The organism is Clavibacter sp. AC415 (assembly GCF_979252985.1).
The window spans coordinates 1-57,671 of record NZ_CEEDAR010000012.1 but is presented as its reverse complement, the minus strand read 5'-3'; the positions used below and the strand labels follow the sequence as shown (position 1 = coordinate 57,671).

37 protein-coding genes, 1 tRNA gene and 14 pseudogenes (1 of these 52 running past the window's edge) are annotated in these 57,671 nt (G+C 72.8%); 30 read left to right on the top strand and 22 right to left on the bottom strand.

Annotated features, from left to right (window positions below; all coding sequences use genetic code 11):
• Both ACZ411_RS03855 and ACZ411_RS03850 read left to right on the top strand, forming a co-directional pair.
• Nucleotides 1-104: the 3' end of a PD-(D/E)XK nuclease family protein gene (locus ACZ411_RS03855; RefSeq protein ID WP_464168656.1), read on the top strand. The gene continues 2,431 nt to the left of window position 1, outside the view; the window shows 104 of its 2,535 coding nt (coding positions 2,432-2,535); its start codon lies off the left edge, out of view; it ends in the stop codon at nt 102-104.
• Between the two features lie 95 nt (nt 105-199).
• Nucleotides 200-3,488, top strand: a pseudogene (locus tag ACZ411_RS03850) (ATP-dependent helicase).
• Here the strand turns inward: ACZ411_RS03850 and ACZ411_RS03845 are convergent.
• On the bottom strand, nt 3,456-4,478 hold the full coding sequence (locus tag ACZ411_RS03845) for a protein kinase family protein (protein ID WP_464168654.1): 1,023 nt from the start codon (nt 4,476-4,478) through the stop codon (nt 3,456-3,458). The pseudogene ACZ411_RS03850 and the gene ACZ411_RS03845 overlap by 33 nt on opposite strands.
• A 138-nt stretch (nt 4,479-4,616) precedes the next feature.
• Here ACZ411_RS03845 and nudC point away from each other — a divergent pair.
• Nucleotides 4,617-5,569, top strand: a pseudogene (nudC, locus tag ACZ411_RS03840) (NAD(+) diphosphatase).
• A gap of 10 nt (nt 5,570-5,579) precedes the next feature.
• Nucleotides 5,580-7,459, top strand: a pseudogene (locus ACZ411_RS03835) (ATP-dependent helicase).
• Here the strand turns inward: ACZ411_RS03835 and ACZ411_RS03830 are convergent.
• Both ACZ411_RS03830 and ACZ411_RS03825 read right to left on the bottom strand, forming a co-directional pair.
• Nucleotides 7,398-7,694, bottom strand: a pseudogene (locus ACZ411_RS03830) (TOMM precursor leader peptide-binding protein); the annotation flags it as partial. The pseudogenes ACZ411_RS03835 and ACZ411_RS03830 overlap by 62 nt on opposite strands.
• Before the next feature lie 664 nt (nt 7,695-8,358).
• Nucleotides 8,359-9,778 (bottom strand): annotated as a pseudogene (locus ACZ411_RS03825) (zinc-dependent metalloprotease).
• A gap of 280 nt (nt 9,779-10,058) precedes the next feature.
• Between ACZ411_RS03825 and ACZ411_RS03820 the strand changes: the two are divergent.
• From ACZ411_RS03820 to ACZ411_RS03810, 3 genes are all read left to right on the top strand, one after another.
• Nucleotides 10,059-11,084, top strand: coding sequence for a YlbL family protein (locus ACZ411_RS03820; protein ID WP_464168652.1), 1,026 nt, complete (start codon nt 10,059-10,061; stop codon nt 11,082-11,084).
• Between the two features lie 138 nt (nt 11,085-11,222).
• Complete coding sequence (locus tag ACZ411_RS03815) at nt 11,223-14,168, top strand: UPF0182 family membrane protein (RefSeq protein WP_181032903.1); 2,946 nt, start codon at nt 11,223-11,225, stop codon at nt 14,166-14,168.
• A 144-nt stretch (nt 14,169-14,312) separates the two neighbouring features.
• Nucleotides 14,313-14,386, top strand: a tRNA-Met gene (locus tag ACZ411_RS03810).
• Here the strand turns inward: ACZ411_RS03810 and ACZ411_RS03805 are convergent.
• The 5 genes and pseudogenes from ACZ411_RS03805 to lipB form a co-directional block, all read right to left on the bottom strand.
• The gene (locus tag ACZ411_RS03805; protein WP_464168649.1) at nt 14,368-15,207 is read right to left on the bottom strand and encodes a redoxin domain-containing protein; all 840 of its coding nucleotides are present in this window, start codon (nt 15,205-15,207) and stop codon (nt 14,368-14,370) included. The genes ACZ411_RS03810 and ACZ411_RS03805 overlap by 19 nt on opposite strands.
• 113 nt (nt 15,208-15,320) lie before the next feature.
• A pseudogene (locus tag ACZ411_RS03800) lies at nt 15,321-17,042 on the bottom strand (ABC1 kinase family protein).
• Nucleotides 17,039-17,627, bottom strand: a pseudogene (locus ACZ411_RS03795) (PadR family transcriptional regulator). The pseudogenes ACZ411_RS03800 and ACZ411_RS03795 overlap by 4 nt, the downstream one beginning before the upstream one ends.
• 127 nt (nt 17,628-17,754) lie before the next feature.
• Nucleotides 17,755-18,744, bottom strand: coding sequence for a lipoyl synthase (gene lipA / locus ACZ411_RS03790; protein WP_464168647.1), 990 nt, complete (start codon nt 18,742-18,744; stop codon nt 17,755-17,757).
• A pseudogene (lipB, locus tag ACZ411_RS03785) lies at nt 18,741-19,440 on the bottom strand (lipoyl(octanoyl) transferase LipB). Before lipB ends, lipA begins: the two are co-directional and overlap by 4 nt.
• 116 nt (nt 19,441-19,556) lie before the next feature.
• On the opposite strand from lipB, the gene ACZ411_RS03780 reads away from it, so the two are divergent.
• Both ACZ411_RS03780 and ACZ411_RS03775 read left to right on the top strand, forming a co-directional pair.
• Nucleotides 19,557-20,450, top strand: coding sequence for a siderophore-interacting protein (locus tag ACZ411_RS03780; protein WP_464168645.1), 894 nt, complete (start codon nt 19,557-19,559; stop codon nt 20,448-20,450).
• Between the two features lie 138 nt (nt 20,451-20,588).
• Nucleotides 20,589-21,252 (top strand): annotated as a pseudogene (locus ACZ411_RS03775) (YitT family protein).
• Nucleotides 21,253-21,271: 19 nt separating this feature from the next.
• Here the strand turns inward: ACZ411_RS03775 and ACZ411_RS03770 are convergent.
• Entirely contained in the window at nt 21,272-21,856 is a 585-nt protein-coding gene (locus ACZ411_RS03770) for a DUF3817 domain-containing protein (RefSeq protein WP_464168643.1), read from the bottom strand.
• A 341-nt stretch (nt 21,857-22,197) separates the two neighbouring features.
• Between ACZ411_RS03770 and ACZ411_RS03765 the strand changes: the two genes are divergently transcribed.
• Both ACZ411_RS03765 and ACZ411_RS03760 read left to right on the top strand, forming a co-directional pair.
• The gene (locus ACZ411_RS03765; protein ID WP_464168641.1) at nt 22,198-25,440 is read left to right on the top strand and encodes a sialate O-acetylesterase; all 3,243 of its coding nucleotides are present in this window, start codon (nt 22,198-22,200) and stop codon (nt 25,438-25,440) included.
• A 179-nt stretch (nt 25,441-25,619) separates the two neighbouring features.
• Nucleotides 25,620-26,043: pseudogene (locus tag ACZ411_RS03760) on the top strand (arsenate-mycothiol transferase ArsC).
• Between the two features lie 47 nt (nt 26,044-26,090).
• Here the strand turns inward: ACZ411_RS03760 and ACZ411_RS03755 are convergent.
• Nucleotides 26,091-26,708 carry a TetR/AcrR family transcriptional regulator gene (locus ACZ411_RS03755; RefSeq protein ID WP_464168639.1) on the bottom strand — a complete coding sequence of 206 codons (618 nt, stop codon included), beginning with the start codon at nt 26,706-26,708 and terminating at the stop codon, nt 26,091-26,093.
• Nucleotides 26,709-26,784: 76 nt separating this feature from the next.
• Here ACZ411_RS03755 and ACZ411_RS03750 point away from each other — a divergent pair.
• The 7 genes and pseudogenes from ACZ411_RS03750 to ACZ411_RS03720 all read left to right on the top strand — a co-directional run.
• Nucleotides 26,785-27,588 (top strand): annotated as a pseudogene (locus ACZ411_RS03750) (carboxylesterase family protein); the annotation flags it as partial.
• Nucleotides 27,589-27,958: 370 nt separating this feature from the next.
• Entirely contained in the window at nt 27,959-28,474 is a 516-nt protein-coding gene (locus ACZ411_RS03745; RefSeq protein WP_464168637.1) for a hypothetical protein, read from the top strand.
• Nucleotides 28,475-29,255: 781 nt separating this feature from the next.
• Nucleotides 29,256-29,582: a hypothetical protein gene (locus ACZ411_RS03740; RefSeq protein ID WP_464168635.1), complete on the top strand. Its 327-nt coding sequence runs from the start codon at nt 29,256-29,258 to the stop codon at nt 29,580-29,582.
• A 1,166-nt stretch (nt 29,583-30,748) separates the two neighbouring features.
• Nucleotides 30,749-31,078 carry a hypothetical protein gene (locus ACZ411_RS03735; RefSeq protein ID WP_464168633.1) on the top strand — a complete coding sequence of 110 codons (330 nt, stop codon included), beginning with the start codon at nt 30,749-30,751 and terminating at the stop codon, nt 31,076-31,078.
• A 187-nt stretch (nt 31,079-31,265) separates the two neighbouring features.
• The gene (locus ACZ411_RS03730) at nt 31,266-32,321 is read left to right on the top strand and encodes a protein NO VEIN domain-containing protein (protein ID WP_464168631.1); all 1,056 of its coding nucleotides are present in this window, start codon (nt 31,266-31,268) and stop codon (nt 32,319-32,321) included.
• A 281-nt stretch (nt 32,322-32,602) separates the two neighbouring features.
• Nucleotides 32,603-33,205, top strand: a complete 603-nt coding sequence (locus ACZ411_RS03725) for a hypothetical protein (RefSeq protein ID WP_464168629.1) — start codon at nt 32,603-32,605, stop codon at nt 33,203-33,205.
• Nucleotides 33,192-34,022 (top strand): hypothetical protein, encoded by an 831-nt coding sequence (locus tag ACZ411_RS03720; RefSeq protein WP_464168627.1) that lies wholly within the window; start codon nt 33,192-33,194, stop codon nt 34,020-34,022. Before ACZ411_RS03725 ends, ACZ411_RS03720 begins: the two co-directional genes overlap by 14 nt.
• A 10-nt stretch (nt 34,023-34,032) precedes the next feature.
• Here ACZ411_RS03720 and ACZ411_RS03715 read toward each other — a convergent pair whose 3' ends face one another.
• Nucleotides 34,033-34,587 (bottom strand): recombinase family protein, encoded by a 555-nt coding sequence (locus tag ACZ411_RS03715; RefSeq protein WP_464168625.1) that lies wholly within the window; start codon nt 34,585-34,587, stop codon nt 34,033-34,035.
• 173 nt (nt 34,588-34,760) lie between these two features.
• Here ACZ411_RS03715 and ACZ411_RS03710 point away from each other — a divergent pair, with 173 nt between their 5' ends.
• A complete protein-coding gene (locus tag ACZ411_RS03710; RefSeq protein ID WP_464168623.1) occupies nt 34,761-35,513 on the top strand; it encodes a DUF2971 domain-containing protein in 753 nt (250 codons plus the stop codon).
• 151 nt (nt 35,514-35,664) lie between these two features.
• Here ACZ411_RS03710 and ACZ411_RS03705 read toward each other — a convergent pair whose 3' ends face one another.
• The 3 genes from ACZ411_RS03705 to ACZ411_RS03695 form a co-directional block, all read right to left on the bottom strand.
• A complete protein-coding gene (locus ACZ411_RS03705) occupies nt 35,665-36,273 on the bottom strand; it encodes a hypothetical protein (protein WP_464168621.1) in 609 nt (202 codons plus the stop codon).
• Nucleotides 36,274-36,550: 277 nt separating this feature from the next.
• Complete coding sequence (locus ACZ411_RS03700; protein WP_464168619.1) at nt 36,551-37,558, bottom strand: recombinase zinc beta ribbon domain-containing protein; 1,008 nt, start codon at nt 37,556-37,558, stop codon at nt 36,551-36,553.
• Complete coding sequence (locus ACZ411_RS03695; RefSeq protein ID WP_464168617.1) at nt 37,473-37,991, bottom strand: recombinase family protein; 519 nt, start codon at nt 37,989-37,991, stop codon at nt 37,473-37,475. Before ACZ411_RS03695 ends, ACZ411_RS03700 begins: the two co-directional genes overlap by 86 nt.
• Nucleotides 37,992-38,013: 22 nt before the next feature.
• Between ACZ411_RS03695 and ACZ411_RS03690 the strand changes: the two genes are divergently transcribed.
• Both ACZ411_RS03690 and ACZ411_RS03685 read left to right on the top strand, forming a co-directional pair.
• The gene (locus ACZ411_RS03690; RefSeq protein ID WP_464168615.1) at nt 38,014-38,583 is read left to right on the top strand and encodes a hypothetical protein; all 570 of its coding nucleotides are present in this window, start codon (nt 38,014-38,016) and stop codon (nt 38,581-38,583) included.
• A gap of 171 nt (nt 38,584-38,754) precedes the next feature.
• Nucleotides 38,755-39,537: a hypothetical protein gene (locus tag ACZ411_RS03685; RefSeq protein ID WP_464168613.1), complete on the top strand. Its 783-nt coding sequence runs from the start codon at nt 38,755-38,757 to the stop codon at nt 39,535-39,537.
• A 58-nt stretch (nt 39,538-39,595) separates the two neighbouring features.
• On the opposite strand, the gene ACZ411_RS03680 is transcribed toward ACZ411_RS03685, so the two are convergent.
• The gene (locus ACZ411_RS03680; protein WP_464168611.1) at nt 39,596-40,162 is read right to left on the bottom strand and encodes a GNAT family N-acetyltransferase; all 567 of its coding nucleotides are present in this window, start codon (nt 40,160-40,162) and stop codon (nt 39,596-39,598) included.
• A gap of 128 nt (nt 40,163-40,290) precedes the next feature.
• Complete coding sequence (locus ACZ411_RS03675; protein ID WP_464168609.1) at nt 40,291-42,051, bottom strand: DEAD/DEAH box helicase; 1,761 nt, start codon at nt 42,049-42,051, stop codon at nt 40,291-40,293.
• A gap of 125 nt (nt 42,052-42,176) precedes the next feature.
• Between ACZ411_RS03675 and ACZ411_RS03670 the strand changes: the two genes are divergently transcribed.
• Entirely contained in the window at nt 42,177-42,974 is a 798-nt protein-coding gene (locus ACZ411_RS03670) for a DUF4184 family protein (RefSeq protein WP_464168607.1), read from the top strand.
• A gap of 56 nt (nt 42,975-43,030) precedes the next feature.
• On the top strand, nt 43,031-43,462 hold the full coding sequence (locus tag ACZ411_RS03665; protein WP_104291341.1) for a DUF1801 domain-containing protein: 432 nt from the start codon (nt 43,031-43,033) through the stop codon (nt 43,460-43,462).
• A gap of 60 nt (nt 43,463-43,522) precedes the next feature.
• Here the strand turns inward: ACZ411_RS03665 and ACZ411_RS03660 are convergent, their stop codons facing one another.
• Nucleotides 43,523-44,554: an Lrp/AsnC family transcriptional regulator gene (locus ACZ411_RS03660; RefSeq protein WP_094115519.1), complete on the bottom strand. Its 1,032-nt coding sequence runs from the start codon at nt 44,552-44,554 to the stop codon at nt 43,523-43,525.
• 194 nt (nt 44,555-44,748) lie between these two features.
• On the opposite strand from ACZ411_RS03660, the gene ACZ411_RS03655 reads away from it, so the two are divergent.
• From ACZ411_RS03655 to ACZ411_RS03630, 6 genes and pseudogenes are all read left to right on the top strand, one after another.
• Nucleotides 44,749-46,299 carry an ABC transporter substrate-binding protein gene (locus tag ACZ411_RS03655; RefSeq protein ID WP_464168604.1) on the top strand — a complete coding sequence of 517 codons (1,551 nt, stop codon included), beginning with the start codon at nt 44,749-44,751 and terminating at the stop codon, nt 46,297-46,299.
• A 14-nt stretch (nt 46,300-46,313) separates the two neighbouring features.
• Entirely contained in the window at nt 46,314-47,381 is a 1,068-nt protein-coding gene (locus tag ACZ411_RS03650; protein ID WP_464168602.1) for an ABC transporter permease, read from the top strand.
• Nucleotides 47,374-49,203, top strand: coding sequence for a dipeptide/oligopeptide/nickel ABC transporter permease/ATP-binding protein (locus tag ACZ411_RS03645; protein WP_464168600.1), 1,830 nt, complete (start codon nt 47,374-47,376; stop codon nt 49,201-49,203). The genes ACZ411_RS03650 and ACZ411_RS03645 overlap by 8 nt, the downstream gene beginning before the upstream one ends.
• On the top strand, nt 49,200-50,126 hold the full coding sequence (locus tag ACZ411_RS03640; RefSeq protein WP_464168598.1) for an ABC transporter ATP-binding protein: 927 nt from the start codon (nt 49,200-49,202) through the stop codon (nt 50,124-50,126). Before ACZ411_RS03645 ends, ACZ411_RS03640 begins: the two co-directional genes overlap by 4 nt.
• 306 nt (nt 50,127-50,432) lie before the next feature.
• Nucleotides 50,433-51,505, top strand: a pseudogene (locus ACZ411_RS03635) (metal-dependent hydrolase family protein).
• 310 nt (nt 51,506-51,815) lie between these two features.
• Nucleotides 51,816-52,765: pseudogene (locus ACZ411_RS03630) on the top strand (M20 metallopeptidase family protein).
• Between the two features lie 52 nt (nt 52,766-52,817).
• Here the strand turns inward: ACZ411_RS03630 and ACZ411_RS03625 are convergent.
• Nucleotides 52,818-53,774, bottom strand: coding sequence for a class I SAM-dependent methyltransferase (locus tag ACZ411_RS03625; RefSeq protein ID WP_464168596.1), 957 nt, complete (start codon nt 53,772-53,774; stop codon nt 52,818-52,820).
• Between the two features lie 47 nt (nt 53,775-53,821).
• On the opposite strand from ACZ411_RS03625, the gene ACZ411_RS03620 reads away from it, so the two are divergent.
• On the top strand, nt 53,822-54,526 hold the full coding sequence (locus ACZ411_RS03620; protein WP_464168594.1) for a helix-turn-helix domain-containing protein: 705 nt from the start codon (nt 53,822-53,824) through the stop codon (nt 54,524-54,526).
• A gap of 413 nt (nt 54,527-54,939) precedes the next feature.
• On the opposite strand, the pseudogene ACZ411_RS03615 reads toward ACZ411_RS03620, so the two are convergent.
• The 4 genes and pseudogenes from ACZ411_RS03615 to ACZ411_RS03600 all read right to left on the bottom strand — a co-directional run.
• Nucleotides 54,940-55,050 (bottom strand): annotated as a pseudogene (locus ACZ411_RS03615) (hypothetical protein); the annotation flags it as partial.
• A 168-nt stretch (nt 55,051-55,218) separates the two neighbouring features.
• The gene (locus ACZ411_RS03610) at nt 55,219-55,896 is read right to left on the bottom strand and encodes a hypothetical protein (RefSeq protein WP_464168592.1); all 678 of its coding nucleotides are present in this window, start codon (nt 55,894-55,896) and stop codon (nt 55,219-55,221) included.
• Nucleotides 55,897-56,231: 335 nt separating this feature from the next.
• Nucleotides 56,232-56,414 carry a hypothetical protein gene (locus ACZ411_RS03605; RefSeq protein WP_094115526.1) on the bottom strand — a complete coding sequence of 61 codons (183 nt, stop codon included), beginning with the start codon at nt 56,412-56,414 and terminating at the stop codon, nt 56,232-56,234.
• A 190-nt stretch (nt 56,415-56,604) separates the two neighbouring features.
• Nucleotides 56,605-57,594, bottom strand: a complete 990-nt coding sequence (locus ACZ411_RS03600) for a uroporphyrinogen-III synthase (protein ID WP_464168589.1) — start codon at nt 57,592-57,594, stop codon at nt 56,605-56,607.
• Between the last annotated feature and the right edge of the window lie 77 nt (nt 57,595-57,671).

Genomic DNA, 57,671 nt, shown 5'->3' with positions numbered 1-57,671 from the left:
GCATGGCGGGGGCGACCTTCGAGGGGACGCCGGACCTGGGGGAGCGGGATCCGGGATCCGCCCGGCGGTACCGCATCCACCTCGTGCGGGCGGTGTCGGCGTGAGCGGCGGGAACGGCGTGAGCGGCGGAAACGACGTGAGCGGCGGGAACGGCGTGAGCGGCGGAAACGACGTGAGCGGCGGGAACGGCGGGAACGGCATGAGCGGTGTGCGCGGATGGGGCGCGGACGGCCTCGCGGACGCCCGCGGGGACCTCGCGCGGCAGCCGGTGAGCGCCCGCGCCATCGCGGAGGCGCTCGGCCTGCCGAGCCCCACCGAGCAGCAGCGTCGGGTCATCGAGTCTCCGCTCGAGCCCGGCCTCGTGGTCGCGGGCGCCGGCAGCGGCAAGACCGAGACCATGGCGAGCCGGGTCGTCTGGCTCCTCGCGAACGGGCACGTGGGGGTCGAGGAGATCCTCGGCCTCACGTTCACGCGGAAGGCCGCGGGAGAGCTCGGGGTGCGCATCCGCGCCCGCATCGAGCAGCTGCAGCAGGCGGGGCTCGCCGCCGCGCCGGCGGACGCCTTCGCGACGCCGACCGTGCAGACCTACAACGCCTTCGCGAACGGCATCTTCCGCGACAGCGCGACGCTCATCGGCCGCGAGGCGGAGTCGGTCGTGCTCACGGAGGCGTCAGCCTGGCAGCTGGCGCGCCGCCTCGTGGTCGAGAGCACCGACCCGCGGCTCCTGGAGCTCGGGCGGGGCGTGGATCCCATCACCCAGGCCGTCATCTCCCTCAGCCGGGCCATGAGCGAGAACGTGGCCGACCCGGCGGAGGTCGTGCGGCTCGCGGGGTCGTTCGTCGGCCTCGAGGAGCTGCCGTTCGGCTCCGCGCGCATCCGCAGGGCGCCCGCCGCGGAGGCCGTCGCCGCGGTCGGGGCGCTGCCGCCGCTCGTCGACCTGGCCATCGCGTTCCAGCAGGAGAAGACCCGCCGCGGGCTCGTGGAGTACAGCGACCAGGTGGCCTTCGCGCTCGCCATCTGCGAGCGGGTGCCGCAGGTGGTCCAGGAGCACCGGACGCGGTTCCGGGTGGTGCTGCTCGACGAGTACCAGGACACCTCGGTCGTCCAGACCCGGCTCCTCTCCACCCTGTTCGGCGGCACGCCGGTCATGGCGGTGGGGGACCCGCACCAGTCCATCTACGGCTGGCGCGGCGCGAGCGCGGCGAACCTCGCCCGCTTCGGCGCCGACTTCGCGCCCGAGGGCAAGGGCCCGGCCGACGTGCCGGTCTACGCCCTCTCCACCAGCTGGCGGAACCCGGGCGCGGTCCTCGGCGCGGCGAACCGCATCGTCGAGCCGCTCACGGCGGCCTCCCGCATCCCCGTCGCGCGCCTCGAGCCCCGCCCCGACGCGGGGGACGGGCGCCTCGACGTCGCGTACGAGGAGACCGTGTCCGACGAGGCGGCGAGCGTCGCCGCGTGGTTCGCGGACCGGCTGCGGCAGCCGGGATCCGACGGCCGCCCCCGCTCCGCCGCGATGCTCTGCCGGTCCCTGAAGGGCGTCGAGCCGTTCACCACCGCGCTCGCGGACCGTGGCGTGCCCTTCCGCGTGCTGGGGCTCGGCGGCCTGCTCGACCAGCCCGCCGTCGTCGACCTCGTGTGCGTGCTCCGCGTGCTGCACGATCCCACCGCGGGCAGCGAGCTCGTGCGCCTGCTCAACGGGCGCCCGCTGGCGCATCGGCACGAAGGACGTGCACGCGCTCTCCCGCATCGCGTCCTGGCTCATGGCGCGCGACCACGCGCAGCGGCCCCTCGAGGACGGGGTGCGCCAGGGCCTCCGCGCCTCGGTGGTGCCGGACGAGGTCGGATCCGTCGTCGATGCGCTCGACTTCGTGGTCGGCGCGCCCGAGGGCCACCGCGCGCTCGAGGGACTGAGCGCCGAGGGCCTCGGGCGCCTCCGCGCCGTCGGCCGCCAGCTGCAGGTGCTGCGCTCGCGCGTCGGGCTCGACCTGGTCGACCTCGTCACCGTGGTGCAGCAGGAGCTGCTGCTCGACATCGAGGTCGCCGCCAACGAGACCGACCCGCTGGGGCGGGCGAGCCTCGAGGCCTTCACCGAGCAGGTGGCCGGCTACCTGCAGGGCGACTCCGCCGGGACGCTCGGCCCGTTCCTCGCGTGGCTGGCGGAGGCGGAGCGACGCGACAACCTCGCGCCGCGGACGGAGGAGCCCGAGCCGGGGACGGTGCAGATCCTCACCATCCACGGCTCCAAGGGCCTCGAGTGGGACGTCGTCGCCGTGCCCCGCATGGTCGAGGGCGAGCTGCCGGGCACGCTGCGGGAGAAGAGGGGCTGGGTCGCGTTCGGCGCCCTGCCCTTCGAGTTCCGCGGCGACTCGGCCGAGCTGCCCTCGCTCGCCTGGCGTGGCGTGGAGACGCAGAAGGAGTTCGCCGAGGCGATGGAGGCGTTCGGCGAGGAGCTCGAGGAGCGGAACGCCGCCGAGCAGCGGCGTCTCGCGTACGTGGCGATCACGCGCACGCGCTCCGACCTCCTCCTCACCGGCTCGTTCTGGTCCACCCAGCAGAAGCCGCGGTCGCCGGGCGCCTTCCTCCGCGAGATCCAGGAGGTCGGGCTCATCGCGCCCGACGCGCTCCCGGAGGCCCCGGAGCTGGAGGAGAATCCGCTCGAGCCCGGATCGGCCCGCGTCGCGTGGCCGCTCCCGCCGCTCGGACCCCGGGAGGCGCGGGTGCGTGCGGCCGCCGAGGCCGTCGCGGACGCCGATCCGGCGCGCGAGACGGTCTGGAGCCGGGACATCGACCTCCTCCTGGCCGAGCGTGACGCCCGCGCCCGCGACGCGGAGCTGGTGGACCTCCCCACGCGCATCCCGGCGTCCCGCTTCAAGGACTTCGTCAGCGATCCCGCCGCCGTCGCCGCGCGGCTGCGCCGGCCCATGCCCGAGCGGCCCTACCGGCAGACGCGCCTCGGCACGCTCTTCCACGGCTGGGTCGAGGCGCGCTACGGGCCCGCGGGCACCGCCGACGTGATCGACGCGTCCGCCGTCGAGCTCGACCAGGACCCGACCGAGCCGCCCGTGGAGCAGCAGGACCTCGACCGGCTGCGGGCGGTCTTCGAGGCGAGCGAGTGGGCGTCGCGGAGTCCCGAGGAGGTCGAGGTCGAGATCCACATGGAGCTCGCCGGCCAGGTCGTCATCTGCAAGATCGACGCGGTGTTCCTCATCGACGGGCGCTACCGGGTCGTCGACTGGAAGACCGGCCGCACGCCGAAGGACGCGGCCGACCTCGAGCTCAAGCAGCTGCAGCTCGCGCTGTACCGCCTCGCGTTCGCGAAGTGGCGCGGCATCGACCCCGACCTCATCGACGCGGAGTTCTACTTCGTCGCCGACGACATGTCGCTGAAGCCCGAGCGGCTCTACTCCGAGGAGGACCTCGTGGCGCTCTGGTCGGGCGCGCGCACGCCGGATGCGTCACGGGCGCCGTCGGGGCCGATCGTGGGCTGAGGCCGGGAGTCGAGCATCTGCTCGACCTCGTCGACGTCCATCACGGGCAGCGTCTCGTGGGCGATGCGCTGCCCCTCGTCGGCGCGCACCGTGTCCACGAGCGCGCTGAGCATGTTCACGGCGTCGTCGACGATGGCCGGGTCGCGTGTGTCGGTCCCGTGGAGGAGCCAGCGCGCGATCTCCAGCTCCGCGTAGAGGAGCGCGCGCTGCTTGAGCTGGCGGTCCACCGTCACGTGGTGGGCGGCGTTGTAGGCGCGGAAGACGCTCTCGGCCGACGTGCTCGCCACGCGCGCCCAGCACCCAGTGCAGGTCGTGGGCGGGGTCCGCGACCCGCAGCTCGGACCAGCCGATCATCCCCGTCACGGCGTCGCCGTCGACCAGGAACGAGGAGGCCTGCACGGATCCGTTGACCACCGCGGGCTGGAACTGCCACAGCGACGCGTCGTCGAGGGCCTCCTCCCACCGGCTCAGCAGGAGGCTCGGCACGAGGGCGGTGGCGGCCGCGCGGTCGATGAGCGCCGCGGTCTGGCTGTGGATCTCGGCGGCCGAGAGCACCGGCAGGCCCGCGTCGGCGACGAAGCCGGTCGGCAGGCTGTGGACCGCGGAGACGGCGGCGCCGATGGAGCGGGCCAGGCCGTCGCCCGCGGGGATCTCATCCAACGAGATGACGCGTCCCGGGACGTGCCCGTAGACGAACCCGCGGGTGGGCTTGATGGGCGCCTGGCCCCGGAACTCGGGCACCTGGAAGGGCAGGCGGGAGCGGATCCCCGTGCTCAGGGCCCGCAGCGCCACGAGGTCGGCCGACTGCTCGGTCTCGGCGGCCTGGGTGGTGGGCACGCGCACGAGCAGCTCATGGCCGTCCCGGGTCGAGAGCAGCGCGGAGTCGAAGTCGCCCGCGCCGCCCGCCGTGAAGGGGGTGCTGCGGACCACGTCGAGCCCCGCGACGGCCGAGGTCGCCAGCGCGGCTAGAGTGAGGTGGGATCTGGCCATGCCCTACAGGTTAGGTCGCTGGGAGCCCTCCGCCTCACCGCGCCACGCGCTTCCCGTCCCACCCGCGCACCGTCGGCGCACCGCGGCACCGCCGTCCCGCCCCTCGGCCCGTCCGCCCTCGAAGTCGATTGGTCACCCGTGCTCGACAGCTTCCTCTCCCGCCTGCCCCTGTCCCGCGAGGGCGTCGACCGCGACGGCCTCACCCGCGACTCGCCGGCCCTGTTCGACGAGCTCTGGGCGGATCCCGCGACGCGCGTCCTCGCCCTGCACGACCGCCGCGCGCTCGGCGCCGTCGCCGGCGGAAGCGCGGCCCTCGACCTCCTGCCGGTCGAGCGGGTGACCGCCGCGACCATCCGCATCTACCTCGGCCGCACGACGATCGCGCACGAGGGCGAGCCCGTCGGCACGCCCGTCGTCGCCGCCGTCCTGACCGACGCCGCGGCCGCCGAGCTCGAGCCCGCCGCGGAGCGCTGGCTCGACCTCCGCGCCACGGCCGTCCAGCTCGACGACCGCGACGCCGCGCTCTTCACCGGCGCCCTGGCGACCGCCAACTGGCACGCGTCGCACCCCTTCTCCCCGAAGACGGGCGAGCCGACCGTCGTGGAGCAGGGCGGCTGGGTGCGTCGCGCGCCCTCCGACGGCTCGCAGGTGTTCCCGCGCACCGATGCCGCGGTGATCATGGGGGTCGTCGACGCCGACGACCGCCTCCTCCTGGGTTCCAACGCGATGTGGGAGGCGACCGCTACTCGCTGCTGGCGGGCTTCGTCGAGCCGGGCGAGTCCTTCGAGGCGGCCGTGAAGCGCGAGGTGCTGGAGGAGTCCGGGGTCACCGTCGAGGACCCGCGGTACCTCGGGAGCCAGCCCTGGCCGTTCCCCGCGTCCGTGATGGTCGGCTTCCTCACGCGGGTCTCCGCGACGAGCGGGCCGGCGACGCCGGACGGCATCGAGATCATCGACCTTCGCTGGTTCAGCCGGGAGGAGCTCCGGGCGTCGCTCGGAGAGATCGCCCTGCCCGGGCCGTCCTCCATCGCACGCGCCATCATCGAGGAGTGGTACGGCGGCCCCCTCGAGGACGGCGAGCGGGAGTGGTGACCCGCCGACCGTGATCGACCAGCTCGCCCCCGCCTCGCCCGACCCCGCCGGATCCGGTCGCCGACCCGCCCCGGCGTCTCCCGTCGCCGAGCCGGCGGAGGAGGCCCCCACCGCGGAGTCCCTCCTCGACGCGCTCGACGACCAGCAGCGGCTGGCCGCCCAGGCGCTCCTCGGGCCCGTCGTGGTGCTCGCGGGCGCCGGGACGGGGAAGACGCGCGCCATCACGCACCGCATCGCCTACGGGATCCAGGCGGGGGTCTACCCGCCCGAGCGCGTCATGGCCCTCACCTTCACCTCTCGGGCCGCGGCCGAGCTCCGGGGCGCCTCCGCGAGCTCGGCGCGGGGCCCGTCGCCGCCCGCACCTTCCACGCGGCCGCGCTCAAGCAGCTCAACTTCTTCTGGCCGCAGGTGGTCGGCGGCACCATGCCCCGGCTGATCGAGAGCAAGGGCCGGATGCTCGGCCACGCCGCCGAGTCGCTGCGCCTCCGCCTCGACACCGCCGCCCTCCGCGACATGGCCGCCGAGGTCGAGTGGCGCAAGGTGTCGATGACCTCCCTCGAGCAGTACGGCCTCGCCGCCAGGACCACCCGGACGCTGCCCCCGCAGCTCGACCCCGACCAGGCCGTCGCGCTCCTGCAGGCCTACGAGGACATCAAGGACCAGCGTCGCCAGCTCGACTTCGAGGACGTGCTGCTCGCCACCGCCGGGATGATCGAGGCGGAGCCGTGGGTGGCGCAGCAGGTGCGCGAGCAGTACCGGTTCTTCGTGGTCGACGAGTACCAGGACGTCTCGCCGCTGCAGCAGACCCTCCTCGACCTCTGGATGGGCGACCGGCGCGACCTCTGCGTGGTCGGCGACGCCAGCCAGACCATCTACTCGTTCGCGGGCGCGAGGAGCGCCTACCTGCTCGACTTCCCGTCCCGCTTCCCCGAGGCGGCCGTGGTGCGGCTCGAGCGCAACTACCGGTCGACGTCGGGGATCACGGAGGCGGCGAACCGGCTGATGCGCGGGCGGCCGGGCGCCCTCACGCTCGTCTCGGCGGACGCGGATCCCGATGGCGACGGCACGGGCGCGGCGACCGCGGAGGGCCGCGGGTCCGCCGCCGCGCCGGGCCGCCGGGCGGGCTTCACGGCGCCGCAGGTGAGCGCGTTCCCGTCCGACGGCGCCGAGGCGCGGGCCGTCGCGGGTGCCATCGCCCAGCAGATCCAGTCCGGCATCGCCCCCGAGGACATCGCCGTGCTGTACCGCATGAACGGCCAGGCGGCCGTGCTCGAGCAGGCGCTCGGGGACGCGGGCGTCAGCTACCAGGTGCGGGGGTCGCAGCGGTTCTTCGACCGCGCCGAGGTGAAGCAGGCGCTGCTCGCGCTCCGCGGCGCGTCCGTCTCGATCTCGGGCGAGCCGCTGTTCAAGTCGGTGAGCGACGTGCTCCGCGGCCTCGGCTGGAGCCAGCAGCCGCCCGAGCAGCAGGGCGCCGTGCGCGACCGCTGGGAGTCCCTCGACGCGATCATGGGCCTCTCCGAGCGCATGCCCGCGGGCAGCACGTTCCGCGCCTTCACGGACGAGCTGCTCGAGCGGCAGGCCGGCCAGCACGAGCCCACCGTCTCCGCGGTGACCCTCGCCACGTTGCACTCCGCCAAGGGCCTCGAGTGGGAGCACGTCTACCTGATGGGGCTCAGCGAGGGGCTGGTGCCCATCAGCTACGCGCAGACGCTCGAGGCGGTGGACGAGGAGCGGCGCCTCCTCTACGTCGGCATCACGCGCGCGCGCTCCGGGCTCCGGCTGTCGTGGAGCCGGAGCGGACCGCAGCGGTCGGGCCAGCGGGAGCCGTCGCGGTTCCTGGCAGAGCTCGACACCCGCATAGCGGGTGGGGGCGCGAAGCGCGGCGCGTGAGCCGGCCCGTGCGCACGTCGAGCACCACCTGGTGGCCGTCGAGCGCGTTCCCGCCGCCGGTGAGCAGCCGGTCGACGGGCCGCGCCGCGAGGGCGGCGAGCTCCGCGGGCACGAGCCCCGCGTCGGACCCGCTGTCGCGGCCGAGCAGCTGCGTCGCCATGGCGGGCCACGCCGGGTCCGCGTCGCGGCGCGCGAGGTCGAGGCAGTAGCAGCAGACCGTCCTCCCGGGCTCCACGAGCGGGCCCACCGTCGCCTGCCGGTCCCCGAGCACGACCGGCAGGTGCGGCACGTCCTCCCGGGACCAGCGGCCGTAGACGGCCGGGGCGATGGCGAAGTGGGCGACGACGACGGCCAGGGCGGTGCGCGGATCCGCGTCCTCGGCGGGGTGCGGGCGCCGCACGCCGTGCCCGGCGCGCACGAGGGCGTCCGCCACGAGCTGCGCGGTGGGGCCGACGCCCACCACCGCGACCGGGCCGGTTCGGGGATGTCGTCCGGCGGACGCCCCGTCCGGATCGGGGTGCGGCGACGCCGGGGTCGCGCGGGGGCACGAGCGCCGGCCGCACCAGGTCGAGGAGCTGCGTCACCTGCGCCGGCGTCGCGCCCTCCGTCGCGGCGATCATGTCGAGCCCGCCGCGGCTGATGCCGTGCCGGAGGGCGTCGAGGAGGCGCTCGTCGAGCCGGGAGACGGCCGTGAGGACCACGGGCGGGCGGTCGAGGCCGATCTGGGAGGGAGTCCGGCGTGCGCCAGACGAGCGGGAGGCGGGGATCGAGTCGGATGGCCATGGGCGCGGAGAGTGCCCGACGGCCGAGACGCGCGCGGGGCGCGTCCACAGGCGGGCATGCACGCGGGGCCGGCACCGCGCGTGCGGTGCCGGCCCCGGCTTGGCGTGCTCGTCGCGTCAGACGGGGCGGGGGTCCGTCCCGTCGGCGCCGTCGTCCGGTCCGTCGTCGGGCGTCGTGCCCGGCTCGGTGGCGCGGCCCTGGCCGTCCTCCACGGGGACGTCCGGCGTCGGATCCGCTCAGCAGGTCCTCGAGGGCCTGGTCGACCTCGTCGGGCTCCGGGTCGCCCTGGGTGAGGCTCTGGACGAGCGCCTGCGGGGAGTCGATGTCCTCGGAGGTGGGGAGGACGTCCGGGTGCGACCACAGCGCGTCGCGCTGCTCGGCGCCCACCCCGTCGGACACGGCCTGCCACATGGCGGCCGCCTCGCGGAGGCGGCGCGGGCGGAGCTCGAGGCCGACGAGGGTGGCGAAGGCGGACTCGGCGGGGCCGCCGGTCGCGCGGCGGCGGCGGACCGTCTCGGCGATGGCCGACGCGCGGGGGAGCCGGACGGTGGCGGCGGCCGTGACCACGTCCACCCAGCCCTCGATGAGGGCGAGCATGGTCTCGAGCCGGGCGAGGGCGGCGAGCTGCGCGTCCGTCTTCGGCGGGATGAGGGAGCCGTCGACCATCGCCTGCCGGAGCTCCTCGGGGTTCGACGGGTCGAAGCCCTCCGCGAGCGACTCGAGCCGCTCGGTGTCGATGTGCACGCCCTTCGCGAACTCGGTGATGGAGGAGATGAGCTGCAGGCGGAGCCAGCGCGCGTGCCGGAAGAGGCGCGCGTGGGCGAGCTCGCGCACGGCCAGGTAGATCTGCACCTGGTCCTCGGACACGTCGAGCCCGGATCCGAACGCCTGGACGTTCTGGGGCAGGAGCGCGGCCTGCTGGTCGTCGAGGAGCGGGATGCCCACGTCCCCGCCGGAGACGACCTCCGTGGAGAGCTGCCCCACGACCTGGCCGAGCTGCATGGCGAAGAGCGTGCCGCCGAGGTTCCGCATCATGCGCCCGGCGCCGGCGACCATGCCCTGCATCTCCTCGGGCGCGTTCTGCTGCAGGACGTCGGTGAGGGAGTCGGCGATGCTGAGGGCGACCGGCTCGGCGAGCTGCGTCCACACGGGCATCGTGAGCTCGGTCCACTGCGCGCGGGTGATGAGGCGCGGGGCGACCGTGAGCTGGCTCACGTACGTGACCTCGTCGAGCCAGAGGGCCGCGACCTGGAACGCCTGGTCGAGGGGGGCGGAGGCCTCCGCGGTCACCTGGGTCTGCTCGGCGGCCGCGAGCTGCCGCGCGCCCTCGCGGGCGACCTTCCAGTCGACGCCGTCCCCGGTGCTGCTGAGCGCGCCCTGCAGCTGCGCGAGGAGCTGGCGCACCATCTCCGGGTCCTGCGGCAGGCCCGCCGCGCCCGCGAGCTTCTCGGGGTCGATCTGCCCGTCGGCGCCGAGGAACCGCCCGAGCATGCGGCGGAACTCGTCCTCGGGATTCGGGGTGGGCTCGTCGGCCATGGAGGGTCTCCCGGGGGGCTCGGAGGGGGCGGATCGCGGGGTCGCGACCCGTGCGACCACGCTAGCCCGCGCCCACGGGAAACCCATCCGCATTCGCCTAGGCTGAGCCCTCGCGGCTTCCGCCCGCCGCGAACAGCGGCCGTGGGGCCGCCTGAGAACCCGACGCGCGGCCGCATCCCGGCCCGTCGCGCGCCCCGACCGCGAGGACCCCGGATGAGCCTGTTCGCCCAGCACGCCCCCCGCGCACCCCGGCCCCCGCGCCGCCGCCGGGGTCGGCCGCGTGCTCGCGGGCGCCGGCGCCGTGCTCGCCCTGGCACTCGGCCTGCTGCCCTCGCCGTACGTCATCGAGCAGCCGGGCCCCGTCTTCGACACGCTCGGCACGAGCGACCACGAGGGCACGGAGCGGCCCCTCATCTCCATCCCGGACCGCACCACCTACCCGACCGACGGCCGCCTCGACATGCTCACGGTCAGCGTGGTCGGCAACCCGGCGCAGCGCCCCGACTGGTTCCAGGTGGTCTCCGCCTGGCTCGACCCGAGCCGCAGCGTCGTGCCGATGGAGGCGGTGTTCCCCGCCGACCAGACCGCCGAGGAGCGCGACGCCCAGAACCAGGTCCAGATGACCGACTCGCAGCAGGACGCGGTCGCCGCGGCCCTCACGGAGCTCGGCATCGACGTGCCGCGGACCCTGCAGGTGCAGAGCGTCCTCGACGGCTCCCCGGCGGCGGGCCCCCTGCGGAAGGGCGACGCCATCCGCACCGTCGACGGCGCCGACGTGGTCGACCTCGCCGACCTCCAGGCCCGCGTGGCCGCGGCGGGAACCACCACGGCGCTGTCCTTCGGGATCACGCGCGACGGCCAGGAGAGCACCGTCGAGGTGACGCCGGCGGAGCGCGACGGCCGTCCGGTCATCGGGATCGTCACCTCCACGGCGTACGAGTTCCCGTTCGAGGTCGACATCCAGCTCGATGACGTCGGCGGGCCGAGCGCGGGGATGATGTTCGCGCTCGGGATCATGGACAAGCTCGAGGAGGGCTCGCTCACCGGCGGGCACGCCATCGCGGGCACGGGCACGATCGACGCAGGCGGCACCGTCGGGCCCATCGGCGGCATCCGTCAGAAGCTGTTCGGCGCGGAGCGCGCGGGGGCCGAGTACTTCCTCGCCCCGGCCGAGAACTGCGACGAGGTCCGCGGGCACGTGCCGGACGGGCTGCGCGTCTTCTCCGTCCGGACGCTCGACGACTCGCTGGCCGCGCTCGACGCCGTCTCCTCCGGCGGGGACCTGGCCGCGCTGCCCACCTGCTGAGGACGGCCGGGCCGACCGGGACCGGCCCCGATCGAGAGGGCCCCCTTACCAGATCGGGACCCCTGATCGCTCGCAGGCTCCTGGCAAGGGCCCCGCCTAGGATGAGGGCTCCGCTGTCCCCGACTCTGAGGCACACACGTGACAAGCACATCCGCCCGGCCCTCCAGACGGAGCCGAGCCCCCCTCGCCATCACCGCGGCCATCATCGCCGCCCTCGTGATCGCGTTCTTCATCTTCGCCGGCTTCTACGCCGACGTCCTCTGGTACGACCAGCTGGGCTACCTGGGAGTGCTGCTGACGCAGTGGGGCGCGGGCATCGCGCTGTTCCTCGTCGGGTTCCTCGCGATGGCCGTCCCGGTGTTCGTCAGCATCCAGGTGGCGTACCGCTCCCGGCCGGTCTACGCGAAGCTCAACTCGCAGCTCGACCGCTACCAGCAGGTCGTCGAGCCGCTGCGCCGCCTCGCGATGTTCGCGATCCCGGCCGTCTTCGGCCTCTTCGCCGGCGTCTCGGCGTCGAGCGGGTGGCAGCGCACGCTGCTGTGGCTGAACCGCACGCCCGCCGGCACGACGGACCCGCAGTTCGGGCTGGACGTGTCGTTCTACATGTTCGAGCTGCCCTTCTACCACGCGGTCGTCGGCTTCGCCTCGGCCGTGGTCATCATCTCGATGCTCGGCGTCCTCGCCACCAGCTACCTCTACGGCGCCGTGCGCTTCACGGGCCGCGAGGTGCGCATCTCGAAGAGCTCGCGCATCCAGATCGCCATCACGGCGGGCGTGTACTTCCTGCTGCAGGGCGTGAGCATCTGGCTCGACCAGTACTCCTCCGTGGTCAACCAGGCCAACGGGCAGCTCATCACGGGTGCCGCGTACTCCGACGTGAACGCGGTCATCCCGGGTCGCGCGATCCTCGCCGGCATCGCCGCCGTCGTCGCGCTGCTGTTCATCGTCACGGCGGTCATCGGCCGCTGGCGCCTGCCGATCATCGGCACCGCCGGTCTCATCGTCAGCAGCATCCTCATCGGCACGGCCTACCCGGCCGTCGTGCAGCGCTTCCAGGTGGAGCCGAACGAGCGGGCCTACGAGGCGCCGTTCCTCGAGCGCAACATCGAGGCGACCCGCGCGGCCTACGGCCTCGCGGACATCGAGGAGATCCCCTACGACGCGACGACGGACACCACGCCCGGCGCGCTCCGCGAGGACGCCGCGACCACCGCGAACATCCGCATCCTCGACCCCGCCGTCGTGGGCGACGCCTTCAGCCAGCTGCAGCAGTTCCGCCAGTACTACCAGTTCGGCGACAACCTCGATGTCGACCGGTACCAGATCGACGGCCGCGTGCAGGACACGGTGGTCGCGGTGCGCGAGCTCAGCCCCACCAACACGGGCACCTCGTGGGTCAACCAGCACCTCGTGTACACGCACGGCTACTCGCTGGTCGCCGCCTACGGCACCCAGCGCACGAGCGACGGCCAGCCGGTCTTCCTCGAGTCCGGCATCCCGGCCTCGGGCGACCTCGGCGACTTCGAGCCCCGCGTGTACTTCGGCGAGAACTCGCCCGACTACTCCATCGTCGGCGGCCCCGAGTCCGGCGACAAGGTCGAGCTCGACTACCCGTCGGGCGAGGACGGCGCGGACGAGACGTACACGACGTTCCAGGGGAACGGAGGCCCGAAGGTCGACAACGTGTTCAAGCGCCTCATCTACGCGCTCAAGTTCCAGTCGGAGCAGATCTTCCTCGCGAGCCAGGTCAACGACCAGTCGCAGATCCTGTACGACCGCGACCCGGCGCAGCGCGTCGGCAAGGTGGCGCCGTACCTGACCATCGACAAGGACCCGTACCCCAGCGTGGTCGACGGCCGCGTCGTGTGGATCGTGGACGGCTACACGACGAGCGACCAGTACCCGTACTCGGAGCGCCAGGACATGAGCCGCCTCATCGCGGACTCGCAGCAGACGCAGCCGCTCGTGCCGACGGACCGGATCAACTACATCCGCAACTCGGTGAAGGCGACCGTGGACGCGTACGACGGCAAGGTCACGCTCTACGCGTGGGATACCGACGACCCGATCCTCAAGACCTGGCAGAAGGTGTTCCCCTCGACCCTCGAGCCGATCTCGGACATCTCGGGCGAGCTCATGAGCCACCTGCGCTTCCCGGCCGACATGTTCAAGGTGCAGCGCGCGGTCCTCGGCAAGTACCACGTGACCGACCCGGGCTCGATCTACTCGAACCAGGACCTCTGGACCACGCCGAACGACCCGACCGCGACAACGGACCCGGGCACGACCGCGAGCCTCCAGCCGCCGTACTACCTGACCATGCAGATGCCGGGCCAGGACGAGCCGAAGTTCTCGCTGTACACGACCTTCATCCCGCCGGCCACGCAGGACACCGCCCGGAGCGTGCTCACGGGCTACCTCGGGGTCGACTCGGACGCGGGGAGCACAGCGGGCGAGAAGGCGCCGGACTACGGGAAGCTGCGCCTGCTGACGCTGCCGAACGACGACACCATCCCGGCGCCCACGCAGATCCAGAACAACTTCAACTCCGACACGAACGTGGCGAACCAGCTCAACCTGCTGGAGCGCGGCGGCCGCACCTCCGTGGTGCGCGGCAACCTGCTGACCCTCCCGGTCGGTGGCGGCCTGCTGTACGTGCAGCCCGTGTACGTCCGCTCCACGGGCGACACGAGCTACCCGCTGCTCCGCAAGGTGCTGGTGGCGTTCGGCGACAAGATCGCGTTCGAGGACACGCTGGACGCGGCCCTCGACAGCATCTTCGAGGGGGACTCGGGTGCCACAGCCGGTGACGAGGGCGTGCCCACCACGCCCGTGACCGACGACGGCACAGGCACCGACGACGGGTCGACCGACGGGGAGACGGGTTCCACCCCGACGCCCACGCCGACGACGCCCGCCGCTCCGGCCCAGGACGTGCAGGCGGCGCTGGCCGCGGCCGGCCAGGCGCTGCAGGACCGCGAGGCGGCCTACGCGGCCAACGACCTCGTGGCGGCGGCGCAGGCCGACCAGCGGCTCACCGAGGCGCTGGCACGGGCCATCGAGCTGGGCGGCGCCGAGCAGTAGCCCGGTAGCCCACGAGCACGGCCCCGGTGGCCCCGCGATGCGGGTGCTGCCGGGGCCGTCCTCGTCGTGAGGGAGTGACGGAGCCACCCGAGCGGGCCGAGTGGTCACGCGCGCCCCGGAGGTCTGGTAATGTATTCCTCGTAGCGCGGGGTGGAGCAGTTCGGTAGCTCGCTGGGCTCATAACCCAGAGGTCGTAGGTTCAAATCCTGCCCCCGCAACAAGATGAAGGCCCGGTCTCCTCGAGACCGGGCCTTCTGCGTGTCCGGGGGTCGTGTTCCCCGAAGGTCGTATTCCCCGAAGGTCCGTATTCCCCGGGGGTCGCGTTCCCCGGCGGGTGCGTTCCCCGAGGGGGCGCAGGCGCCCCCCGTGTCGTCAGCGGGCGGTGAGCGCGTCCACGGCCGCGAGGATCTCGGCCACCTCGGTGCGCGTCGTGTAGTCGACGTGCACGTCCGCGAAGGACACCGTGCGGTCGGCGTCGACCACGATCACCGTGGGGAACGGGACGTCGCCCGTGCCGTCCGCGTTGCTGTCGGCCACGTCGAAGCCGAGCTGCGCGTGCGCCGCGCGCGCCTCCGCGGACGGCTCCGTGACGAGGCCAAGCGCGCGCACGAAGGCGTTGGACGGATCCGACAGCGTCGGGAAGTCGAGGCCCGCGCCGGCGACGGCCTGCGCGCTGCCCTCGGGCGTCTGCGGGCTGACGGCGACGAGGCGCCGCGCCGCGCTCCCGGAGCGCCGGCAGCAGCTCGGCCTGGTACTGGCGGAGGGTGAGGTTGCAGTACGGGCACCACGCGCCGCGGTACAGCACAACGACGGCGGGACCGGTGCCGAGGACGGCGGCCAGGTCGACCTCCGCGCCGTCGGGATCGAGAAGGGTGGCGCCGGGCAGTCGGTCGCCGGGGGAGACCGCCCCCGCGGGGACGCCGCCCTCGCGGAGGGACCGCTGCTCGGCGGCGAACACGGCCGACAGGTCCGGCCCGATCTGCTCGGCGAAGCCGCGGTCGAAGTCGGCGATCTGCGCCTGGATGGTCGTGTCGGTCATGGCGTCTCCTCGTGCCGTCGGGTCGGTGGGCTCACCGTAGGCAGATGATCGGGGAGGGCTGCTGGCACGGCGTCACACGGCGTCACGACCGACACCGAGCGGACAGGTGCCGGTCAGACGCCGCGCCGGCCCGGGAGGAGCGCCTGCGCGAGCGGGAGCACGGAGACCACGAGGAGGACCGTGCCGAGCACCTCGTCGTCCGGGCGCAGGAGCACGCCGCCCGCGAGGAGCGCGCCGAAGACGAGGGCCGAGATGGCGCGACGCAGGGTGCGCTCCAGGGCGCCGACGCGGCGCTCGAGCGTGGGGTCGCTGATGGGGCAGGGCGCCGTCGTCGATGCGCGTGAGGAGTGCGTCGAGACGGCCGGGGAGGCGGGCGATGGTGCCCGCGGTGTCGGAGACGCGCGTGCCGAGGTCGCGGACGACGTTGCCGCGCTCCTCGCGGATGAGGCGCTGCGCGTACGGCTCGACGGAGTCCCAGAGGTTGAACGCGGGATCGAGCGCGCTGCAGACGCCCGACGTGAGGGACATCGCGCGGATGATGAGCAGGAAGTCGTCCGGCAGCTGGAACGGGAGCGTGCGGACGACGTCCTGGAACTCGTTCGCGAAGGCGCGGAACTCGCGGGGGTCGACCTCGCGCAGCTCCGCGAAGCCCAGGCCGCCGAAGCGGGCGAAGAGGCGCGTCATGGCGAGCTCGAGCTGCGTAGTGTCGGCGGAGGGGAGGAGCACGCCGATGTCGCGGGCGGCGTCGACGAGGCCCTTGCCGTCGCGGGAGGCCGCGGCGATGAGCATCTTCCGGAGGCCGCGGCGCGTGCTCGGCGGCACCTCGCCCATCATCCCGAAGTCGATGAAGGTCAGCGTCCAGCCCTGCTCCACGGAGCCGTCGGCCACCGGGGTGACGAAGACGTTGCCGGGGTGGGGGTCCGCGTGGAAGAAGCCGTCGGCGAACAGCTGGTCGAACATGACCGCGGCGAACACGGGCGCGACGTCGACCGGGTCGATGCCGGCGGCGAGGAGCCCCTCGTGGTCGGTGATCTTGATGGCCGTGACGTCCTCGAGCGTGAGCACGCGCCGGGTGCTGCGCTCCCAGACGATCTCGGGGACGGCGACGCGCTCGTCGGCGGCGAACATCTCCTGGAACCGGGCGGAGCTGCGCGCCTCGTGCAGGTAGTCGATCTCCTCGAGGCTCGTCTCGGCGAACTCCTCGACGAGCGCGGGCGCGTCCACCCGGTCGGAGACCAGCCGCACGCGCGTGAGCCAGCCGCCGATGCGCCGGAGCGCGGCCAGGTCGATGCGCACGATGTCGTCGATGCCGGGCCGCTGGACCTTGATGACGGCGCCGGTGAGGCCGGTGTCGGCCGAGTCGAGGGGACCGAGGAGGGCGCGGTGCGCCTGGCCGAGCGACGCGGCGGCGACGGGGGTCTCGTCCACCCAGGCGAAGGCCTCGGCGAGAGGCATGCCGAGCTCGCGCTCGGCGAGGGCGCGGATCTCGGGGAACGGGACCGCGGGCACCTCGTCCTGCAGGTCCTCGAGCTCCGCCGTGATCTCGGGCGGCAGGACGTCCAGGCGCGACGACATGAACTGCCCCACCTTGATCATGAGCCCGCCGAGCTCGACGGCCAGCACGCGGAAGCGGCGGGCGAACCGCTTCATGCGCCGCGTGCGGGTGCGGTCGGCGATGCGCCGGAGACCCACCCGGGGGAGGAACAGCTCGTACCACCACGTGACCGCCAGGTTCCACGCGGCGAAGCGGAGGATGCGGCGGTAGCGGGCGCGCGTCTCCGGGGCGTCGGCCTCGGGATGCGCCCCGGGACGGCGCCGGCCGTGGCCGCGGTCACTCCTGGGCGAGGATCGCGTAGAGGCGGCGGCGCACCGCGTCGAGCTCGGAGACGGCCTCGGCGACCTGCGCCGGGCTGCCCGTGCGCTGCACCTGCGCCGGCGGCCTGCGCGAGCGACAGGCCGGCCTTCGGGAGGGCGGAGCGGTCGCGGCGGTCGTGCGCGTCGTGCCCGTGCTCATCGGACGGGGAGGCCCAGGGCGCCGTGATGCCGTCGCGCGCGACCGTGGACCGGCCCGTCTCCGTGAGCGCGTAGGTCTTCCGTCCATCGGTCGTCTCGGCCGCGATCAGGCCCTCGTCCGCGAGGAGCTGCAGGGTGGGGTACACGGCCCCGGCGTTCGGGGTCCAGGTGCCGCCGCTGCGCTCGGTGATCTCGTGGATGATGCGGTAGCCGTGCATGGGCTCCTCGGCGAGGAGCGCGAGGACCGCGCGGCGGACGTCGTGCTGCCCGTGCGGGTGGCCGTGGCCGGCGCCGGTGCTGCCGGACCCCCGCGCGTCGAAGCGGGCCCGGAGCGACTCCATCGCCTGCCACACGCCGTCGGCGGCGTCTCCGAATGCGGATCCTGCGGTCGGGGAGGTGGCGGGCATGTCGAGCTCCTTGCTGTGGGGTGTGCGCGGTGCTCCCGACGATATGCCGCGGACCTGGCCGCGGGCCCGGGAGGAGCCGGTTCGTCAGCGAGCCGACAGGTCCGCCGTCCCGCCGGACGCCGACCGGTCAGCCGACGGCCTGCGCGAAGCCGCGCGACGGGTCCGCGAGGTGGTCGAGCCCCGGCGGCAGCGCGCGCCCCTTGGCGCTCATCGACTGCGCCCAGAGGCGCCCGGCGCGGTAGGAGGACCGCACGAGCGGACCCGCGAGGACGCCGAGGAAGCCGATCGCCTCCGCCTCGCCCTTGATCTCGACGAACTCGTCCGGCTTCACCCAGCGGGCGACCGGGAGGTGCCGGGGCGTCGGGCGCAGGTACTGCGTGACCGTGATGATGTCGCAGCCCGCGTCGTGCAGGTCGGCCAGCGCCTCCGAGACCTCCTCGCGCGTCTCGCCCATGCCGAGGATCAGGTTCGACTTGGTGATGAGGCCGGCGTCCCGCGCCTGCGTGATCACGTCGAGCGAGCGCTCGTAGCGGAACGCCGGGCGGATGCGCTTGAAGATGCGCGGCACCGTCTCCACGTTGTGCGCGAAGACCTCGGGGCGCGAGGAGAACACCTCCGCGAGCAGGTCCGGGTTCCCGGAGAAGTCGGTCGCGAGGATCTCGACGCCCGTGCCGGGGTTGTCGGCGTGGATCCGCCGCACCGTCTCCGCGTGCAGCCACGCGCCCTCGTCGGGGAGGTCGTCGCGCGCGACGCCCGTGACGGTCGCGTACCGGAGCCCCATGCGGCGGACCGAGTCGGCGACGCGGCGGGGTTCGTCGGTGTCGTAGTCCGCGGGCTTCCCGGTGTCGATCTGGCAGAAGTCGCAGCGGCGCGTGCACTGCGACCCGCCGATGAGGAAGGTGGCCTCACGGTCCTCCCAGCACTCGTAGATGTTGGGGCACGCCGCCTCCTGGCAGACGGTGTGGAGGTCCTCCGCCTTCACGAGCTGCTGCAGCGCCTGGTACTCGGGCCCCATGCGGGCCCGCGTCCTGATCCAGTCGGGCTTCCGCTCGATGGGCGTCTCGGCGTTGCGCACCTCGAGGCGCAGCATGCGGCGGCCGTCCGGCGCGGCGTTCATGCGCGGGCTTCGGCGGGGACGGGGGAGGGGACGGCGGAGTCGGGCATGGGGGATCCGTTCGATGCGAGGACGCGGAGGAGGTGCGGGCGGAGGAGGGGGACGACGTCGGCGGGCGTGACCGTGCGGCCGAGCACGCGGCTGATCGTGGTGACCCCCGCGTCCCGGATGCCGCACGGCACGATGCGGTCGTAGGCGTCCAGGGCGTTGCTGCAGCCGAGGGCGAAGCCGTGCATGGTGACGCGCTCGGCGACGCGCACGCCGACGGCGGCGATCTTCTCGTCGCGCCCGCCGGGGCCGGCGCCCGGGATCCAGACGCCCGAGCGGCCGTCGATGCGGCAGGAGGCGATGCCGAGGTCGGCGAGGAGGGCGATGAGCACGTCCTCGAGACGGCGTACGTGGGCGACGACGTCGAGCGGCTCGGGCAGCCGGACGACCGGGTAGCCGACGAGCTGCCCCGGGCCGTGCCAGGTGATGCGACCACCGCGGTCGACGTCGACCACGGGCGTGCCGTCGCGCGGCCTGTCCCCGGGGCTCCGTGCGCCTCCCCGCGGTGTACACCGAGGGGTGCTCGAGGAGGATGACGGTGTCCTGCGCCCGGCCCGCGACGACGGCGGCGTGCAGGGCACGCTGCTGCTCGAGGGCCTCGATGTACGGCACGGAGTTGGCGCTTAGCCCCGTGACGACGATGTCGACCACGCGGTCAGTGTAGGCGCGCATCACGGCTGGCAGCGAGCCATGCGCCGGGCGCGGCTCCGCCGGGCATCCGCCGCTCGCGTTGCGGGCGGGCCCCGCGCGGCGGAGGATCGTCCTCGATGACCGACGCGCCCGCCTCCGTTCCCCCGCCCGCCCCGTCCGACCGGCCCGCCCGCGCGCCGCGCGCCGCGCACGTCATGGAGGTGATCCGCACCGAGCGGCTGAGCCCGCACCTCGTGCGCGTGCACCTCGGCGGGGAGGGGACGCGGTCGCTCCTCGCGCAGGCGGCGCCCGACCGCCTCGCCGCCACCGACGCCTACGTGAAGCTCATGCTGCCCCAGCCGGGGTCGGGCGCCGTCCCGCCGTTCGACCTGCCGGCGCTCCGGGAGACGCTGCCGCCCGAGGCGCTGCCCGCGGTCCGCACCTACACGCTGCGCCACGCGGATCCCGTCGCCGGCACCTGCGCGATCGACTTCGTCGTGCACGGCGACGAGGGGCTCGCGGGGCCGTGGGCCGCGTCCGCGAGGCCCGGGGACCTGCTCCAGGCGAGCGGACCCGGCGGCATGCACCGGCCGACCGACGACCCCGCCGTCGTCCGGCTGCTCGTCGGCGACGACTCCGCGCTCCCCGCCGTCGCCGCGGCGCTCGCCGCGATGCCGGCCGACGCCCGCGGCGTCGCGCTCGTCGAGGTCGACGGGCCCGACGCCGAGCTGGCGCTCGCGCGACCGGCCGGGCTGGAGCTCCGCTGGATCCACCGGTCGCGCGTCCCCGACGTCGTGCCGGGCGCGCTCCTCGTCGACGCGGTGCGGGGCCTCCCGCGACCGGACGGCGAGGTCGAGGTCTTCGCGCACGGGGAGCGCGGTGCCATGAAGGAGCTCCGCGGGCTGCTCCAGGACGGCTGGGGCCTCGACCGCCGCGCCCTGTCGCTCTCCGCCTACTGGGCGCTCGGCCGCGCCGAGGACCGGTTCCAGGCGGAGAAGCGCGAGCCCGTGGGGGCGATCTTCGCCGACTGACGGCGCGCCGCCCGGCGCGGCGGGCGCGATCGTCGGCCGCGCGGTCGGCGGCGCACCGCGGATCCGCCATGCTGGTCCCTGCGCGGGACGCGGCACGACCGCCCGCGCGCACCCCGTCCCCTCACCCCGGAGACCGCCATGACCGCTTCCGCGTCCGAGCCCCTGCCCGCCCCGCCCGCCATCGCACCGGGCGAGGCGACCACCGCGGGCATCCCGCATTCCGTCATCGAGGACGTGCTCGGGATCCTCACCGGCACCTTCGTGGCGTCGTTCGGGCTGTTCCTCTGCGGGACAGCGGCGCGGTCACCGGCGGCACCGCCGGCCTCGCGCTGCTGCTGAGCTACACGGGCGTGCTACCGTTCGGGGTTCTGTTCTTCGTGGTGAACGCGCCGTTCTTCGCGCTCGCGGTGTGGAAGAAGGGATGGCGGTTCACCATCCGCACGGCGATCTCGGTCGCGCTCGTGTCGTTGTTCTCCACGCTGCACCCGCTCATGGTCACGGGACTGGCAGCTGCAGCCCGTGTACGGGGTGCTGGCCGGGAACCTGCTCGTCGGGATCGGCCTCCTGGTGGTGTTCCGCCACGGATCCAGCCTCGGCGGCTTCAACATCGTCGCGCTGGTCGTGCAGGAGCGCCTCGGGTTCCGGGCGGGCTACGCGCAGATGATCCTCGACGTGCTCGTCATCCTGCTCGGCCTCACGGTCGTGTCCGTCCTGGGCGCTGGCGCTCTCGGCGCTCGGCGCCGTGCTGCTCAACCTGGTGCTCGCCCTCAACCACCGGCCGGGGCGCTACACCGGCATCTGATCCGCGGGCGTCGCGGCCCTCAGGCCCCGCGGGAGCCCGTGACCGCGGACACCGGCGTCGCGCGCGCCGCGTCGTCGACGCCGGCGGGGTGGCGCAGGTAGCCGCGGCGACGCAGGCCGACCTCCACCGGGAGCGTGGCCAGCGGGGGGATCGCGGCGAGCCCGGCGACGAGCGCGGGCCTCCAGCCCCAGCGCAGGCGCGCCGCGGCGACGAGCGTGACGATCACGTACAGCACGAACGCGGCCCCGTGGAGGCGGCCGAAGACGTACACGCCGAGCTCCGTGGTCTCGGTCACGTACTTGAGGAGCATGCCGACCAGGAGACCCGTCCAGGTCACGGCCTCGATGATCGCGATCACCGCGAAGGCACGGCCGATGCGCGACGGCCGGTCGGAGCGCTCGCGCGTGCCGCGGAAGAGCGCGGCGATGCCGGTGACCGCGGCGATCCCCGCGCCGCGGATCCCCGCGCCGCGGCAGCGTCGGACGGCCGGGAGGTCCGGGACCCGGTCTCGGCGGGGCGGGCGGCGTCGGGGTGCGGGGCGTTCGTCATGGGGCCTTCCGGGGCGGGGGCGGATCCGGGCGGATCCGGCGGCGGGGCAGGTCACGATCAGGGTAGGGGCCCGTGCCGGGCGGGAGCTGTGCGGAGCGGGGGCATCCGGCGTCCGAGGTCCGGGGTCCGGGTCCCGCTCCCGCGGAGGGGAGTGCCGGGGAAGGCCGGAGCGCGGCGAGGGGGCGATGCGGGCTGGACAGGCGTCATTCCGTACCCCCGTGCGTATGCAACTATTTCCACACGAGGCGAATCGGGCCTCGACGATCTGGGGGGATCACATTCGGGGAGCACCACTCTGCCGTCCGCCGCGCCGCGGCACGGAGGGCGCGTCCGGCGTCCGCACGCGCACGACTCGTCGCCGCCGTCACGGGGCTCAGCCTCGGGGTCGCGCTGCTCGTGGCCGTCGAGCCGACCGCCGAGGCCGCCGAGGCCGCCGAGGCCGCGAGCGTCCCGACGCGCGTCGTCGTGGCATCCGACGAGGTCGCCGGCACGCCCAGCGCCGCGTCGATGATGCGGATCCTGCGGGCGACCGCCGCGCTCGCGCCGTTCACCGCGACGCCCGCTCCCGTCATCGCCGGGACGGCCGCCGTCGGGCAGCGCCTCACGGCGTCCACCGCACGCTGGACGCCCGCCGCGACCACGAGCAGGTACGCCTGGCTCGTCGACGGCGTGGCCGTCACGGGCCAGACGAGCACGGCGTACACGGTCCGCGCCGCCGACGCGGGGGCGGTCATCACGGTCGCCGTGACCGGCAGCCGCTCGGGCTACGACGCCAGCACGCAGACGAGCGCGCCGACCGCGGCCGTCCCCGTGCCCGTCGTCGCCGCCTTCGCGGCGGCTCCGCGGCCGACCGTCGCGGGCACCGCCCAGGTCGGATTCACGCTGACCGCCCGGGCCGGGACCTGGACGCCCTGGCCCGCGTTCTCCTACGCCTGGACCCGCGACGGCGTGGCCATCGGCGGGCAGACGGGCGTGACCTACCGGGTGACCGACGCGGACGCGGGGACGGGGATCGCCGTCACCGTGACCGGCACCAAGGCCGGGTACGCGACGACCTCCATGACGAGCGAGCCGATGGCGGTGCCGACGAAGCCGAAGCCGACGCCGGATCCGACGCCGACGGCGACGCCCGCGCCGACGCCGACCGGGAAGCCGACGCCGACGCCGACGCCTACGCCTACGCCGACCGCCACGCCTGCGCCGACCGCCACGCCTGCTCCGACGCCCACCGTCACGCCCGCCCCGACGCCGACGCCCACCGTCACGCCCGCCCCGACCCCGACGATCGCGCCCACTCCCGCACCGACCACCCCGGCGGCGCTGCCGTTCGCCGCCGCGGCGACGCCGACGATCGCCGGGACCGCCCGCGTCGGCTTCACGCTGTCCGCGCGCGCGGGGACGTGGTCGCCCTGGCCCGCCTTCTCGTACTCCTGGCTCCGTGACGGCGAGGCGATCGCCGGGCAGACCGGCGTGACCTACCGCGTGCAGGCGGGGGATGCGGGATCGCGGATCAGCGTCGCCGTCACCGGCACGAAGGCCGGGTACGCGACGCGCTCGCTCACGAGCGCGGAGCTGCTGGTGCCCGCCGCGAGCACGCCGACGCCGGCGCCCACGACGCCCGCGCCGGAGCCCACCCCGCCGCCCGCCGACGTGCCCTACCCCGTCGCCTCGACGCCGACCATCGCCGGGACCGCCCAGGTCGGCTTCACGCTCTCCGCCCGCGCCGGCGTGTGGACGCCGTGGCCGGCGTTCTCCTACCGGTGGACCCGCGACGGCGTCGCCATCCCGGACCAGACCGCCGTCACCTACCGTGTGCAGGAGGGCGACCGGGGGACGACGATCGCCGTGACCGTCACCGGCACGAAGACCGGCTACGTCACGCAGTCCCTCGACAGCGCGGGCCTCCTCGTGCCGCTCCCGGAGGTCGCGCCGCCGCCGCCCGCCCCGGAGCCCGAGCCGGAGCCCGTCCCCGACGTGGCCTTCGAGGCCGCTCCGGACCCGTCGATGACGGGCATCGGGCTGGTCGACTACACGCTCACCGTCAAGGCCGGCACCTGGGCGCCGTGGCCGTCGTTCGCGTACCAGTGGCTCCGCGACGGCGTGCCGATCCCCGACCAGACCGGACCGGCCTACCGGGTCGTCGCGGCCGACGTCGGCACGAGCATCGCCGTCGCCGTGACGGGCACGAAGGCGGGCTACGTCACCGAGACGCGGACGAGCCCCGGGACCCCGGTGCTCGCGACGCCCGTCCCGCCGCCGCCACCCGCCCCGGCGATGCCGTTCGAGGCGACCGCCGCGCCGGTGATCCAGGGGACCGCTGTCGCCGGGAGAGCGCTCCGGGCGCAGACGCCCGTGTGGACGCCGGAGGCGACCGCGTACTCCTACAGCTGGGCCCGCGACGGCGTCGCCGTGCTCGGCGCGACCGATTCCGCGTACGCCGTGCGCCGGGCGGACTCCGGGACCCGGATCACCGTGACCGTCACCGGGACGCGCACGGGCTACCAGGGCGCGAGCCGCACGAGCGAGCCCACCGCCGTGGTCGTCGACGCGTTCGACGTGCCGCCCGCGCAGCCCGCCCCCGCACCCGGCGACGAGCCGTTCGCCTCGGCGCCGAGCCCCGCCATCACGGGGACCGCGACCGTCGGGTCCACGCTCACGGCGGAGACGGCCGCGTGGACCCCCGAGGCCACGACGCTGACCTACGTCTGGAAGCGCAACGGGGTCGTGGTGCCCGGCCGCACCGCCGCGACCTACGTGCCGGCGCCGCGTGACGCGGGGTCGCAGGTCACCGTGACCGTCACCGGCAGCGCCGCGGGCTACGCGCCGACGTCGCGCACGTCGGCCGCGCGGACCGTGGAGTCCACCGGGGAGGGCTACGACGTCGTCGTGGTGCTCGGCCAGTCGAACGCGCAGGGCGTCGGCACCGGCTGGGATCCGGCCGTCGACGTGAGCGTGCCCGGGCTCGACCAGCTGGCCGGGAGCGGCACGCGGGCGGGGCAGATCGTGCCCGCGAAGGACTCGCTCAGCCACGTGACCACGTGGACGACCACCGGCGGCGTGCAGTCCGTCGGACCCGGCATGCAGCTCGGCCGCCGGCTGCTCGCCGACGCGCGCCCGGGCCGGAAGGTGCTGATCGTGCCGGCCGCGATGGCGTCGACGAGCATGACGGGCGACGGCTCCTACGCCTGGAACCCCGCCGACACGAGGTCGCGCGTGAACCTGTTCACCCGCGCGCTCGGGCAGATCGACCAGGCGCTCGCGCAGGATCCCGACAACCGCCTCGTCGCGGTCGTATGGGCGCAGGGGGAGTCCGACGCGACGCGCACGGACGCCGCCGGGTACCAGGGGATGCTGCTCGACCTCGTCGACCGTCTGGGTGCGCGCTACGGCGAGGTGCCGTTCCTCATCGGCGGCATGGTGCCCGAGTGGATGAACGCCTCGCCGCTGCGGCAGGCGATCGACGCGGCGCAGCAGGGGATGCCGGCGCTGCGGTCGAACGTGTCCTACGTCCCCGGCGCGGCCGGCTACAGCAGGGCCGAGGACTCCATCCACTACACGGCCGCCGGGGCCCGGGCGATGGGCGACAAGTTCTTCGCCGCGTACCAGCGGGCGACGGGAGCGGTGCAGATCTCGAGGTAGCGGCCGCGACGGCCATGGTGCCGGGTGCGGCGGGGACGCTGCCGGACATGGGCTCCGGCAACCGGCGTCGGGATGCGACCATGGGAGGCGTCCGGGGAGCCCGTCCGCCGTCCCCGGACGACCGTCGCCCGTTCCGTTCCGCTCCGCCCCGTCCCGTCCCGTCCCGCTCCGGAGGATCCATGCCGCACCCGCACGTCGTGTTCGTCTGCGCCCGCAACGGCGGCAAGTCGCAGCTCGCGGCGGCCCTCCTCCGGCACTCGGCCGGGGATGCTGTGCGCGTGGCGTCGGCGGGGACCGATCCGGGCTCCTCGCTGAACGCGCTCGCCGTGGAGTCGCTCGCGGAGCTCGGCATCGACGTGGGCGACGAGCACCCGAAGCCGCTCACGGACGACATGGTGCGGGCCGCCGACCTGGTGGTCGTGCTAGGCGCGGAGGCGCACGTGGACGGCGACCAGGGCGTCGCGGTCGAGACGTGGATCACGGACGAGCCGTCCGAGCGCGGCATCGAGGGCATGGAGCGCACTGCGGCTCGTGCGCGACGACATCCGCGCCCGCGTCGAGGAGCTGCGCGCGCGGCTCGGCGGAGAGGCCGCCGCGGGCTGAGCCTCGGTGCGGGTTGAGCCTCGCCGCGGGCTGAGCCTCGGTGCGGGCTAGGCGTCGACTCGTGCCGGGCGGCGCGCCACCAACGCGTCCACGTGGCGCTCCAGGACGTCGAGCGCACGGGCGCCGCGTGTCGCATCGGGCTCGGCGACGAGCAGCTGCAGGGCGAGGCCCGCGACCAGCGCCTGCAGGTGGTCGGCCTCCGCCTCCGGATCCGCGTCGGGGCGGAGCAGCCCCGCCGCGCGCAGCAGGGCGAGCTGGTCGAGGCAGGTCTCGCGGGCGGCCGCGTGGGCCCGCGCGCGCACCTCGCGGAGGCGGGGGTGCGACGCGGCCTCGGCGACGAGCGCCGCCGTGACCTCCGCCTCCGCCCGCCGCGCGTCGTCGAGCGGCAGGCGCTCGGCGAGGACGCGCACCGCGCGACGCCGGGCATCCGGGTCGGCGCGCCGGCTGCGGATGCGGGCCGAGGTGCGCTCCGCCACCAGCGCCGTCGCGTGCGCGACGAGGTCGATGCGGCTGGGGAAGCTGTGCCGGAGGGATCCCGTGCTGAGGCCCGCCTCGGCGGCGACCGTGCGGACCGACACCCCGCTCGCGCCGTCGCGGCGGATGACCCGCCAGACCGCCTCGGCGAGGTCGTCCTCACGACGGGCGTGGTCGATCAGGCGCGGCATGGCGTCACGGTAGCACCGCGATCCGGGCGGCTCGCGGCGGGCCGGCGAACATCCCCCGAACGGTAGCGTCGAGGGGATGAGCGCCTTCTCCCCGCCCTGCGGTCCCGTCGTCGGCTGGGCGGACGGCGAGGTCGTCCGCGCCACCGGCATCCCCTACGCGACCGCGGAGCGCTTCGCCCCGCCGGTCGCGCACCCGGACTGGACGGCGCCGCGCGACGCGACCTCCTGGGCGCCCGCCTGCCCGCAGGCGCCGATGGCGGAGCTCGACGCCGTGCTCGGGAGCTTCTCCGGGCTCGCCGTCGACGAGGACTGCCTGCGCGTGTCGGTCACGATGCCGCGCGACGCCGGGCCGGACGCCGCTCTGCCCGTGATGGTCTGGATCCACGGCGGCTCGTACGTGTCCGGGGCGGGGGACGTGCCCATCATGGATCCGGCGCCCCTCGTCGCCGAGCAGCGCGTGGTGGTCGTCACGGTCACCTACCGCCTCGGGCTCCTCGGCTACCTCGGCGACGGACGGGAACGGCCGGCGAACCTCGGCCTCCTCGACCAGCTGCAGGCGCTCCGCTGGGTCGCGCGCAACGTCCGCGCGTTCGGCGGCGACCCGGACCGCGTGACCGCGTTCGGGCAGTCGGCGGGCGGCGACGCGGTCGCCCACCTCATGGCGGTTCCGGAGGCGGCGGGGCTGTTCCGCCGCGCGATCGTGCAGAGCGCGCCGCTCGGCATCGCGCGCGGACGGCGCCGGATGAACGCGGCCATGGCGCGCGCCACCCGCGGGCTCACGGCGCGCATGCCCGTGGCGGACGTGGTCGCCCGCCAGGCCGAGGCGGAGCGCGCGGCGACGCCGTTCGGCCTCATCGGCGCGATGCCGTTCGGCACCCAAGGTTTGCGAATCGACACCGCCGGGCACGCTCAGGCCCATCGGTAGGGCCGAACTGGGGAAGCCCTTTCAGCGGCGAGACTCCTATCGTTATGACGTGAGTGACGAAGATGAACACGCTCGGGAAGCTGCACCGGCCCGTAACCCAAAGTCGAACGGCGCTGCTTGGAGAGCAGCCGCGCTGGTTGCCTCGTACCCTCTAGAGCTAGCAGCCTCTCCGCTTCCAGTCATTGGTGGCCCTGTCTCCGTTCTTATAGGCGCGGGCCGAGACTACATAAACGACGCACGCAATAAGCGAGTCTTACAAGGTATAACAGATGCGCTTGACCGAGCTTGCGCTCACATATCGACACTAGAAGACGCTCTGGTGTACATGTCCGAAGAGTTTCAGGCGAACTTGCATCTCGTTGTCAACAGGTCCCTAGAATCGGCCGACGGGGAGAAGCAGCATCGCATGCGCGAGGCGCTAGCGACCGGCATTATTCATAACTGGGATAGCCGCGCCCAGCATTTCCTAAACCTGGCGTGTCGGTACGAGTCGTTAGAAGCGGCGATCCTCGGCCGCATGGCAGACCTGTCCCAGGGAACGCCGCGAGGCATAGAAGATGCCGGTCGCCAGGTATGGGCAAGCCTTCCTTCGCAAGAGCGCGAGCTTGTTTCAGATTCTCGAATTAGAGCGACGCTTAGCGCCATGGAGGCGGACGGCATCGTTACAGTGATAGCCCCGCAAGTCGTCGGCAGTGCCGAAGGCGGGTCCGCATGGATGAACCCGGATGCAACCGAGACGGTAACAATCACCGAGTTGGGTCTATCCTTTGTCGATTTCCTCAAAGAAGGAGACGAGCGAGTGGAATCTTCCAAAGGCGCTGATCATGATGCCGAGTTCTAAAGCACCCTTGACAAGCTCACCAAGACCGGCGCGTCAGAGGCTCAAGTTCAAGCGGGGTCGGCGTTGAAGCAATCTCGCGTCAGTAGCGCCGAAAGGATATCGCGTGACAGGAATACACGAAATAACTCCCACTCCTCGTAGATGGGTTGTTATTGCACATGTGGCAGGGCCGAAGTTGCCCAGAAGCCAGGTGCGCATCGGTGACATCACACTGGGGCCACGAGCCCCCGGCGACAGTGAGCCACCGACGATCTCCAGTCCGGACATGCGACGACAAAACGCGTACTCGGAGTTTTTTGTCACGGAAGCCGACGTGTCTATCACGTCGCACTGTTACGCTCGCATTCCAGTCATGGCGCGGTCGTTCAGTCAGGCATCGATTATCGGCAGGGAGACGGCCATACCGCGGCTTGCGGCTGCTCTGTCACTAGGTCACGGAGATGTACCCCCTCGTATCAAGTACTTAGGTGCGGAAGACGAGGAGGGGACTCCCATGGCGATTCTTGGGTTCTCGTCCAGCGTCTATGACGATGTGATTATGTCCGAAGGGGAGCGTCAGGCTGCGAGTGGTGTGTATCGCAACCTGGTTGAGGATGACGTTCTTTCGCGGGCTTCGATCCTACTGTGGCGGGGGCTTACGCTCGGAGACGCAGGTGGGGATGTGGCTACCAAGTCCGCGTCATTGATGGCATACTTTCAAGTCGTAGAAACGTGCTCGCATGCACTGCCTTGGCAGCCACCTCCAGACTTGGAAGGTCGGCGAGCCGAGATACTTCGAGCCATGGAAGCACAGCTCACCCGGACATCAACGGATAAGAAGAAAGAGCAGTCGGTTGAACAAGCGGCAAGTAGCTTGAGAAGGCTCAAAGACATCTCGCTGGGCGTTCGCATGGAGCACGCGGCGACGGAACTCGGACTGACGCCGGAATGGAAAGTGGCACTAAAGAAGTTGCACAAGCTTCGGAATTCGCGCCTCGGACATGCGGAGACGCTCCCGCGCCACGAGGAACTAGACCCGTGGTTTACGCGCAGGGTAGATGGTCGGGGAGCTCACTGGGTCGCGCAGAGCATTCTGGAAGCTCTCATCGCGAATCGGCATCCAGCGTAGCAACAGGTAAGCAGTACTAGCTGGCGTTGCTCCCCAGTCATCACTGCAAGAACTCCCTGGACCCCAGCCGGTGCCACCTTGATTTAGGTAACGGTCATCGGATGCGGTGGCAGGTTCAGCATTGCATAGTTGGCGTTGGCAGACGGCCTCATCGGTAACCTTAAGGGTCTTATGGTCGATAGTAAACAGTATGAGTAATACGCGACCAGGGCGACCCTGCACGATCTGCACAAGCGAGCACCGCACCAGTATCGAGACAGGCACGCTCGGGGGAACTAGCAATTCGCGCATTTCGCGTGATTTTGGCGTTCGACCCGATGCGATTCGTCGTCACATGTCTTCTCACGTGGCTCCTGCGATGCGTGATGCTCTTCGGGACCCAGAGGGCCTCGCAGCCTCAGCGATCGCTGCGCGGGTCCTAGCCATTGCTGATGACGCCCGAGATGCACGCGAGGCTTGTGCTGAGGCGTCTCCCGCCATCGCGCTACGTGCGGGAGACGCTGAACTTAGAGCGCTGACTTACCTCGCTGATCGACTGAGCGTGAAGTCCGATGACCTTGTCCTCGAAGCGGAGAATGCGTCAGCGTTTGCTCGCGCCGTTGTCGTGGCATCTCGGCTCTGGCCGCAGGTGGGCGCTCATATCACAGACACGCTGAATGCCCATGGACAACTGACCCTGGCACGCGAACTAGAGGAAGTCCTACCAACAAGAATGAAGGAAGAATGACAGCAACAGTAAAGCCAGGGGACATGATTCACTTCTTGGTATCCATGATCTTTGACGACCAAGTGCGCAAGCGAGGCGAGTCTGTCGAGTTGACCGCGCGGTCGATCGCAGAGTCGCGAGACCGCTACGGACACTCCGTGCTGGATCTCGCGCATGACCGAAAGGCACAGACGGTCCGTTGGGGTGAGGAGCGGCTTGGTGTGGGTGAGTTCCCGTCCCACCTACCCCCCTACACGCGTGGGTCGGTTGAGGAAGATGAAGCCCGAGCGCTGGCGATTGCAGTGGCTCACTCCTACGCGGAGCCGACGGCGCGAGCTAAGGCCCTTGCTGACTACCACGCTCGCTTCAGATCGAGCTCGCCTGGACATGCGCTAGCGAGTGGGGAGTAACCGTGAGCTCGACTTCGTATTCACTCCGTAGCTACCGGTTCCGCGAACTCGTGGCGCTGATCCTCAGCGAGGGCGGCCTAGCTACCAGCCCTAGACCTCACGAAGGCTTCCGTCGACTCAGCGACCGCCTCGCTCAGGATGACGATCAGCCGGCTAGCGATGTCCTGGGTCTTTCCCGGTGGGTCGTCAAGACGCGCACAGAGACGACACGTGACCTTTCCGGCGGTCTAGATGAGGCGTCCCGTGAGGCAGCCATTCACGACGTACCGCTCTACGCCTGCGTGTGGCAGAGACCGCCACGAAGCGGCTCGGAGAGCTACGTGGTCATGGACCTCGCCACCTTCGCCAAGGTGGTTCAAGAGACCGAGGAAACGGTCTGAGGATCGAAGACTTGCTGCCGGGCCACGATTTGTGGTTCCCGGCAGCACAGCAGCGCGGGGGGTTGGTCTCCCACGGGCCGCGCTGGGCGTGGCGTGCTCTCAGCCTCAGCACGCCACGCCGGTCATCGCGCTACTGACTGCATACTGCGGAAGCATGGAGGGACTGCCCTCTGCCAGGGTTACCTCCATGGGCATCAACAACTGGTGGGCTGCGGACCCAGCCGAGGCGTACTGGATGGAGATCCGCGACGACCCGACCGGGCTCGGGGAGTACCTGCGCGCCCCACAGGCGGGCGGGACGGGGAAGCCTCAGTGGTCTTACGACCTGACCACTTACGTACAGCCTGGCGACCGCGTACTCCACTGGAGTAAGACTTCTGCAGGCGAGCCGTCCATCGTGGGATGGTCCGAGGCCGTGGGTCCCCTCGAGACCATCACTTGGTCGTGGCAAGCAAGGGGCTCCAGAGGTCGCGAGCGCGGTGTCCCCACAATCGGCCCGACGTGGAGCATGCCGCTGACCAACTACTCCGAACTTGAGCATCCCGTCACACGCTCGGACCTTAACGCTCGCCGTGCCAGGGTGCTGAAAGTGCTCGAAGATGGTCGCCGCGTCCACGGGGGATCTGTGTACCCGCCCTTCTACAACTACGGCGGTCGCGAGCTGCGTGCTACGCAGGCGTACCTTGTGAAGTTTCCTGCCGCCCTTGTAGCAATGCTCTTCAAGGATGAACCGGTCGCGGCCCCTGAAGCGACGAGCGGTCGCCGGCAGACGGTGCGTCAAGGTCAGGGCCAGGGGTACCTCTCGGACGCAGCGAAGCGGATGGCACTTGAGCGCCATGCCGTCCGCATGGCCATCGACCACTACCGGGCTAGCGGCGCGACGGAGATCGAGGAGCTCGGTAAGCCCTACGACCTGCGGGTGATGCTGGACGGGCTCGAGCGGCATGTCGAGGTCAAGGGATCGATGGGCGACGACTTGGCCACCGTTCAGCTCACCCAGGGTGAAGTCGACCACGCCCAGACCTACCAGCCGACTGACCTCTTTGTGGTCGACGCAATTAGCGCCTCGAGGGGCGCTGACGGGGTCGTTACAACGTCCGGAGGGGTGACGCGCGTATGGACGGATTGGGTACCGAGCACAAAGTCACTTCGTCCGACCCACCTGCGCTACACGCTTCCGGCTAGCTCGCCGGGCATACACCCGAGGCGGGCTCGCGACGGGCGGCGTGGCGCTCAGACCTAAAACTAAGGACGTCGCCCCGGTCGTGTCGCGTGCCACCGAGGCGCTGGTGTTGCTGCACCGCTGTGTCAACCCTCGCCACCCTGGTCTGGGGGCGCGGCGCTCGGTGCGGTACACGTACCGTGGTGCCATGTCGAAGACCTTGGGTGAACCCAGCGAGGATCAGCCCGGACCCGTCGCGCGCTTCATGGGAAGTGCTTTGGGCAAGAACGCGTCGTACGGCGCTGAGGCGGTCGTGCAAACTGGTCCCCCTGGCGGGTGGTGCACTAGGTGTCGTCATCGGCATGGCCAGGGATGGCGTCGCGCAACGGGAGTTCGAGCGCATCGTCACCGGGATCAACTCAAGCTTGGTGCGCGTGACCGATCACATCGAGAGCATCGATGGAGCTCTCGCGCACCTAGGTGAAGCCTTCTACGCCGCATCCCACCGCGTCGTGAACGCTTCGTTGGAGACCCCTGATCCGGACAAAAGGCAACGCATGCGAGAGGCACTTGCCTCCGGCGTTATACGCGGATGGGATGACGAGACTCAGTACTTCCTTCGCGTGGCGTGCAAGCACGAAGCGTTGGAGGCGACTGTCCTGAGCAGCCTCGCGTCTCTCATGGTGGCGGCCTCGCACCCCATCGACGACGCCGTTAAGCGTGTTTGGGCCACCTTGACCCAGGAGCAACAAGCCGTCATAACGCAAAGTCATGTACGCGGAGTCGCTATCAGCATGGAAGCTGATGGGCTTGTGACCCTGATCCCTGCACAGGCAGTGGCGAGTAACGGCTCCGGACCCGCGTTCTATCCAGACGCATCGGAGTCGTTCACTGTGACGCCCCTAGGCGTTCGGTATCTAGAGTTCCTCCGCGAAGGCGAGGAGCGGGCTGATGGAGATCGCTGACTTAGTAGTGCAAGCGATCCTTGGAGTTCTGGCACTTCTCGTGGACGCGGCTGGTGTCTTTTTCACGGCGTTGGCTGCCATCGCCTCGTCTGCGGCCATCATCTACGTGGCCAGACAGACCAAGTTCGTCAAGAAGTCCACCGACGCCGCTGAAGACGCTGTGAGAGTTGCGGAGGACAACGCTGCCGCTGCTCGGGAGTCTCTGGAGCTATCCCGAGCGACCTTCCGGCAGTCGGAGCGAGCCCGGCTCGATGCACGCGCGCCTCGTGTCTTCGCTCACTATGACGCTGCGGCGATTGGAAAGCCGGGAACGCTGTGGTGGAAGGAGAAGGACTACCCCGAGCTGGAGTGGCAGCCAGCAAGCCCGGGCATGGTGTTCGACTTTGGTGAGGGCCTGACGCAGTTCTTTCCCTTCCGCGTGACGGTACCCGTCACCATCAGGAACGACGGACCTGGAAGCGCGCCTTTGACGTCACGCGGCTTCTACCAGGATGGGGACACGCTGAACGATGCGGTCAGGCAAGTTCTCTTGCCGCCGAACTCGTCACTGCACGGGCACGTGCTGCTCACGATGATGCTCAACCAGTGGCAGCAGTTTCGCGAGTATGACGTGCAGCCCGAATGGGGCGCGGAGTTCGACGTCATCGGGCCCTTCACTGAGGACGTCGACGATCACTTCGTCACGGCCTTCACGGGAAGCGTCCTAGAACCAGTAGAGGGAGCAGAGTTCCAGTGGCGTATCGCGTCTGACGGGGGCTCACTCGAAGTTGCTAGTCAGGACAACAGGCGCATCTACCGCTTTGGTCCGGCGGAGTGAGCCAAGAGCGTCAGGACTCTAGGGCACGGTAGATGGTCGGCCGGGACACGTTGAAGGATGCCGCGAGGTCCGTTGCGCCCTCTCCGGCATCGTGGCGTGTGCGGATCGCCTGGATCTGCTGGGCCGTCAGCTTGGGCTTCCTGCCTCCCACTCGGCCGCGCTCTCGGGCCGCTGCGAGCCCATCCAGGGTGCGCCCCTTCATGAGTGCGTGCTCAAACTCCGCAAACGCGGCCATCATCGTGAAAAACAGCCGTCCTTCCGCTGTCGTCGTGTCGATGGCCTGCTCCGTGGCGACGAGCGCGACGCCGTTCATCTGGATCCAGTCAGCTATCTCCAACAGATCCTTTGTCGAACGTCCCAGGCGGTCGAGGCGCGTCACGACCAGGGTGTCGCCCTTCCGCAGGACATCCTTCACGCGGTCCCACTGCGGCCGCGAGACTTTCGTGCCGGTGAAGTGGTCCACGTACACCCGAGAGCATCCAGCCGCGTAAAGGGCGTCCTGCTGCGACTCAGGGTTCTGATCGGTCGTGCTGACTCGGGAGTAGCCGATGCGGTGCGAGGTCATGCTTGCAAGTGTAACGCTAACGCTGGTGGCGTTACAAGTCATTCGGACACGGGTTCTGAGACACTTGGCACGGCGTGTCGTGGCGCTGTCCGATGGCGTCTCGCAGACGATCGTTTCTAATACATGATGCTGGCCTGTGCCGTCTGCTCGAGACGTTCCGCTAGCTTGTGATCGTGTTCATGGATGACGGCCACCCCAGCTTTGTCAATCACCCTGAGGATGACGAACCGGTCTGGCGGTACATGGATCTCGCACGGTACTTGTCTCTCATCCAGTCATCGGCTTTGCACTTCGCCCGAGCCGACCAGATGAGTGATCGGTGGGAGGGCTCCTACGGGCAGAAGAACCTGATCCTTCGGCCGCAGTTGTATGGCGAGCACTTCGAGGTGATGACTGCTCAGGCTGACGCGCGACGCGCGCATGTCCTACGCTTGATGCACCTCAACTGCTGGCATCTCTCGAGCATCGAGTCGGCGGCCATGTGGGACATCTACCAGCGAGAAGGACGCGGCGTGGCTGTTCGCTCAACTTGGGGACGGTTGACCCGCAGCATCACCTCTGGGCGGAGCATCTTCGGCGCGAAGGTGCGCTACGTGAACTACAACACCGCCTTCATACCCGAAAGCAACATGTTCGACCCCTTCATGCACAAGCGTGAGAGCTTCGCCCACGAACGCGAGGTTCGCCTGGTCATGATGACAGGACTGTCTGCGTCCGGCTCCGATGAAGAGGGCCCGCTTTTGACGGTCGGGCCCGAGCCGCCCGTCATCGCTGTCGATGTCGAGCTCAACGAGCTCATCGAAGCTGTGTACGTCGCCCCGGACGCCCCGGACTGGGTCGGTACCGTCATCGAGTCTGTGACCCGACAGTACGAGTTCCAGTTTCCAGTCCGGCAATCGGATCTCGCCACTGATCCGATCGCGTAACTAATTGTCTCCGCAGTGCGACCGCGCCTGTAGGGGGCGTTTTCGTGATCTTGTCAATGACAAGCATCCCCACGTCCTTGCTGCCCGCAGTCATGACGCGGCTTCGGGTGTCGGTGAACTGCGAGAGGGCCCGCTAGCAACCGTCTGACACCTAGGAGGGTGGATTGACTCGGTAGCGTGCGACGGTTCGGCTGCTGACTCCGAGCATCTCGGCCTGCTCTCGCTTGGAGTAGCCAGCCACGGCCTCCCAGTCCGCTCGACTGATCTTCGGCCCTCGCCGGCTCTTCGTGCCTCCCTTGCGTCCCGCCTCGCTGAGCTTCGATGTGAACTCGGGGTCCCATGCGCTGAGCGCGTGTGCCGATCGGGCATCGCAGAAGTCAGAGAGCTCTTCCCAGAGGAGGTAGGTTTTACCCCGTCCGGCCTTGCTGTCCATGTCATAGGCACTCACAAATGCGTCTCGGCCCGCAACCTCGATGTAGTCCGCGAGGGCGCTAGACAGGCGTACAGCGGTCCTCCAAGACCCATCTCGTAGTTCGGCCGCGGTGAGCTTCCGCTCGTGCTTGGCGTCCTCATTGAGCCAGCGCAATGCGTAGGAGGCTAAGTGTGAGATGACCCTGCCGACGTAGGTCTCGCCCTTGTACTCGGGCTCGAAGTCGGCTCTGCGAGGAAAGACGCTGAGGTCTACTGCAGCAGGGAAGTCACGAGCGTGAGCATCCCTCGACTGCTTGGTCTCAGTCTCCTCCGTGGGTACGAACGTCACTCGTCTGCGGTCAAGCTTAGGAACGAAGGGGCTAGAGGAGACCGTAGGCGGATCAGCGGCAGCGGTTGGCGGCGCGGGCGGGCGGTCGATGCCAGGACTAGCTACGTTATCTGTCATACCTACTCGCGCCTCCTTGCGGTTCTCAACTTCGGTCAGGGCTCTGGGCATCTGGCCGCGTCCGAGAGCGGCTGTCGAGCCGCGGCCCCTGCTTCGTACTATCGACACGACGGCGCTCAGCTGTCATAGACGGTCCTATCAACCCCTAAGACTTATACGGTCAGGGGCCCTCAGAATCAAGTTCGGGGGCCGAGTCATTGAGCGAGGGGACCGTGAGGTAATGGACGGTCACCCGCTCGTTGCTCGATCCGCGGCCCACGACGATCCCTAGAAGGGCCTCGACTACCTTGCGCTGATCCTCTATGGGTAGGGCCAGGAAGCGCTCTCTGAGGGCCCTACGTCGATCTACCCAGGCGTTCATGTCCACACGATGCGTGACCGGATCGACCAGCGACCGCACGTCCTGAGTCAGGGTGCCGCCGATGATCTGCGCCCGCTGCTCCTGGATCCGTATCTCTAGCTCTTTCTCCTTAGCCTTGACCTCGGCGAGCTGCACCGCTGCCTCTGCCTCGGGCATGAGGTCCGCGAGCACTAGACGAGAGACGCGCTGGCGGCCCTCGCGTAGCTGCGTCAACTCAAGCTCAAGGGCTCGAAGCCCCGTCGTGTCCTGCTCGGGCAGAACGTCGCGACCATGGATGAATGCGGCGGCTACAGCGTTGGCTACTAAGGCATCGAGCTTGCTGGCCTTGATGGAAGCATGAGGCCCGTTCGTGCGGTCTGAAGACGTGCACCGGTACACGGCGTAAGACTTGCCCTTGTCGCGCTTGGATGCGCTGCGCATGGGGGAGTGGCAGACGCCGCATAGGGCGACTCCGCCCATCATGTGTGCCTGCCTAGGACCCGGGCTTGTGCGCCGGTTTGGGTCAGCAAGGATCGCCTGTACGTCAGTCCAGTCCTGCTCGCTGACCAACGGCTCCCATATGCCCCTCACGCCGGGGACGAGGGTGCCCATGTAGCCGACGAGCCCGGCGTTGTACGGACGTGCAAGGAGGTGCCTGAGGGGCGTAGCGGCCCACTTCTTAGCGGTCCCGTTCGGTGCCTGGAACGTCGGCCCTGGCGTGTTCCATGCCCGGAGGACGGCGCTAAGGGAACCGCCGTCGAGCACGTGCGAGTAGGCCCACTGGACCGCGGGACCCTGAGTCGGGTGAGGAGTGATCTTGTCGGGCATGTAGCCGAACGGAACCCTGAGCCGGGAGCGCGGCACCCTCTGCTCTCCTAGCGGCGTAGTGAGCCCTCAGCCGCTCCGTCTTTATAGCTGACTCATACCCAGCAACCGCGCCTGTGATGGTGGCTGTGAGCCCGCCTGAGGCCGTGCTGGGGTCGACGATAGACCCGTCACCCATCTGCCAGCGGACCTTGTGCTTAGCCGACGCGAGCCGGAGCTGCCACAGGTCCTCGTCATTGCGAGATAAGCGGTCCTGGTGCCGAGCTAGGACGAGCTGGACCTTGCCACTCGTCACGTCTACGAGGAGACGGCGGAAGCTGGGGCGAAGCTTGCCGCTGTAGCCGCTGATCCCGTCATCCACGTACTCGTCATAGATCGTGTATTCCTCACGAGCGGCAAGTGCGCGGAGGCTAGCTAGTTGAGACTCGATGGACACGGACGACTCGTCGGACTGTGAGATGCGTGCCTACAGAGCGACGGAGGTCATGGTGTCAAATGTAGATGATGCCACGCAGTACGGGCAGGCGCCGCTGCCGCCCGAGTCGCGGCTCGAGGCGGCGTGGGGACGGGCCGCATCCGGGATCGACCTGCTCATCGGGAACACGGCCGAGGAGGCGCGGCTGTTCCTGCCGGGCATCCCGTGGCTCGCGCGCCTCACGCGGCTGCCCGTCGTCGGGCCGCTCGTGCGCCGGGCCGCCGTCGCGGCCGTCACGGGCATCGTCTACGGCCGCCCGGGGCGCCGGTTCGCGCGTCGGCACGCGCGGGCCGGCGGCACGGCGCACCGGTACGCGATCCGCTGGTCGGCGCCCGGGAGCCCCTTCGGTGCCGCGCACACCGTGGACCTGCCGCTCCTGTTCGGGGACGAGGAGGCGTGGCGCGGCGCCGGGCTCCTCGCGGGTGCGCCGTGGGAGGGCGTGCAGCGCGACGCCCGGCGGGTGCGGCAGGTGTGGGGGGACTTCGCGCGCGGCGAGATCCCGACGCGGCAGCTGATCCCGGGCGTGCTCGAGCTGCGCCGCGTCGCCGGCTGAGCGGCCTGTCGTCGGCTGAGCGGCGTCACTCGAGGGGCGGCCGACCGGCACCCGGCCGCCCGGCACCCGCTCGGGGGCCGTGGCGCGGTGCCGCCGCCGGGACCGTCTCGGGCAGGCTGGGCGGGTCCGCATCCGGACCCCGCCGACCCCGAGCCGCCCACCAGGAGCCCCGTGTCCCCGTCGAAGCCGTCCCGCACCGCCCGCGAGCGCCGAGGGGCGATGATCTTCACGGGCGTCCTCATCGCCGTCGTCCTCGTGCTCTCCGCGGTGGCCGCGCTGCGGCCGGGCGCCGTGCCGCTGTGGGCGTTCCTCGGGCTCACCGGTGCGGGCATCGCCGTGGCGCTCGCCGTCTACGCCGTGCGGAACGGCTGGGTCCGGGTCCTGCTGCTCGTCGGCGTGGTCGGCGTCGCGTCCGCCCTGAACGCCTCGCCGATGCTCGGGGCGTCGATCCCGTTCGTGGCGGGGGCCTTCGTCGGCGCCCTCCTCTCCCTCGACGAGTGGCCGTGGCGCCGGAGCCCCGAGGAGCGGTCGCGCGAGAGCCAGCCGCGGCCGCTCGCGAGCATCCGGCCGTGGTCGGGATCCGGCCTGTCGGCGACGCTGGCGGACGTGCCCGTCGGGCGGCGTGGGACGACGGAGACGGGCGTGCTGCTGGTGGCCGGGGACGTGGCGCAGCGCTTCCGCGTCGACGAGCTGCACGCCCTGGCCACCGGACGCGGCGGCATGGCGGAGTCGGTCGACGCGGACCGGCCGGAGGTCCCGGGCGGCACCGTCTGCCTCGTGCGCGTGGACACGGCGTCGCCCGACTCCATCGTCGGCGAGGTGCTCGTCGGCCTCCCCGGCGACGCGCTCGCGCTCGTGCCCGTCCGCGATCCCATGCCCCGCCCCGCGGCCGTGCTCACGGGTGCCGACGCGGCGTCGTTCCGCGCGTGGGCGCTGACGATCCCGGCGCCCTAGGCGGATCGGGGCGCCGGCGCCGGCGCCCACGAGCGCATCGGCGTCGGTGCGATCCACCTCACGCGAGGACCGGCCAGGGCCGCGGCGACCGGTCGTCCGTCGCGAGGAGGCCGGCCAGCCAGTCGTCTTCGCGGCCGTCGCGGCCGAGGGCCCCGAGCCGGGCGACCCCCTCGAAGCGGAAGCCGAGGGCGCGGGCGACGGCGGCGGATCCCGCGTTCCCGGCGTACGCCCGCCAGCCGATGCGCGCCAGGCCGAGGCCCGGCATCCTGTCGAACCCGTGGTCGACGGCGGCGGCGGCCGCCTCCCGCATGAGCCCGCGACCGCGTGCCCCGGGCGCGAGCCAGTACCCGATCTCCGCGGCGCCGTCCGCGACGTCGTGCAGGCCGACCGTGCCGACGAGCGCGTCGCCCTCGACCACGGCCCACGTGAGGCGGTCGCCGGCGACCCAGCCGTCGGCGCAGAGGCCGGTGACGTACGCGACCGCGTCGCCGCGGCCGTACGGCACGGGGACGGGGACGAAGCGCTGGATCGCGGGATCCCGGCAGGCGGCCGCGATCGCGTCGACGTCGCCCACGACGGGCGGGCGGAGCGTCAGGCGCGGGGTGCGGAGGGTGACGGGATCCATCGGCCCACGCTACCGGCCGGGATCGGGGCCGGCGGCAGGGCGCCCGCGACGCGACGACGGCCCGCCCCCCATGTGCGGGGACGGGCCGCCGTCGGCGTCGCGGAAGCGTCGCGAGGAGGCTCCGCTGATCAGTCGCGGGGCTTGCGTCCCCGGCGCTCGGGCGCCGCGCCGCGCTCGGCGGCACGGGGGCCGCCGCGGTCGGGGCGGATGTCGATCGGCCGGCCGTTGATCTGCGTGCTCGACAGGCGGTCGAGCCGGTCCTGGTCGAGGCCGGCGGGCAGCTCGACCAGCGAGAAGTCCGGACGGATGTCGATGTGCCCGAAGTCCTCGCGGCTGAAGCCGCCCTCGTTGGCGAGCGCGCCGACGATCTGGCGCGGCTCCACCCGGTGACGGCGGCCGACGTCGATGCGGTAGGTGGCCATGTTCCCGCTGCCGCGCGCGGGGCGGGGGCGGCGCTCGCCGCGGTCGTCGCCGTCGCGGGACGGGCGGTCGTCGCGGCGCTCGCGCTCGACGCGCGGCGGGCGCAGGTCGTCGGCGGAGAGGAGGAGCGGCGTGTCGCCCTGCGCCACGATGGCGAGGGCCGCCGCCACGTCGGACTCGACGACGTCGTGGTGGTTCACGTAGTGACAGACGATGTCGCGGAACGCGTCGAGGCGCTCGCGGTCGTCGAGCGCCGCCGTGATGGCGTCGTCGAAGCGGGTGAGGCGCGTGACGTTCACGTCCTCCGCGCTCGGCATGCGCATCTCGGTGAGCGGCTGGCGGGTGGCCTTCTCGATGGCGGTGAGGAGGCGGCGCTCGCGCGGCGTGACGAAGCTGATGGCCGCGCCGCTGCGCCCGGCGCGACCCGTGCGGCCGATGCGGTGCACGTAGGACTCGGTGTCGATCGGGATGTCGTAGTTGACGACGTGGCTGATCCGCTCCACGTCGAGGCCGCGGGCCGCGACGTCGGTGGCGACGAGGATGTCGAGCTTGCCGGACTTCAGCTGCTCGACCGTGCGCTCGCGCTGCGCCTGCGCGACGTCGCCCGAGATCGCGGCGGCGGCGTACCCACGGGCGCGGAGCTTCTCGGCGAGCGTCTCCGTCTCGTTCTTGGTGCGGACGAACACGATCATGCCCTCGAAGTTCTCGACCTCGAGGATGCGGGTGAGGGCGTCCACCTTCTGGGGGTACGACACCATGAGGTACCGCTGCGTGGTGTTCGCGGAGGTCGTGGTCTTGTTCCTGACCGTGATCTCCTCGGGGTCCTGCAGGTACTTGCCCGAGATGCGGCGGATCTGCGCGGGCATCGTGGCCGAGAACAGCGCGATCTGCTTCGACTTGGGCGTGTCCGCGAGGATCGTCTCGACGTCCTCCGCGAAGCCCATCTTCAGCATCTCGTCGGCCTCGTCGAGCACCAGGAACTTCAGCTGCGACAGGTCGAGGGTGCCCTTGTCGAGGTGGTCCATGATGCGGCCGGGGGTGCCGACGACCACGTGCACGCCGCGGCGGAGCGCCGACAGCTGCACGCCGTAGCCCTGGCCGCCGTAGACGGGCAGCACGTGCACGCCGCGCATGCCGGACGCGTAGCGCTCGAAGGCCTCGCACACCTGGAGCGCGAGCTCGCGCGTGGGCGCCAGCACGAGCGCCTGCGGCGTCTTCTGCGCGACGTCGAGGTTGGAGAGGATCGGCAGCGCGAACGCCGCCGTCTTGCCGGTGCCGGTCTGCGCGACGCCGAGGACGTCGCGGCCGGAGAGGAGGGAGGGGATCGTGGCGGCCTGGATGGCCGAGGGGGTCTCGTAGCCGACGTCCTTGAGTGCCTTGAGCACCTGGTCGGAGAGGCCGAGGTCGCTGAAGGTCGTGCGGGGGGCGGCGTCCGCGTCGGGGGTGGATGCGGTGTCGTCAGTGCTCATGCCTCAACGGTAGGGGGTCGGGGACGATCCGCACCCCACGGCGGGCGCATCCGGGACGCACGGGGCGGGGACGGCGGGACGGGGCGGGCGGAGCGGTGCCGGGCCGGATCGCGTCAGGATGGACCGTGCCCTTCACCGTCAGCCATGCCGTCGTCGCGCTGCCCGCCGTCCGCGGGCCGCTCCCCGCGGCGGCCGTCGCGGCCGGCGCGATGGCCCCGGACGTGCCGCTCTTCCTGCCCGGCGGCCTCGACTACGCGGCGACGCACGCCTTCCCGAGCCTGTTCGCGACCGCGCTCCCGGCGGCGGGCGTGCTGCTCGGGGTCTGGCTGCTCCTGCTGCGGCCGGCCGCCGACGCGCTGCTGCCCGCCCGCATCGCGTCGCGCCTGCCGCGCGCGTGGGCGCGGCCATCCCGGCCGACCGTCCGCGGCGCGCTCCTCGCCCTGGCCGCGCTCCTCGTCGGGGTGCTGACGCACGTCGCCTGGGACGCGTTCACGCACGCCGGGCGCCTCGGCACCGAGCTCCTGCCGGCGCTCGCGGAGCAGTGGGGCCCGCTGCCCGGGTTCCGGTGGATCCAGTACGCCTCCTCGATCGGCGGGACGGTCGTGCTCGTGGTCGCGGGGATCCGCTGGCTGCGGCGCACCGCAGCCGTGCACCGCGCCGCGCGCCGGCGCCCGCCCGGGGAGCGGGCGCTGCGCCGGGCGCTCGCCGCGACCCTGGCGCTGATCGGCCTCGCCGCGGTGCTCGTGCCCGTCGTCGTCGAGGGCGTGCCGCGCGACGTCGACGCGCTGCGGGGCGTCGTGTTCGCCGCCATCACGCGCGGCGGGGCGGCCGCGGCCGTCGCCGTGCTGCTGGCGGCGCTCGCGGTGCGCCTCGTCCGCGGACGCGCCGGACGCCCGGCGGCGACCGCACCCGCAGCCCCCTGACCGACCGGGCGCGGGCAGGGCTGGCCGCGGCGCGCCCGGACCGCCACACTGGCGGCATGGCCGCAGCGAAGACGATGCCCACCGACCAGGACGTCGCCGCGTTCCTCGACGCCGCGACGCCTCCGCGCCGCCGCGCCGACGGGATCCGGCTCGCCGAGGTGTTCGGGGAGGTGACGGGCGTCGACCCGGTGATGTGGGGACCCTCGATGGTCGGCTACGGCAGCTTCCGCTTCGTCTCCGCCCGGGATCCGCGCACGCGCGGGATCTGGCCGCGCACCGCCTTCTCGCCGCGGAAGGCGCAGCTCTCCCTCTACGGCCTGAAGGACCTGGCCGCGGGCGCGGCCCTCCTCCCGTCGCTCGGCACCTTCACCGAGGGCGCCGGCTGCGTGTACGTGCGCACCCTCGACCACGTGGACCTCGACGTGCTGCGCCGGCTCGTCGCGATCGCCTGGGCGCGCCCGGACGACCCGGAGCCGGGCGCGCGCTGAGCCCGACCGGTGCGCTGAGCCCGCCCGGCGCGCCGAGCCCGACGCGCGGCACGGCCGCCCTCACCCGTCGACGTGGGCGTCCAGCCCCATGGGCACGAACGAGCTCCACCGTCCCTCGTCGTCGAAGAGGTGGCCGGTGCGCTTCGCGACGCGCGGCACCACCCAGCGGTCCACGATGCGCAGGTTCTGGAACACCCGGGTGAGCTTGCTCTCGATGTCGTCGAGCTCCTCGAGGTTCCGGAGCCACAGCGACGCGACGAGGTTCGCCTGCCCGGTGACGGAAGCGCACATCCTCAGCTGCGGGAACAGCCGGAGGGCCGCCGCGACCTTCTCCATCTCGGCCTGCGCGACGCTCAGCCAGATCATGGCCGAGCTCTCCCAGCCGAGCAGGTTGTAGGCGAAGTCGATGCGCCACCCCACCCAGCCGGCCGCGAGGAGCGTGTCGATGCCGCGCGACACCGACGCGAGCGACTTGCCCACGCGCTGCTGCACGGAGGAGACCGGCCGCCGCACGTCGTCGGTGAGCGCCTCGATGAGGTCGAGGTACGCCTGCGTGGGCGTCGCGCGACGGGGGTTCTGGGGCAGCGTCGCCTCGACCGCCCGGGCCTGCGCCGCCGTGAGGGCGGGCACGCGGTAGCTCGACCCCTCCTGGAAGAAGCGGCGGACGTGGTGGGTGCGCGTGCCGGCGATGCCCGGCACCGAGCTGCCGAGCTCGTCGACGAGCCGGTCGATGGCGAGCAGGTCGGCCGCCGAGAGGGTCAGGTAGAGGTCCCGGGAACCGCTCGTGCAGTGCACGCTCGTGATCTGCCGGCGGCCCGAGACCGCCCGGATGACGTCCTCGCGGTGGCCCGGACGGCACATGACCTCGACGAGCGCCGTGCGTCGGGGGAGCGCGAGGCCCTCGGTCGCGCCCGCGCTCGGCGGCTCCAGGTAGAAGCACGTGGACCACACGACCCGGTCGTCCCTCAGGCGCTGCCAGCGCCTCGAGAGGGTCGACGCGTCGACCTGCAGGATCCCGCTCAGCTGGGCCCACGAGATGCGCGGGCTGATCTGCACGGCGTTAATGAGCTGGAAATCCAAGGGGTCGGCCATGGCATGAATCTGGCATCCGGATGCGCGAGGTGTCAAGAATCCTGCCGATTCGTGCCTCGAAGGCGAAGGAGCAGGCGCGCCAGGCGCAGCATCGTCACATCGCGCCGCACGGCGCGGACCGGTGGCGCATCCGTCGCCCCGGCGGCGACGACGCCCCTCTCCCCATCCGCAGCACCCGCCCCACCGGAGGACCGATGCCCGCACCACGCCACCTCGCCGCCACCTCGCTGGCCGCCCTCGCCGCCCTCTCGCTCACCGCGTGCGCCTCGGGAGGGGCGGGCAGCGCGGGCGACAGCATCAACGCGACGCTCGGCACCGACCCCGGCGGCTTCGACCCCGCCCTCGCCCGGGCCGCCGACGACTACGTCGTCGACCGCATGCTCTTCGACACGCTGCTCCGCAAGGACGACGGCAACGTCCTCGTCGGCGGCCTCGCCACCGACTGGGAGGCCGCCAGCGCCTCCGACTACACCTTCACCATCCGCGACGACGCCAGCTGCGCCGACGGGACGCCCATCACGCCGACGGTGGTCGCGGACTCGCTCACGCGCTTCGCCGATCCCGTCACCGCCTCCACCGGGCGCACCCTCGCGCTCGGGGGAGCATCCGCCGAGATCACCCCCGACGACGCCGCGGGCACGGTGCACGTCGCGCTGTCGGAGGACTGGGCCGACTTCCTCACCGGCATGACGCTGCCGCACTCGGGCATCGTGTGCCCCGCGGGGCTCGCCGACCCGGAGGGGCTGCTCGCCGGCACGGTGCCCGGCGCGTTCTCCGGGCCGTACGCGCTGACCGCGTCGCAGCCCGCCGTCTCCTACGAGATGACCCTCCGCGACGACTACGACGCGTGGCCCGCCTTCGCGGATCCGCTCGAGGGGACACCGGCGACGACCGTGACCTTCACGCCCATCGCCGACCCCGCCACCCTCGCGACGCAGCTGCTGTCCCGCGGGGTGGACGTCGCCAGCTTCAGCGGCGAGGAGGTCGAGCGGTTCGACGGCGACGACGCGTTCACGCCGACGCAGGTCACGGGCCTCACGTCGTACCTCCTGTTCAACCAGCGCGAGGGATCGCCGTTCGCCGGCCGCCCGGACCTCCGCCGAGCCGTCGCGCAGGCCGTGGACGGCGTGGCCCTCACCGACGTCCTCACCGACGGACGCGGCGAGCGCATCGCCTCGGTCAGCTCCGACGCGGTCTCCTGCGTCAGCACCGACGACGGCCTCCTCGTCCCCGAGGACCCGGAGGCGGCGTCCGCGGCGCTCGCGGGCGTCTCCATCCGCCTCGTCGGCACCCAGCTCTTCGGCCCCGGCAACGAGTACATCGCCGAGGTGCTCCGCGCGGCGGGCGCCGACGTCTCCTACGACGAGCTGGACAACGCCAACTGGTCGACCACGACGGGCTCGCCCACGGGCTGGGACGTGACGCTGCAGGGCGACATCAACCTCATGGGCACGCTCACCTCGTCGCTGCTCCGCGTCATGGGCCCGAGCCAGGAGGACGGCGGCCGCAACAAGACGGGCGTCGTCGACGACGCGGGCTACGCCGCGCTGACCGAGGCCATGGCGGTCGTCGACCCCGAGGAGCGGTGCGGGCCCATGCAGGCCGCGCAGGCGTCCGTGCTGGAGACCGTGTCCGCCGCGCCGCTCGCGGCCGTGCCGACCACGGTCGTGACGGCCGAGGGCATCAGCATCCGCGCCTTCGACGACTACATCGACCCGTCCACCATGCGCGTCGTCGCCGAGTGACCCGGGGATCCTCGATGACCGCCGACACCGTCGCCGCTGCCGCTCCCGCCGCGGCCGTCGCCTCCCCGGCCGACCCCGCGGGCCCGGGCCGGGGCACCCGCCCGGCCCGCCGGGGCCGCTCCGTCTGGCTCGACTTCGCCGTGCGCCGGGCCCTCGGGCTCGTCGGGACGCTCGTCGCGCTGGTCGTCCTGTCGTTCCTCATCGTGCAGCTCATCCCGGGCGACCCGGCGGTGGCGCTCGCCGGAGCGGACGCGTCCGTCGACGAGATCGAGGCGCTCCGCACGGAGCTCGGGCTCGACCAGCCCGTCCTGCAGCAGTTCGGCGCGTACGTCGCGCAGCTGGCGCAGGGCGACCTCGGCACCTCCTTCCAGTACCGGCAGCCGGTCGCGACCATCATCGAGAACCGGCTGCCGTTCACGGCCACCATCGCGCTCGTCGGCATCGCGGTCGTCCTCGTGGTCGCGGTGCCCCTCGGGATGCTGATCGGCGTACAGACGCGCGGCGGCCGCCGGCGGTGGCTCGACACGGCCTTCGGCGCCGTCACGGGCTTCCTCGACTCGGTGCCCGGCTACGTGATGGCGACGATCCTGGTGGTGGTGCTCGCGCTCGGGGTGGGCATCCTGCCGTTGTTCCCGCCGGCCTACAACGCCCGCGCCGGCGCCGCCGCCTACGTGCTGCCCATCGCGGCGCTCGCCATCGGCCCGATCTGCACCATCAGCCGCGTGGTCCGCCGCGAGACGCAGGTGGTGCTCGAGGAGGACCACGTGCGCACGGCCCGCGGCTGGCGGCTCGGCGCGCTCCCGCTGCACCTCAGGTACGTGCTGCCGAACCTCCTGACCACGACGCTCACCCTGAGCGGCCTGATCCTCAGCGGGATGCTCGGCGGCGCGCTCATCATCGAGAGCGTCTTCGCCCTGCCGGGGCTCGGCACCGGGATCATCAAGGCCATCCTCGACCGCGACTTCCCCGTGATCCAGGGCATGGTGCTCGTCCTCGGGATGATCGCCGCGCTCGTCAACCTGCTCGTCGACGTGGCCCTCGGCCTCATCGACTCGCGCACCCTCGGAGGACGACATGACTGACACCACCACGAGCGCGACCGCACCGTCCGCCCGGCCCCTCGCCCCCGCGCCCGGTGCCACGCCGCGCCGCTTCCACTGGACGCCTGGCCTCGTGACGGGCCTCGTGCTCCTCGCCGCCGTCGTGATGGTGGGGATCGTCGCGCCGCTCCTCCTGCAGGAGCAGGCGGACACCATGGCCGAGCGGGCGGCGGCGCCCTCGGCGGCGCATCCGCTCGGCACCGACCAGGCCGGGCACGACATGCTCGCCCGGAGCCTCGTCGCGACCAGGCTGACGCTCCTCATGACGCTTGGCGCCACGGCCATCGCCGTCCTCGCCGGGATCGTCGCCGGCACGGCCGTCTGGCTGCTGCCGCGGCGGGCCCGGGAGGTGTGCCTCCGCGTCATCGACGTCATGGTCGCCTTCCCCGGCCTCCTCCTCGCCCTGGTGGTGGCGGCGATCCTCGGGGCCGGCGCGGGCCCGGCCGTCGTCGCGATCGGCGTGGCCGGCATCCCGACCTTCGCGCGGCTCACCGCGAACCTCGCCGCGAAGGTGTCGCAGCGCGACTACGTCTCCACCGCCCGCCTCCTCGGCGTCGGGGACCGGCGGATCGTCACGGACCACATGCTCCCGAACATGGCCGAGCCGCTCCTCGTGCTCGCCGCCTCGACGTTCGCGCAGTCCCTCACGGCCATCTCCGCCCTGTCCTTCGTCGGCCTCGGCGTGCAGTCGCCGCAGTACGACTACGGGAAGCTGCTCAACGAGGCGCTGCCCTCGCTGCTGTCCGGGCGCCCCGAGCAGACGGTCGGCCCGGCCGTCCTCATCGTCGTCACGGGGCTCGCCGCCATGCTCGTGGGCGACGGGCTCGCGGCGGCCGCCGATCCCCGCGCCGGCCGCCGGGCGTCGGCCGCCGCCGTCCGCGGCGCCGGCACCACGCTCGTCCCCGGGCTCGACGCGATGGTGCGGGTCGAGGACCTGTGGGTCCGCACCTCCGCCGGGGTGCCGCTGGTGAAGGGCATCTCGTTCACGGTCGGCCGCGGCGAGATCGTCGGCATCGTGGGGGAGAGCGGGTCCGGCAAGTCGCTCACCGCGATGAGCGTCGCCCGGCTCCTCGCCGACGGGCTGGAGGCGGAGGCCGCGACCATGCGGCTCGACGACCTCGACCTGCTCGGCCGGGTGGATCCGCGCGTCCTCGCCCAGACCGTGAGCCTCGTCTACCAGGACCCGGGCAGCACCTTCAACCCGGCGCTCCGGCTCGGGACCCAGCTGACGGAGGTGCTGCGCACCCACCGCGGGCAGTCCCGCGCCGCCGCCCGGTCGACCGTGCTCGACGCGCTCCGCCGCGTGCACCTCACGCTCCCCGAGAAGCGGATGCGCCAGCACCCGCACGAGCTGTCCGGCGGCATGCGGCAGCGGGCGATGATCGCCGCCGCGCTCGCGGTCGACCCGAAGCTGATCATCGCCGACGAGCCGACCACCGCCCTCGACGTGACCGTGCAGGCGGAGATCCTCCGGGAGCTGAAGCGCCTCAACCGGGACACCGGCACGGCGGTCATGTTCATCTCCCACGACATCGGCGTGGTCCGCGCCCTGTGCGACCGCGTGCTCGTCATGAACGGCGGCGAGATCGTGGAGGAGATCGACGCGGACCGGCTCGACGCGGCCACGGCCGTGCACCCCTACACGCGGGCCCTCCTCGCCGCGACGCCGAGCCTCACCGAGCGGGTGGGCGAGCTCCCGGTCGTCGACTGGCGCGGCGAGCAGGCGCGCACAGCGGCAGGTCCCGGCGCCGATCCCGACCGCACGGCCGGCACCCGGCCCGACACCCAGGAGGTGGCGCGATGAGCGCCCGCATCGACGACGCCGACGTCCGACCGGCCGTGCGCGCGACCGGCACGAGCCCGAGCCCGAGCCGGAGCACCAGCACGAGCCCGGGCCCGAGCGACAGCACGAGCCCGAGCGCCATCCCGGCCCCGCGGGACCCCGACGGCCCGCCGATGCTCGAGGTGCGCGGCCTCGACGTGGTCTTCGGCAGCGGATCCCAGTCGGTGCGCGTGCTGCGCGGCGTCGACGTCACGGTCGGCACCGGCCGCACCGTCGGCCTCGTCGGCGAGAGCGGGTCCGGGAAGTCCACCCTGGCCAAGGCCCTGGTGGGCACGGTCCGGCCGAGCGCGGGGAGCATCCGCATCGGCGGCGTCGACGTGCGGACGCTCGGGCGCCGCGACCGCGCGGCGATGCGCCGCCGCGTGCAGATGATCCCGCAGGACCCGTACTCGTCCCTCGACCCCCGCCGCACCATCGGGCAGGCGCTCGCCGAGGCGGTGGACCCGCGGCACCCGGACGTGCGCCGCCACCGGGACCTCATCGCGGAGTGGCTGCGCGTGGTGCGCATGCCGGCCGACGCGATCGACCGCTACCCGCACGAGTTCTCGGGCGGCCAGCGGCAGCGCATCGCCATCGCGCGGGGCCTCCTCGTGCGGCCGGAGTTCGTCGTCGCGGACGAGATCACCTCCGCGCTCGACGTGTCGGTGCAGGCGGAGATCCTGAACCTCGTCGCGCGACTGCGCCGCGAGCTCGGGCTGTCGATGCTGTTCATCTCGCACAACCTGGCCGTCGTCCGGCATGTGAGCGACGACGTCGTGGTGCTCTACCGCGGCGACGTCGTGGAGCAGGGCCCCACCGAGCAGGTGTACTCCGACCCCCAGCACCCCTACACGCGGTCGCTGCTCGCGGCCGTGCCCGGCGCGCCCGGCTTCTCCATCGACTGACCCTCCTCCATCGACCGACCGGGGGCCGGCCGCGCGCCGGCTCCCGCCCCATCCGCCCGCACGAGAGGATCCCCATGTCCCGACCCCCCGTCCCCGCGCTCGCCGGGATGCGCCTCACCGGCGCGCGCCTCATCGACGGCACCGGCCGTCCGCCCCTGGACGACGCCGTGCTCGTCGTCGACGAGGTCGGCGTGATCTCCTACGCCGGGCCAGCCGCCGCGGCCCCGTCCGCCCGGCGCCCGCACGGTCGACCTCGCCGGTCGCACGGTGCTGCCGGGCTTCATCGACACGCACGTGCACCTGTCCATGGACAGCGCCGACGGCCCGTACCACCGGGTCGCCACCGAGCCCGCCGTGATCGCGTTCGAGACGGCCGACCGGATCCGCCGCACGCTCGAGGCGGGCGTGACCACGGCCCGCGACCTCGGCGGCCTGAGCGCCGGGTACCGCATCGCGGTCGAGCGCGGCCTCATCGTCGGCCCGCGGCTGCACGTCGCCGTGAAGGTCATCAGCCACACGGGCGGGCACGGGGACTTCCACCTGCCGGGCGGCGCCGTGCACACGCACACGGAGGCCATGTCGGAGATCGCCGACGGGGTGGACGAGGTGCGGCGCGCGACGCGGCGCATCCTCCGCTCCGGCGCCGACGTGGTGAAGATCTGCACGACGGGCGGCATGGGCAGCCCGCACGACGCCCCCGAGGACGAGGGGCTCCGCATCGACGAGGTCCGCGCGATCGCCGACGAGCTCGAGCGGCACGGCGGGACGCCGCTCGCGGCGCACGCGCAGGGCACGGCCGGGATCCACGCCGCGGTGCTCGGCGGTGTGACGAGCGTCGAGCACGGGTACGGCATCGACGACGAGGCCATCGACATGATGGGGGAGCGCGGCACGTTCCTCGTTCCGACGCTCTCGACCGTCTTCCTCGGCATCGACCGCGACCGCATGGAGCCGTACCACTACGCGAAGAAGACCAGGTGGACCGGGATCACGAAGGTCAACGTGGCGCACGCCATCGAGCGGGGCGTGCGCATCGCGCTCGGCACCGACTCGGCGTCGGCCCGCACGGCCAGAACCTGCGGGAGCTCGCCTGGATGGCGGAGCTCGGCATGGACCCGATGGACGCGATCGTCGCCGGCACCCGGACCGCCGCGGAGCTCCTCGGCATCGCCGGGACGACCGGCACGCTCGAGGCCGGGCGCCTGGCCGACCTCGTGATCACCGACGTCGACCCCCTCGCCGACATCGCCGGGCTCGGCGACCCGGACAACGTGCTCGTCGTGGCCCAGGCGGGCCGCGTCGTGAAGGACACCATCGGCCTCCTGGACCGCGTCGCGGCCGAGGCCACCGCCGACCGAGAGACGAGGATCCCCGCATGACCGTCGACACCGACACCGACACCGACACCGACACCGCGCCCGCCGCATCCGCCGCATCCGCCGGCGCGCCCGCCGCTCCCGACGCCGCGCTGCTCGCCGCCGCCGCCGAGCTGCTCCCCGGCCTGCAGGACCTCCGGCGCCGTCTGCACGCCGAGCCCGAGACCGGGCTCGTCCTGCCCGCGACGCAGGCCGCCGTGCTCGCCGCCCTCGAGGGCCTCGGCCTCGAGATCACGACGGGCACCGCCACGACCTCCGTGGTCGCCGTGCTCCGCGGCGGATCCCGGGGCCCACCGTGCTCCTCCGCGGCGACATGGACGCCCTGCCGCTCGCCGAGCAGACGGGCCTCGACTACCAGGCGACCAACGGCAGCATGCACGCGTGCGGCCACGACCTGCACACTGCCGGCTCGTCGGCGCCGCCCGCCTCCTCGCGGCCCGGCGCGAGGAGCTCGTCGGCGACGTGCTCCTCATGTTCCAGCCCGGCGAGGAGAGCTGGGGCGGCGCGGAGATCATGATCGGGGAGGGGCTCCTCGACGCCTCGGGCTCGCTGCCCGTCGCCGCCTACGCGCTGCACGTGGGTCCCGGCGAGCGCGGCGCGTTCCAGTCGCGACCGGGGCCGGTCATGGCCAGCTCGAACAGCTTCTACGCGACGTACCGCGGGGACGGCGGCCACGGGTCGACGCCCTGGAAGGTCGCCGACCCGGTGCCCGCGGTGGCCGAGCTGACCCTCGCGCTCTCCACCATGGTCGCCCGCCGCACCAGCGTGTTCGACCCGGCGGTGCTGTCCGTGACGATGCTCAACGGGAGCGCCACGCGGAACGTGATCCCGGAGACAGCGGGCCTCGGCGCGACCGTGCGCGCGCACTCGGAGGGCGCCCTGGCGATCCTCGAGCGGGAGACCGTGCGGCTGGCCGAGGGCATCGGCGACGCCCACGGGCTCGCCACCACGGCCGAGTTCTCGCGCCACTACCCGCCGACGGTGAACGACGCCGACGAGGTCCTGCGGGTCGAGGAGGCGGTGGCCGCGCTGTTCGGGCCCGGGCGCTACGCGACCATGCCCCACCCGATGATGGGATCGGAGGACTTCTCCTTCGTCCTGGAGCGCGTGCCCGGCGCCTTCGTGATGGTGGGCGCGTCGCCCGACGGGGTCGATCCCGCATCGTGCGCCGCGAACCACTCGCCGTACGTCGTGTTCGACGACGCCGTGCTCGGCGACATGGCGGCGCTGCTGGCGCACCTCGCGCTCACGCGGCTGCGCTGACCGGTTGCGCTGACCCGGCCGCGCTGACCGGCCGCGCTGACGGCGCGTCCGGTCAGCGCGGCCGGCGCCCGACGTACGCCGTGCGGGTGCCGCGGAGGCGGACGCCCGGGGTGCGCTCGAGCGCGTGCGGGCCGCGCGGGTCGAGGAGGGCGTGGAGGGCCGCGCGGTCGTTGGCGTCGAGCCGGTCGCCGGAGCGGTCGCGCACCCGGGCCAGCCATGCGCGGGCGTAGGGGAGCGTCGCCTGCGCGGCGACCGGGTCCGCCGGATCCGGGTCGATGCGGAACGTGCGCGTCTCCACGCCGACGAGTCCCGCCTCGGAGAGCCACGGCGCCCAGTCGGGGTGCGACGGGCCGCCGGTCCCGCCGTGCGTGACGGCGTCGTCGAGGCGCCGGGCGAGCCCCGGGCGGCCGAGCGCCGGATCGAGCTGGTCGGGCAGGAAGCGCGGCGGCCCGTCCATCTCGACCACGGCGAGGAGCCCGCCGCCGCGGGCGAGGCCGTCGTGGATGCGGGCGAGGAGCGCCGCCGGGTCCCGTACCTCGTGCAGCATGAGCGACGCCCACACCACGTCGGCCGGGGGGAGCCCGGCGAGCCCTCGTCGAGGTCCGCGCGCACAGTCCGGATGCGGTCCGCGAGGCCGTCCACCACGGCGCGCTCGGCCACGCGGGCGAGCATCGGATCGTCCGGCGTCGACGGCGACGACCTCGGCCCGGTCGAAGCGACGGGCGAGCGCGACCGTGCCGGTGCCGGTCCCTGCGCCGAGGTCGACGACGACGCGGCCCGCGGCGTCGTGCGCGAGCCGGCGGACCCAGGCGGTCAGCTCGCGGAGGTGTCCGTGGAGGATGCGCGCGTCGAGGTCGAGCATCACCGCGAGCGACGCGTCGGCGGGCCCGTGCGGGCCGTCCGCGAGACCGTGCGGGCCGTGGTCGGGGCGCGCGGCAGCGTGCGGGTGAGCATGAGCATGCCGGTGAGCGGGAGCGTCGTGGGGAACGGGAGCGTCGTGGCGGTGCATGCTCCCAGGGTGGCGCACGCGTGCTCCTGGCACATACCATCTTGCCCATGACGCAAGAGACCGATCTCGACTCCCTCGTCCGGCAGCGCATCCGGAGCCTCCGGGAGTCACGGGGCTGGTCGCTCGACGTGCTCGCGGCCCGGCGCTTCCTCAGCCCCTCCACGCTCAGCCGGATCGAGCCCGGTCACCGCCGCATCGCCCTCGACCAGCTCGTGCCCATCGCCCAGGCGCTCGCAGACGTCGCTCGACGCGCTCATCGAGTCCGGGGACGACGCCGACGTGGTGATCCGCCCCCAGGAGGACGCGGAGGCGGCGGCGCACGACCTGGATCCTCGCGCGGCGGGCGCGGGCAGTCCGGCGTGTTCGTCGCGAAGATCCGCATGACGCCGACGCGGCCGGTGCCCGTCGACCAGCTGGGCGTGCACCCCGGTCGCGACTGGTTCACGGTGCTGTCGGGCACGGTGCGCCTGCAGCTGGGCGAGCGCACGATCCTCGTGGAGGAGGGCGACGCGGCCGAGTTCTCGACCATGGTCCCCCACGGGATGGGGCGCGCACCGCGGCGTGGCGGAGATCCTGACCATCCTCGACCGCGACGGGCAGCGGGCGCACCTGCGGGCGGGCGGCAACGGGGCGGGCGGCGCCGGGGCGGGCGGCGCCGGGACCGCGGCCGACCCCCTATCGGACGCGTCGGGGGTCTAGGCCTCGGCGGGCGGCGTCTCGGGGACCGGCTCGCCGCCCGTGTCCGGGTCTGACCGGCGGGGTGGTCGGCTCGGGCGGATCGGCGGGGCCGGGGTCGACCGGCGGGTCCGTCGTCGGCTGCGGGTCGGGGGTCGGGTCGACCGGCGGGTCCGTCGTCGGCTGCGGGTCGGGCGTCGGGTCGACCGGCGGGTCCGCGGTCGGCTGCGGCGACGGCTCGGTACGGAGCGGCTGGGCGCCGGCGTGCTCGGCGTCCGCCGCTGCCGCCGTTCCCGCCACCGCCCGTGCTGCCGCCGCCGTTCCCGCCGCCTCCGGTGCCGGGCTGCGTGCCGGGTCGGGTTCCCGGCCGGGCCGGGATGTCGGGCGCCTTGGGCACGATCGGCAGGGCGATCCGATCCGGTGCGGGCGCGGAGAGCGTGAGGGTGACGGTGGATCCGGGCTCGACGCGCGTGCCGGCGGCGGGGTCCTGGCGCGCGACGATCCACACGTCCTGGCGCACGAGCGCGCTGCCCGCGGCGTCGGCGAACGCGATGCCGAAGCCGGACGCGGCGAGCGTGTCCCCGGCGTCGACGGCGCGCATGCGGGTCACGTCCACCATCTCGACCAGGCCGTCCGCGGAGACCGGGAGGGGGTTGGCGAGGTCCGCGAGTCTCCGGCACGGGGCGCGCGTCGGAGATCTCGAGGGCGTCGGGATCGGCGACGTCGTCCTGGGCCATCGGGAGGGTCGCGGCGACCGCGCCGCCGGCGATCAGCACGAGGGCGAGGCCGGCCGCGACGCCGCCGGCCGCGCGGCTGCGGATGCCGGGGATCCACGCGAGCCGTCCCGGACGAGCGGGATGAGCCCGGCGACGAGCGCGACCACGCCGAGGGCGACGAGGAGCCCCGGCAGTCCGGCGATGACGGCCGCGGCGATGACGAGCACGGCCGCGACCGCGAGGGCGGCCCAGGGCCAGGTGCTGCGACCGCGGAGCGCGGGAGCCGTGCCGGCGGCGCGCGCGGCGTGGGAGCGGAGGCGGCGCTCGTGGCCGCGGCCGCGGCGGGCGGGCATCGCTGGGGCGGCGGCTTGCGGGGCGAAGGCGCTGGCGACGGACGAGGTGCGGGCGGGCGTGTCGAGGGGGGACCCGGCGGGGGCCGCGACGGGCGGGCCGGTGGGCGGGCCGACGGGCGATCCGGTGGGCGGCGACATCGGGTAGCCGGGGGGCGGCGCGACGGGCGAGCCCGTGGGCGGCGCGAGCGGTGCGCCGGCGGGCGGAGCGGACGCCGAGGGTCCGGCGGGGGATCCCGTGGGCGACGCGGGGGACGCGGCGCCGGGCGCGTAGCCCTCGGGCAGCGGTGACTCCGAGCACGAGGCGCGGCTCGGGCGTCGACGACGCGCGGCCGGGGAAGACGCGGCGGCCGGAGACGAGCGGCGTCCAGCGGCTGCCATCCCAGAAGCGCTGGGTCGCCCTTGCCGTCGCCGAACCAGCCGGGCTCGTCGGACGACGGGGTGACCGACGTCGGGGAGGCGGGCGGCGGGGTCGACGACATGGTGCTCCTCAGCTGGAGAAAGGTCTCCTCCGCTCAGGTTAGGCGGCGGGCGGGGCGACCGTGAAGCCCCGGGGTGCGCGTCGGATGGCCTCGGCACCCCCAGTCAGGGGCGTCCGGTGCCCCCGCGGCGAGCCCGCCGGACCCGAGAGGGAGCCCGTCGACGAGGTCGCGTCGGGGCACCCGCCGGCGCGCTCCGGCCTGCGGCGCCGCTCACCCGCAGACCTCAGGCGCCGCTCAGGCGGCGGTCGCGGCGGCCTGCGGCGCGAGGTCCACCTCGAGGCTGGTCGTGCCCGCGTGGCGGAAGGCGCCGGAGCCGGAGAACGCGACGCAGGCGGGATCGCCGGGGCGCGGTGCGAGGGCGACGGGAGCCGCGACGCGCGCGGTCGGGGCGGGGGCGGGGGCGACGGAAACGGGCACGGGATCCTCCAGATCGACCGCCCGGTCGGGCGATGACCCCAGGCTCGCGGACGGGACCCCGCCGCGCGTCCTCCCCGCGGCCCCCGCGCCTCGTCCCCGGGGCGCAGACCCGGCTGTGCCTCTGTGCCGCAGAGCCGCCGCCGGCCCCGCGCCGCCGGCCGCCGAGCCGCCGCGCCGCCGCCTTCCCCGCTCAGACGGTGGAGAGCCGGTACCCCCGCTCGATGACGGTCTGGACGATGCCCGCATTGGGCAGCGACCGCCGGAGCCGCGAGATCGCGACGTCCACGGCGTGGTCGTCGAGGAGCTCCGGCGTCGCGCGCGCGAGCACCCGCCGCGGCACCGTGGCGCCCTCGGCGGCGACGAGCGCCCGGAACAGGGCGAGCGGGACCGGGCTCAGCGTGAGGCGCTCGCCGTCGATCACGACGAGCCGGCCGCGCAGCTGCACGGCGCCGTGCCCGGTCTCCACGCGCGCCACGCCCGACTCCTCCAGGTGCGCGCACACCAGACGGATCAGGGCGCCCATGCGGAACCGGTCGGGCGTGATGGGCAGGATCCCGGCCTCGACGAGCGGCGCAGCGGTCACCGGCCCGACCGCGGCCGCGACCACCAGCGTGCGCAGCGCCTCCTGGAGGTCCTCGAGCCGACCCGCCGCATCCGCCGTGGTGAACAGCGCCTCGACCGCGGGCGCGCTCGTGAACGTGACGGCGTCGATCCCGCCCGTGCAGACCGCCTCGACCAGCCGCAGGACGCGCGCCGAGTCCTCGTGCACCGTCCAGCGGTAGGGGGCGACGGTCAGGACGTGCGCGCCCACGGCCTCGAGGCGCGCGAGCTGCACCGGGTCGGTGAAGCCGTGCAGCTGCACCGCGACCGTCTGCCCGGCCACGTCGCCGCGCAGCACCAGGTCGACGAGCGACGTCGTCGTCTCCCGCTCGCTCATGCCGTGGTCGTCGAGGGACGCGGCGCGGATGGCGCCCCGCGCCTTGGGCCGGCGCACGAGGATCCGCGCCCGGCCGAGGACCTCGGTCAGCTCGTCGCCGACGCCCGCCGCGTCGGCGGCCTCGAACCAGCGGCGGATGCCGTAGGAGGTGGTGGCGAGGAGGACGTCGGGCCGATCGCGGATGATCGCGCGCGTCTCGGCCTCGAGCGCGGTGAAGCGACGAAATGCGCGAAAGCGTTTCACGATAAATGCGAAAACATCGACACTGCACGAGGAACGGTTAATATCGGCTTCATAGAACTGAACGAAGTAGAGGACAT

Coding starts and splice junctions, on each gene's coding strand:
- ACZ411_RS03845 (WP_464168654.1), bottom strand. CDS start 4,478: ATGGCCAGATCCCACCTCACTCTAGCCGCGCTGGCGACCTCGGCCGTC.
- ACZ411_RS03805 (WP_464168649.1), bottom strand. CDS start 15,207: ATGACCGACACGACCATCCAGGCGCAGATCGCCGACTTCGACCGCGGC.
- lipA (WP_464168647.1), bottom strand. CDS start 18,744: ATGAACGCCGCGCCGGACGGCCGCCGCATGCTGCGCCTCGAGGTGCGC.
- ACZ411_RS03780 (WP_464168645.1), top strand. CDS start 19,557: ATGACCGACGCGCCCGCCTCCGTTCCCCCGCCCGCCCCGTCCGACCGG.
- ACZ411_RS03755 (WP_464168639.1), bottom strand. CDS start 26,708: ATGCCGCGCCTGATCGACCACGCCCGTCGTGAGGACGACCTCGCCGAG.
- ACZ411_RS03745 (WP_464168637.1), top strand. CDS start 27,959: ATGTCCGAAGAGTTTCAGGCGAACTTGCATCTCGTTGTCAACAGGTCC.
- ACZ411_RS03740 (WP_464168635.1), top strand. CDS start 29,256: ATGGAAGCACAGCTCACCCGGACATCAACGGATAAGAAGAAAGAGCAG.
- ACZ411_RS03730 (WP_464168631.1), top strand. CDS start 31,266: ATGGGCATCAACAACTGGTGGGCTGCGGACCCAGCCGAGGCGTACTGG.
- ACZ411_RS03725 (WP_464168629.1), top strand. CDS start 32,603: ATGGCCAGGGATGGCGTCGCGCAACGGGAGTTCGAGCGCATCGTCACC.
- ACZ411_RS03720 (WP_464168627.1), top strand. CDS start 33,192: ATGGAGATCGCTGACTTAGTAGTGCAAGCGATCCTTGGAGTTCTGGCA.
- ACZ411_RS03715 (WP_464168625.1), bottom strand. CDS start 34,587: ATGACCTCGCACCGCATCGGCTACTCCCGAGTCAGCACGACCGATCAG.
- ACZ411_RS03700 (WP_464168619.1), bottom strand. CDS start 37,558: ATGCCCGACAAGATCACTCCTCACCCGACTCAGGGTCCCGCGGTCCAG.
- ACZ411_RS03690 (WP_464168615.1), top strand. CDS start 38,014: ATGCGTGCCTACAGAGCGACGGAGGTCATGGTGTCAAATGTAGATGAT.
- ACZ411_RS03680 (WP_464168611.1), bottom strand. CDS start 40,162: ATGGATCCCGTCACCCTCCGCACCCCGCGCCTGACGCTCCGCCCGCCC.
- ACZ411_RS03675 (WP_464168609.1), bottom strand. CDS start 42,051: ATGAGCACTGACGACACCGCATCCACCCCCGACGCGGACGCCGCCCCC.
- ACZ411_RS03665 (WP_104291341.1), top strand. CDS start 43,031: ATGGCCGCAGCGAAGACGATGCCCACCGACCAGGACGTCGCCGCGTTC.
- ACZ411_RS03660 (WP_094115519.1), bottom strand. CDS start 44,554: ATGGCCGACCCCTTGGATTTCCAGCTCATTAACGCCGTGCAGATCAGC.
- ACZ411_RS03655 (WP_464168604.1), top strand. CDS start 44,749: ATGCCCGCACCACGCCACCTCGCCGCCACCTCGCTGGCCGCCCTCGCC.
- ACZ411_RS03650 (WP_464168602.1), top strand. CDS start 46,314: ATGACCGCCGACACCGTCGCCGCTGCCGCTCCCGCCGCGGCCGTCGCC.
- ACZ411_RS03645 (WP_464168600.1), top strand. CDS start 47,374: ATGACTGACACCACCACGAGCGCGACCGCACCGTCCGCCCGGCCCCTC.
- ACZ411_RS03640 (WP_464168598.1), top strand. CDS start 49,200: ATGAGCGCCCGCATCGACGACGCCGACGTCCGACCGGCCGTGCGCGCG.
- ACZ411_RS03625 (WP_464168596.1), bottom strand. CDS start 53,774: ATGCACCGCCACGACGCTCCCGTTCCCCACGACGCTCCCGCTCACCGG.
- ACZ411_RS03620 (WP_464168594.1), top strand. CDS start 53,822: ATGACGCAAGAGACCGATCTCGACTCCCTCGTCCGGCAGCGCATCCGG.
- ACZ411_RS03610 (WP_464168592.1), bottom strand. CDS start 55,896: ATGGCAGCCGCTGGACGCCGCTCGTCTCCGGCCGCCGCGTCTTCCCCG.